Source organism: Rhodoferax sp. GW821-FHT07F03 (assembly GCF_059418745.1).
In genome coordinates this window covers 169712-225878 of sequence record NZ_JBWKQM010000012.1, presented here as the reverse complement: position 1 = coordinate 225878, position 56167 = coordinate 169712, and the positions used below count along the sequence as shown (strand labels likewise).

50 protein-coding genes and 4 tRNA genes (2 of these 54 cut by a window edge) are annotated in these 56167 nt (G+C 63.0%); 27 read left to right on the top strand and 27 right to left on the bottom strand.

Translation table 11 applies throughout. The features are described from left to right. The 10 genes from AC07R0_RS19725 to nirB all read right to left on the bottom strand — a co-directional run. On the bottom strand, positions 1-845 hold the 5' portion of the coding sequence (locus AC07R0_RS19725; RefSeq protein WP_495106101.1) for a nucleotidyltransferase domain-containing protein. 235 nt of this gene lie to the left of the window's left edge; only the first 845 of its 1080 coding nucleotides appear in the window; it begins with the start codon at positions 843-845; the stop codon falls past the left edge of the window. Next, the gene (locus AC07R0_RS19720) at positions 842-1759 is read right to left on the bottom strand and encodes an HprK-related kinase A (protein ID WP_495106100.1); all 918 of its coding nucleotides are present in this window, start codon (positions 1757-1759) and stop codon (positions 842-844) included. Before AC07R0_RS19720 ends, AC07R0_RS19725 begins: the two co-directional genes overlap by 4 nt. Continuing rightward, entirely contained in the window at positions 1756-2055 is a 300-nt protein-coding gene (locus tag AC07R0_RS19715) for an HPr-rel-A system PqqD family peptide chaperone (protein ID WP_495106099.1), read from the bottom strand. The genes AC07R0_RS19720 and AC07R0_RS19715 overlap by 4 nt, the downstream gene beginning before the upstream one ends. Positions 2056-2062: 7 nt before the next feature. Continuing rightward, positions 2063-2662: a hypothetical protein gene (locus AC07R0_RS19710; RefSeq protein ID WP_495106098.1), complete on the bottom strand. Its 600-nt coding sequence runs from the start codon at positions 2660-2662 to the stop codon at positions 2063-2065. 309 nt (positions 2663-2971) lie between these two features. Further along, positions 2972-3760 carry a uroporphyrinogen-III C-methyltransferase gene (cobA, locus tag AC07R0_RS19705; protein ID WP_495074697.1) on the bottom strand — a complete coding sequence of 263 codons (789 nt, stop codon included), beginning with the start codon at positions 3758-3760 and terminating at the stop codon, positions 2972-2974. Beyond that, positions 3757-4698 carry a DNA-binding protein YbiB gene (ybiB, locus tag AC07R0_RS19700; protein WP_495106097.1) on the bottom strand — a complete coding sequence of 314 codons (942 nt, stop codon included), beginning with the start codon at positions 4696-4698 and terminating at the stop codon, positions 3757-3759. The genes cobA and ybiB overlap by 4 nt, the downstream gene beginning before the upstream one ends. 63 nt (positions 4699-4761) lie before the next feature. Then, positions 4762-7539: a nitrate reductase gene (locus AC07R0_RS19695; RefSeq protein WP_495106096.1), complete on the bottom strand. Its 2778-nt coding sequence runs from the start codon at positions 7537-7539 to the stop codon at positions 4762-4764. A 19-nt stretch (positions 7540-7558) separates the two neighbouring features. Continuing rightward, positions 7559-7945 (bottom strand): nitrite reductase small subunit NirD, encoded by a 387-nt coding sequence (nirD, locus tag AC07R0_RS19690; protein ID WP_495106095.1) that lies wholly within the window; start codon positions 7943-7945, stop codon positions 7559-7561. A 55-nt stretch (positions 7946-8000) separates the two neighbouring features. Then, a complete protein-coding gene (locus tag AC07R0_RS19685; protein WP_495096579.1) occupies positions 8001-8795 on the bottom strand; it encodes a type IV pili methyl-accepting chemotaxis transducer N-terminal domain-containing protein in 795 nt (264 codons plus the stop codon). 4 nt (positions 8796-8799) lie between these two features. Beyond that, positions 8800-11244, bottom strand: coding sequence for a nitrite reductase large subunit NirB (gene nirB / locus AC07R0_RS19680; protein WP_495106094.1), 2445 nt, complete (start codon positions 11242-11244; stop codon positions 8800-8802). A gap of 349 nt (positions 11245-11593) precedes the next feature. On the opposite strand from nirB, the gene AC07R0_RS19675 reads away from it, so the two are divergent. Both AC07R0_RS19675 and AC07R0_RS19670 read left to right on the top strand, forming a co-directional pair. After that, positions 11594-12865 (top strand): type IV pili methyl-accepting chemotaxis transducer N-terminal domain-containing protein, encoded by a 1272-nt coding sequence (locus tag AC07R0_RS19675; RefSeq protein ID WP_495106093.1) that lies wholly within the window; start codon positions 11594-11596, stop codon positions 12863-12865. 51 nt (positions 12866-12916) lie between these two features. After that, positions 12917-14668 (top strand): bifunctional protein-serine/threonine kinase/phosphatase, encoded by a 1752-nt coding sequence (locus AC07R0_RS19670; RefSeq protein ID WP_495106092.1) that lies wholly within the window; start codon positions 12917-12919, stop codon positions 14666-14668. A 32-nt stretch (positions 14669-14700) separates the two neighbouring features. Here AC07R0_RS19670 and AC07R0_RS19665 read toward each other — a convergent pair whose 3' ends face one another. From AC07R0_RS19665 to AC07R0_RS19650, 4 genes are all read right to left on the bottom strand, one after another. Next, positions 14701-15186, bottom strand: coding sequence for an SRPBCC family protein (locus tag AC07R0_RS19665; protein ID WP_495106091.1), 486 nt, complete (start codon positions 15184-15186; stop codon positions 14701-14703). Then, positions 15158-15496, bottom strand: coding sequence for an ArsR/SmtB family transcription factor (locus tag AC07R0_RS19660; RefSeq protein ID WP_495106111.1), 339 nt, complete (start codon positions 15494-15496; stop codon positions 15158-15160). Before AC07R0_RS19660 ends, AC07R0_RS19665 begins: the two co-directional genes overlap by 29 nt. Before the next feature lie 32 nt (positions 15497-15528). Then, positions 15529-15990, bottom strand: coding sequence for an SRPBCC family protein (locus tag AC07R0_RS19655; protein WP_495096575.1), 462 nt, complete (start codon positions 15988-15990; stop codon positions 15529-15531). A 215-nt stretch (positions 15991-16205) separates the two neighbouring features. Beyond that, on the bottom strand, positions 16206-17432 hold the full coding sequence (locus AC07R0_RS19650; protein ID WP_495074687.1) for an MFS transporter: 1227 nt from the start codon (positions 17430-17432) through the stop codon (positions 16206-16208). 382 nt (positions 17433-17814) lie between these two features. Between AC07R0_RS19650 and AC07R0_RS19645 the strand changes: the two genes are divergently transcribed. The 5 genes from AC07R0_RS19645 (at position 17815) to AC07R0_RS19625 (ending at position 23314) form a co-directional block, all read left to right on the top strand. Continuing rightward, entirely contained in the window at positions 17815-18204 is a 390-nt protein-coding gene (locus AC07R0_RS19645) for a VOC family protein (RefSeq protein ID WP_495106090.1), read from the top strand. Between the two features lie 9 nt (positions 18205-18213). After that, positions 18214-18774, top strand: a complete 561-nt coding sequence (locus tag AC07R0_RS19640) for an EVE domain-containing protein (protein WP_495106089.1) — start codon at positions 18214-18216, stop codon at positions 18772-18774. Beyond that, on the top strand, positions 18771-19262 hold the full coding sequence (locus tag AC07R0_RS19635; protein WP_495106088.1) for a GyrI-like domain-containing protein: 492 nt from the start codon (positions 18771-18773) through the stop codon (positions 19260-19262). Before AC07R0_RS19640 ends, AC07R0_RS19635 begins: the two co-directional genes overlap by 4 nt. An 80-nt stretch (positions 19263-19342) precedes the next feature. After that, positions 19343-20029 (top strand): helix-turn-helix transcriptional regulator, encoded by a 687-nt coding sequence (locus AC07R0_RS19630; protein ID WP_495106087.1) that lies wholly within the window; start codon positions 19343-19345, stop codon positions 20027-20029. Between the two features lie 117 nt (positions 20030-20146). Then, complete coding sequence (locus tag AC07R0_RS19625; RefSeq protein WP_495106086.1) at positions 20147-23314, top strand: bifunctional diguanylate cyclase/phosphodiesterase; 3168 nt, start codon at positions 20147-20149, stop codon at positions 23312-23314. A gap of 63 nt (positions 23315-23377) precedes the next feature. On the opposite strand, the gene AC07R0_RS19620 is transcribed toward AC07R0_RS19625, so the two are convergent. From AC07R0_RS19620 to AC07R0_RS19600, 5 genes are all read right to left on the bottom strand, one after another. Next, a complete protein-coding gene (locus tag AC07R0_RS19620) occupies positions 23378-24232 on the bottom strand; it encodes an ABC transporter ATP-binding protein (RefSeq protein ID WP_495096573.1) in 855 nt (284 codons plus the stop codon). Further along, positions 24229-25152, bottom strand: coding sequence for a nitrate ABC transporter permease (gene ntrB, locus AC07R0_RS19615; protein ID WP_495106085.1), 924 nt, complete (start codon positions 25150-25152; stop codon positions 24229-24231). Before ntrB ends, AC07R0_RS19620 begins: the two co-directional genes overlap by 4 nt. 143 nt (positions 25153-25295) lie before the next feature. Then, positions 25296-26540, bottom strand: a complete 1245-nt coding sequence (locus AC07R0_RS19610) for a CmpA/NrtA family ABC transporter substrate-binding protein (protein WP_495074679.1) — start codon at positions 26538-26540, stop codon at positions 25296-25298. Positions 26541-26857: 317 nt separating this feature from the next. After that, positions 26858-29023 (bottom strand): putative bifunctional diguanylate cyclase/phosphodiesterase, encoded by a 2166-nt coding sequence (locus AC07R0_RS19605; protein ID WP_495106084.1) that lies wholly within the window; start codon positions 29021-29023, stop codon positions 26858-26860. A 230-nt stretch (positions 29024-29253) separates the two neighbouring features. After that, positions 29254-29901, bottom strand: a complete 648-nt coding sequence (locus AC07R0_RS19600; RefSeq protein WP_495074677.1) for an ANTAR domain-containing response regulator — start codon at positions 29899-29901, stop codon at positions 29254-29256. Between the two features lie 122 nt (positions 29902-30023). Here AC07R0_RS19600 and tsaD point away from each other — a divergent pair, with 122 nt between their 5' ends. Beyond that, positions 30024-31052, top strand: coding sequence for a tRNA (adenosine(37)-N6)-threonylcarbamoyltransferase complex transferase subunit TsaD (tsaD, locus tag AC07R0_RS19595; RefSeq protein ID WP_495106083.1), 1029 nt, complete (start codon positions 30024-30026; stop codon positions 31050-31052). 5 nt (positions 31053-31057) lie between these two features. On the opposite strand, the gene AC07R0_RS19590 is transcribed toward tsaD, so the two are convergent. Then, positions 31058-31438, bottom strand: coding sequence for an Hsp20/alpha crystallin family protein (locus AC07R0_RS19590; protein WP_495106082.1), 381 nt, complete (start codon positions 31436-31438; stop codon positions 31058-31060). A 93-nt stretch (positions 31439-31531) separates the two neighbouring features. Between AC07R0_RS19590 and AC07R0_RS19585 the strand changes: the two genes are divergently transcribed. Then, positions 31532-32803 (top strand): branched-chain amino acid ABC transporter substrate-binding protein, encoded by a 1272-nt coding sequence (locus AC07R0_RS19585; RefSeq protein WP_495106081.1) that lies wholly within the window; start codon positions 31532-31534, stop codon positions 32801-32803. On the opposite strand, the gene AC07R0_RS19580 is transcribed toward AC07R0_RS19585, so the two are convergent. Continuing rightward, positions 32800-33021 carry a hypothetical protein gene (locus AC07R0_RS19580; protein ID WP_495106080.1) on the bottom strand — a complete coding sequence of 74 codons (222 nt, stop codon included), beginning with the start codon at positions 33019-33021 and terminating at the stop codon, positions 32800-32802. The two genes, AC07R0_RS19585 and AC07R0_RS19580, sit on opposite strands and share 4 nt — an antisense overlap. Positions 33022-33087: 66 nt before the next feature. Between AC07R0_RS19580 and AC07R0_RS19575 the strand changes: the two genes are divergently transcribed. The 5 genes from AC07R0_RS19575 (at position 33088) to AC07R0_RS19555 (ending at position 35140) form a co-directional block, all read left to right on the top strand. Next, positions 33088-34245, top strand: coding sequence for a pyridoxal phosphate-dependent aminotransferase (locus AC07R0_RS19575; protein ID WP_495106079.1), 1158 nt, complete (start codon positions 33088-33090; stop codon positions 34243-34245). A gap of 100 nt (positions 34246-34345) precedes the next feature. Continuing rightward, a tRNA-Gly gene (locus tag AC07R0_RS19570) sits at positions 34346-34422 on the top strand. Between the two features lie 47 nt (positions 34423-34469). Further along, positions 34470-34543 (top strand) — tRNA-Cys (locus AC07R0_RS19565). A gap of 64 nt (positions 34544-34607) precedes the next feature. Further along, positions 34608-34683 (top strand) — tRNA-Gly (locus tag AC07R0_RS19560). A 372-nt stretch (positions 34684-35055) separates the two neighbouring features. Further along, positions 35056-35140 (top strand) — tRNA-Leu (locus tag AC07R0_RS19555). Between the two features lie 155 nt (positions 35141-35295). Here AC07R0_RS19555 and AC07R0_RS19550 read toward each other — a convergent pair. Genes AC07R0_RS19550 through AC07R0_RS19540 form a run of 3 tightly spaced genes read right to left on the bottom strand, consistent with a single transcriptional unit; the run spans position 35296 to position 38017 of the window. Continuing rightward, a complete protein-coding gene (locus AC07R0_RS19550; RefSeq protein WP_495106078.1) occupies positions 35296-36492 on the bottom strand; it encodes an amidohydrolase family protein in 1197 nt (398 codons plus the stop codon). Positions 36493-36525: 33 nt separating this feature from the next. Then, the gene (locus tag AC07R0_RS19545; protein WP_495106077.1) at positions 36526-37230 is read right to left on the bottom strand and encodes a TetR/AcrR family transcriptional regulator; all 705 of its coding nucleotides are present in this window, start codon (positions 37228-37230) and stop codon (positions 36526-36528) included. 10 nt (positions 37231-37240) lie between these two features. Beyond that, positions 37241-38017, bottom strand: a complete 777-nt coding sequence (locus tag AC07R0_RS19540; RefSeq protein WP_495106076.1) for a ferredoxin--NADP reductase — start codon at positions 38015-38017, stop codon at positions 37241-37243. A 204-nt stretch (positions 38018-38221) separates the two neighbouring features. Between AC07R0_RS19540 and AC07R0_RS19535 the strand changes: the two genes are divergently transcribed. The 12 genes from AC07R0_RS19535 to AC07R0_RS19480 all read left to right on the top strand — a co-directional run bounded on the left by AC07R0_RS19535 (position 38222) and on the right by AC07R0_RS19480 (position 53213). Next, complete coding sequence (locus tag AC07R0_RS19535) at positions 38222-39808, top strand: 6-hydroxynicotinate reductase (RefSeq protein ID WP_495106075.1); 1587 nt, start codon at positions 38222-38224, stop codon at positions 39806-39808. 13 nt (positions 39809-39821) lie between these two features. After that, a complete protein-coding gene (locus AC07R0_RS19530) occupies positions 39822-40745 on the top strand; it encodes a UPF0280 family protein (protein WP_495106074.1) in 924 nt (307 codons plus the stop codon). Positions 40746-40770: 25 nt separating this feature from the next. Beyond that, complete coding sequence (locus tag AC07R0_RS19525) at positions 40771-41412, top strand: amino acid synthesis family protein (RefSeq protein WP_495106073.1); 642 nt, start codon at positions 40771-40773, stop codon at positions 41410-41412. Positions 41413-41449: 37 nt separating this feature from the next. Next, positions 41450-42034, top strand: a complete 585-nt coding sequence (locus AC07R0_RS19520) for an amino acid synthesis family protein (RefSeq protein WP_495106072.1) — start codon at positions 41450-41452, stop codon at positions 42032-42034. 36 nt (positions 42035-42070) lie between these two features. Beyond that, positions 42071-43276: an ABC transporter substrate-binding protein gene (locus tag AC07R0_RS19515; RefSeq protein WP_495106071.1), complete on the top strand. Its 1206-nt coding sequence runs from the start codon at positions 42071-42073 to the stop codon at positions 43274-43276. Between the two features lie 45 nt (positions 43277-43321). Then, positions 43322-45220 (top strand): ABC transporter permease, encoded by a 1899-nt coding sequence (locus AC07R0_RS19510; RefSeq protein ID WP_495106070.1) that lies wholly within the window; start codon positions 43322-43324, stop codon positions 45218-45220. Further along, on the top strand, positions 45217-46086 hold the full coding sequence (locus AC07R0_RS19505; RefSeq protein ID WP_495106069.1) for an ABC transporter ATP-binding protein: 870 nt from the start codon (positions 45217-45219) through the stop codon (positions 46084-46086). The genes AC07R0_RS19510 and AC07R0_RS19505 overlap by 4 nt, the downstream gene beginning before the upstream one ends. After that, positions 46086-46814 (top strand): ABC transporter ATP-binding protein, encoded by a 729-nt coding sequence (locus AC07R0_RS19500; protein ID WP_495106068.1) that lies wholly within the window; start codon positions 46086-46088, stop codon positions 46812-46814. The genes AC07R0_RS19505 and AC07R0_RS19500 overlap by 1 nt, the downstream gene beginning before the upstream one ends. Before the next feature lie 26 nt (positions 46815-46840). Beyond that, positions 46841-47560 carry a bifunctional nicotinamidase/pyrazinamidase gene (gene pncA / locus AC07R0_RS19495; RefSeq protein WP_116608303.1) on the top strand — a complete coding sequence of 240 codons (720 nt, stop codon included), beginning with the start codon at positions 46841-46843 and terminating at the stop codon, positions 47558-47560. Positions 47561-47564: 4 nt separating this feature from the next. Next, the gene (locus AC07R0_RS19490) at positions 47565-48029 is read left to right on the top strand and encodes a (2Fe-2S)-binding protein (RefSeq protein ID WP_495106067.1); all 465 of its coding nucleotides are present in this window, start codon (positions 47565-47567) and stop codon (positions 48027-48029) included. Continuing rightward, positions 48026-51565, top strand: a complete 3540-nt coding sequence (locus AC07R0_RS19485) for a molybdopterin cofactor-binding domain-containing protein (protein ID WP_495106066.1) — start codon at positions 48026-48028, stop codon at positions 51563-51565. Before AC07R0_RS19490 ends, AC07R0_RS19485 begins: the two co-directional genes overlap by 4 nt. Positions 51566-51722: 157 nt before the next feature. Continuing rightward, entirely contained in the window at positions 51723-53213 is a 1491-nt protein-coding gene (locus AC07R0_RS19480; RefSeq protein WP_495106065.1) for a putative bifunctional diguanylate cyclase/phosphodiesterase, read from the top strand. A gap of 9 nt (positions 53214-53222) precedes the next feature. On the opposite strand, the gene AC07R0_RS19475 is transcribed toward AC07R0_RS19480, so the two are convergent. After that, positions 53223-53759: a nucleotidyltransferase family protein gene (locus tag AC07R0_RS19475; RefSeq protein WP_495106064.1), complete on the bottom strand. Its 537-nt coding sequence runs from the start codon at positions 53757-53759 to the stop codon at positions 53223-53225. After that, a complete protein-coding gene (locus AC07R0_RS19470) occupies positions 53752-54732 on the bottom strand; it encodes an XdhC family protein (RefSeq protein WP_495106063.1) in 981 nt (326 codons plus the stop codon). Before AC07R0_RS19470 ends, AC07R0_RS19475 begins: the two co-directional genes overlap by 8 nt. Positions 54733-55007: 275 nt before the next feature. Between AC07R0_RS19470 and AC07R0_RS19465 the strand changes: the two genes are divergently transcribed. Continuing rightward, on the top strand, positions 55008-55643 hold the full coding sequence (locus tag AC07R0_RS19465; protein WP_495074656.1) for a DUF6806 family protein: 636 nt from the start codon (positions 55008-55010) through the stop codon (positions 55641-55643). Between the two features lie 12 nt (positions 55644-55655). Here the strand turns inward: AC07R0_RS19465 and AC07R0_RS19460 are convergent, their stop codons facing one another. Next, positions 55656-56167, bottom strand: partial view of an efflux transporter outer membrane subunit gene (locus AC07R0_RS19460; protein ID WP_495106062.1) — the final stretch only. The gene runs 862 nt beyond the window's last position; only the last 512 of its 1374 coding nucleotides appear in the window; its start codon lies beyond the right edge, outside the window; the stop codon is at positions 55656-55658.

Below are 56167 nucleotides of genomic sequence, written 5' to 3'. Positions count from 1 at the left end.
GCGGGTAGCTGGAATCCAAACAAATGTTGAATCTGCTGCAAAGCGTGGAAAAGCGGTATGCCCAAACCCAGAAGGTCCGCACGGTGGAGCAGGTGCTCCCAGAAGTCAGTTTGGCGGCCGAAATCATTCAGCATGTCGCGCAGGTCCAGCAGGTCACGCAGGCCATGGCCGAATTCGCCTTCCTGGAAGAGATGTACGGAGCTGTGCAAGACCATATCCACCGGCGCGAGCACAAACAGACCAGGCTGGCCGGCCAATGGCTGGATGTCTTGCAGCAACCTCTGGCCGTCGACATTGAAGCGTGAGGTGGGGGGGGTGATCGTGTGGTGCAGGTCGATGAACGAATCGCGGCGCACGTGCCGCAGTGGCGGGATTTCATGCATCCACTGCCGGTAGTAGCGCTGGTTGTAGGCATCGCGTTCATCCGAAATCCAGCCGGCGCCCAGCAGCGCGCTTTCGGCGATCTCGATCTGGTCTTTGGGGACCAGGATGTCGATGTCGGCAAATAGGCGCCCACGTGCCGCAGGCAGATCGGCCATCAGATAGGCCGCGCCTTTGAGCAGTACCACGGGTATGCCCAGAGGACGCAATGCCTTGCAAATTTGATCGACCTCCCAGCGGATTTCATGCTGCTGCCTGTCTGCCAGGCGCAAGGCGCTTTCCAGGTGGGGACGTGGTCCAGGCGGAACTTGGCTCAGCCGTTCGCTGTCCAGCAGATGGCAAGCCAGGCGCGCCAGCAAGCGGGATTGGCGTGCCTGGCCCAGCAGTACCTCCCATTCACGTACCGAATAGTTGGGGCGCCAATTGGAGTCGGCCCATACCGGGGTCAGCAGGTTGGCGCTCACGCGGCACTCCCGGTGGCCAGTGCATCGAATGCGGCCACGGCATCATCCAGCTGGCTGTAGCGAAAATCAAAGCATGCGCTGGCGTCCACCACTTGGGACAAAGTCTCAAATCCCTTCAAGCCCAATACCATGTAGTTGAAGGAGTTGCGGCCCAGTTCCAGCATGCTGTTGGCTTTGGAGCGGGGCGTCATCTGGGCTTGGGCACCGGCCACATATTTGGGGAAGATGACCCAACGCGGTCGTGCTGTGTCCTGGATGCGTGCGATGTGCTCCGACGGCACCTTGAGCAGCGACACACTGCCTTTGGATGTTTCATGCACGACTTTGCTGAAGACCGCCCCCGGTACGTACCCACGAATTACGTCAATAGACTGGTTTTTGAGGCTGATGGGGCGCCCCAGCGGCGTGATGGAGGCGTCCTGCAGCGAAATAAGCGCCAACTCATCCGACAGCAGCCGCCAGCCTCGGTGCGTCAAGCCGGCGCAAAGCGTGCTTTTGCCGGAGCCTGGCGGGGCAGGCATGATGGCAGCGAATCCATTCTTTTCAATGACGGCGGAATGCAATAGGAGGTACTGGTGCGCGTACATGGCGATGCACCAGTTCATGGACCATTCCAGCAACGGAAATGCGTGGTCCTGCGGCAAGGGGATGAAAGGCTCGTTGCCGTCAAATTTGAAAATGGCCTGGCGGCGGGTCCAGCGCCGAATGCCAGAACCTTCTGCAATCGTCACGGTAAAGTCGGCAAACTCTTCGTCTTCCAGAACCGGATAGTCTGTGTAGAGGGTTGCCAAGCCTTCAGATACGGCATGGATGGGAGAGATGATCCGAAATGAAAATGGGCCGATTTTGAAGATCAGCCCATTTGATTTCAATCTATCTTTTATCTTGGATGCAGGTACTTCTCCAAGTTTCATGCGTTCACTGCTTCCAATAGTCCGTTGGTGGAGAGTTCAACCAAAATATCCTCTGTCAATTTCGGGAGATCCGAATTCTCGGCCAAATACGCAATCTGGGAGAGTTCTGAGACTATTGTGTCCGAATTGGATGCGCCATTGCACAAAGTATTGAGGATGAAAGCCCGCACGGAGTCGAGCTGGTGTGTTTGCCCGGAGGTTTCGTCAAAGACTACGTACTCATCATCCCAAGAGGCCCAATGCAGGCGAATCGCAGGGTTTATTTGGTACGAAGTTGTCTTTGGCGCGCTGGGCAAAATATATTTAGCTTTCCAGGTACGACTTGAAGAAATTCAAGGCATTGGTGTGCGTAGGTTCTGCCGAGTTATACAAATCAATGACTTGCTTGGGCGTATATGGGTAGTTTTGGGCTAGGGAGCCACCACAGGCATTCAGCAGTGCCGCTATCCAATGGAAGTACTCGGTGTTCGTGTCATTATTCAAAATGTAGAGCAGCCCACCCGTGCTTCCACTGCCAAATACCGATTTGAATGTTGAATTTTCCGTGAACGACTTGGTTCCAACGTAGTTGGTTGCATGGCCGGTGACGGGGTTGTAATTGGGCCAGTGCGAGCACATTTTGTAGTAGCCGGGGCTGTAGCCCATGCAAACAGTACGATTGGTCACTTGCGAGTGAACGCCCGACATGACGCCCGAGACCGAACACAGCTGGCCGGATGAAGTCACGGTCGTCGCCAGGGTATGCATGGGAACTGCAGCTGCAGCGACGACGGTTGAGCCCTTACCTAGACTCTTCAAGAGCATGCGCCTACGCGCCATCGCATCTGTGCTGAGCCCTGCATGGCTCAGTGTTGCGTCAGGTGCTGCGGCCTCGCTGTCGGGAGTGTGGATATGGTTTGACATTTTGCGTCCTGGCGTTCGGTGTTTTGCAGTAACTTTTAATTGCTGTGTAAATTACAGCAATTACCATGCCTTGTAGTTGACCATGGGGAAATCTCCATAAAATTCAAAGACTTATAGCTTTTTTGGAAAAGTTTTAAGTCCTTGAATGTATGGGAATTGTTGAAATTGTAAGAAAATTCGACACTTACACCAGAGTGCTTCCCCGATTGACCAGGCATGGCGCCGTTGCCGCCATTTTGGGTGGAACTCTTCGTATGGTGACGCCGCTGATCTGGCCGCTTTTTTGCGGGCAGGGGCGTGAACGTGGATTCAGGCTGCGTGGACGCGCGGGCTTTGTGAAACGGCTTGCAGCCCTCGCACCACATCACCCACAACCATGATGGACGGGCTGCCCAGTTGTTCGCTCTCGATGGTGTCGTGCAGCGCGCCCAAGTGGGTGATGGCGTGGCGCTGGGTGCGCAGGGATACGTTTTGCACCACGGCGACCGGGGTGCTGGCGGGCAGGCCGGACAGCAGTTCGTCCTGGATCTTGCGGGCGCCGCTGACGCCCATGTAAATCACCAGGGTCAGTTTGGCGCTGAAGGCGGTGGCAGCCAGGGCGCGCCAGTCCGTGCCTGCATCGCCAGGCTTGGCATGGCCAGTGATGAAGATGACGCCGTGCGCGTGTTCGCGGTGGGTCAGTGGCACGCCCAGCGATGTAACGGCGGCGAGACCCGATGTGATGCCGTTGACGACATTGACCTGTATGCCGGCGGCCTGCAGGTGTTCTACCTCTTCGCCGCCACGGCCGAAGATGAACGGGTCGCCGCCCTTCAGGCGCACCACGTTTTCGCCTTCGCGGGCGGCCATGATCATGAGTTTTTCAATGAAGGCCTGGGGCGTGGATTTGCAGCCGCCGCGCTTGCCCACATGGACGATGCGCGCCGTGGGTGGGGCATAGGCCACGATGTCTTCGCTCACCAGATCGTCCACCAGCAGCACGGTGGCTGCCTGGATGGTTTTGAGCGCTTTCAGCGTCAACAATTCCGGGTCGCCAGGGCCGGCGCCGACCAGGTGAACCATGCCGGGCTGGAAAGAGGTGGATGCGGTGTTGTTCATACGTGGGCGGGGCTATGGGCTGCAGTGTGGGTAGCGATTAGTTCTGTGATGCGCAAGATATGTTCCACCTGCTGGGCGATAGGGGCGGGAACCGGTTTGCGTCCAGCAAGCACATCTTGGGTATAGGCGGCGGTGGTGTCTACGTCAATCTCTTTGGGTAGCTCGGGCACGGTGGCTAGCGGGCCGGCATGGGCTTCCTGCACCACCTGGGGCTGGCCGTGCAGATAGGAGGTCATTTGTGGCGCGCGGCGCGGGTCGGCCACGACTTCGCCTTCGGTGCCGCGCAGCAGCAAGGCGTTGGTTTTCATCAAGGCAAAAGTGGCTGCCATGGACACTGCGTATTCGGGGTGGGTATAGCTGCTGACCACCAGGCTGGGGCCGGCGCAGGGCGCCATCAGCTTGACCAGGCTGTGCGCCGGGTTGCGCAGGCCGACCACGCGGCGCACGTCCAGCAGGCGCTTCAGGCCGGGGCAGAGCAGCTCGGTGCTGGCAAAGCAGACTTTGCCATTTGCTATGGGTTTAATAGCTGTTAGCGCAGGTATATCCAGCGCCAGAAGCACATTTTGTGCAGTGACGCGGCTAGACTCGGTGGCCGTGCCGTGCACTAGCACCGGCAGGCCTTCGCGGGCCAGCAGCAGGGCCAGTAGCGGGGTCAGCACCGGCAGTTTGCGTGCGCCGTTGTAGCTGGGCAGTACGACGACCGGGCGGTCGCCTACAGGGACCAATTGCAGCCGAGCACGGGTGGCATCCAGAAAGCCGGCCATTTCGGCGGCGGTCTCTCCCTTGATGCGCATGGCCAGGCAGAAGGCGCCGATTTCCAGATCGGTCAGGCCGCCGTCCAGCACCTGGCCGAACAGGTCGGTGGCTTGTTCACGCGACAGCGCCCGTGCGCCGTCTTTGCCGCGGCCGATTTCTTTGATGTAGTGGCTGATTCCCATGACCTGATTGTCGCGGATGGCTGATAACAAAAAGTTATTTGCGGAATGACGGACGGCGCGCGCTCAGGCCGGTTGCGCCGTTGGCATCGTCGCGCGCACCATACGCCGCAACTGCGGCAGGCAGGAGCCGCAGTTAGTGCCGCATTTCAGCTTGGTTTGCAATTGGCCTAGGCGTTCGTCTTCAAAGCCACGGCATTGGGTCAGCTCGGCGTTGATGGCGTCTTCGGTTACGTTGAAGCAGGTGCAGACCTGGGTCCCGCGTGCCTTGACCGCCACCGGTGCCTTGCTGCCGGGTATCAATAGCAGGCGGCCATAGGCTTGGGCGGGCAGCTCGTCTTGCAGCAGGGTCTTGATCCAGCTCTCGGCGCTGGTATCGCCGGCCAGCACAAAGCCAGTGAGCTGCACGGTGTCGCCTTCGCGGGCCAGGCGTACAGCGCGGCGTTGGCCTTTCTTTTTGTCCGCGTAGCGCAGCACATCTGCTGCGTCCAGCCCCAGCAGCTTTTCGATGCGCGCCAGCACTTCGTCAGGGGGCGTTTCATGGCTGGCCGCACGGAACAGCAGGCCGCTGCGTTCACGGCCAAAGGGTACGACGCTGGCGTAGGGGAATTGCACCATCAGCGCCTTGAGCTGCTCGCGTGCCGCCAGCGCCTGGTCGTCGGGCAGCCAGGCCACGCCCAGCAGGGACCAGGGCAGCTCGGCTTTCAATATCTTCACCGCTGCGTGCTTCAGCTCGGGCTGTTTCGATGTGGGGCAGTAAGCCGAGGTGGTCAGCGCATTCACACCGGTCAGGCGCTCGCCGCTTGCGCTGACGCCGCTGAGGAATTCTTCACCCCAGTGCATGGCGATGAAGGCCTGGCTCATGCCGACTTCGGGGCTGGATTGTAGCGGTACCACGATAGAGCCGCGCCGGCTGGTCACGTGGACCAAGTCGCCTTCGTTCAATAGGCGGCGCGCCATGTCTTGCGGGTGCATCTGGATGCTGGGTTCGGCCACGTGGCCAAACAGGCGGCCCACGGTGCCGGTGCGGCTCATGCCATGCCATTGGTCGCGTAGGCGGCCGGTGGTCAGGGAGAAGGGGTAGCGGGCTTCGCGTGGCTCGGCCACCGGTTGGTAGACGGTGTTGGCGAACTTGGCCCGACCGTCAGCGGTGGGGAAAATGCCGTCTTCGTACAGCCGTGCCTTGCCGGTGCTTTCGCCTGTGGGCAGCGGCCATTGCTGGGGGGCGACATCGAGCATGGCGTAGCTCATGCCGGTGATGTCCAGATCGCGGCCACGGGTGGACTCGCGGTGTTCGTTCCAGATGGATTCGTCTGTGGCGTAGTTGAACAGCGCGGCGGGGCGGCCGAGTTCGCTTTCCAGTAATTGGGCGAATTCGACGGCGATCGACCAGTCGTGCCGGGTTTCACCAGGGGCGGCAACAGCAGGGCGCACGCGGCTGATGCGGCGTTCGGAATTGGTCACAGTGCCGGTTTTTTCGCCCCAGGTGGTGGCCGGCAGCAGCAGGTCGGCGTATTCGCAGGTGGTGGTGGTGGCAAAGGCTTCTTGCACGATGACCAGCTCGGCGCGTTGCAAGGCGCGGCGCACCAGGGACTGGTCGGGCATGCTCTGGGCCGGGTTGGTGCAGGCGATCCACAGTACCTTGATGTCACCGTCGGCCGCGGCCTGGAACATTTCCACGGCGGTCTTGCCGGGTGTGGCGGGTACATCGGGCACGCCCCATAGCGCTGCGACTTCGGCGCGGTGGTCTGGGTTGGCCAGGTCGCGGTGGCCGCTGAGCAAGTTCGCCATACCGCCGACTTCGCGGCCGCCCATGGCGTTGGGTTGGCCGGTGAGCGAGAACGGGCCGGCGCCGGGTTTGCCGATCTGCGCCGTGGCCAGGTGCAGGTTGATCAGCGCCGCGTTTTTGGCCGTGCCGCTGCTGGACTGGTTCAGGCCCTGGCAGTACAGGCTGAGTGTGGCCTTGGAGGTGGCAAATAGGCGGGCGGCAGTGTGCAGATCTTGTTTGCTGATGCCGCAGATTTGCGCCACCAGATCGGGCGTGCAGTCGCGTACCGTGGCCTTCAGTGCGTCGAAGTCATTGGTGTGGGCGGCGATATAAGCGGCATCGGTCCAGCCTTCCCACAGCATGATGTGCAGCATGCCGTTGAACAGCATCACGTCGGTGCCGGGCTGGATGGGCAGATACAGGTCGGCGATCTCGGCAGTGTCGGTGCGGCGTGGGTCGGCGTAGATGATCTTCATCGCCGGGTTGGCTTTTTTGGCGTCTTCGATGCGGCGGAACAGGATGGGGTGGGCCCAGGCCGTATTGCTGCCCACGATGAAGATGCAGTGCGTGTGGTTCACGTCGTCGTAGCAGGGCGGGGGCGCGTCGGCACCCAGTGTGGCCTTGTAGCCGGCCACGGCGCTGCTCATGCACAGGCGCGAGTTGGTGTCGATATTGTTGGTGCCGATCAGGCCCTTGGCCAGCTTGTTGAAGACGTAGTAGTCCTCGGTCAGCAGTTGGCCGGAGATGTAGAAGCCCACGGCGTCCGGTCCGTGCTCCTGGACCACCTGGGCGAACTTGCGCGCGGCCATGCCCAGGGCGTGGTCCCAGGACACGCGCTTCGGTGCCTGGTCACGCTGCAGGCGCTGCATCGGGTGCAGCAAGCGGGTCTGCATCGTGACTGCGGCGCTGGCCGTGTGGTGCAGGGTCGAGCCCTTGGTGCACAAGCGGCCAAAGTTGGCCGGGTGGTCGGGGTCGCCGCGCACGCCAGTGATCTGCGTGCCAACAGATTCGATAACTACGCCGCAGCCGACGCCGCAGTAGGGGCAGGTGGATTTGGTTTCGATGGGCGTGGTCATGGGCGCGGCGTAGCGGTACTCAGGCTTTTTCAGGGATTTTGTGGGCGGGGCCAGCAACGGGGGCGGTGAACTCCAGCCCCACGGTCGCCAGTTCCTGCGGGCTCAGGTGTACGGTTCCGTCCACCACCTTGACGCTGAACTTGGGCGTGCAGCCCACGTCGGGTGCAGCGGCCTGGCCGTCACACAGACCAATGCTCCAGTTGTGTAGCGGGCAGGCTACGCTGGTGCCGAAGACGATGCCCTGGCTCAGCGGACCGCCTTTGTGTGGGCACCGGTCCAGCAGGGCGAAGACTTCGTCCTGGCTGTTGCGGAACACGGCCACGTCCATGCCCTGGGCACGGGTCACGCGGCGCGAGCCTAGTACCGGGATGTCGTCGACTTTGCAGATGACTTTCCATTCACTCATTTTGCTATTCCTTTTGTAGCTATCCGTTTATAGGGGGTGGGCGCTGAATGTCTTTTTAGACATCAAGTGCGGCGAACAAGGTTGTTACCCGATCCATGGTGGCGAGCAGGTTTTCACTGGTATTGAAAACATCGGCCATGGATTGCGGGCGCGCATCCCCATTCTTCAAATGCTGGAGGGCACCGTCAAAAAATACCCATTGGCCATCGGCCAGTGCGAGTTGCTCCTGGATGCGCTGCGTGGTCTGCGGTGCACTGCGTAGCAACTGCATGGCCGCCAGGAATTCCGTGCGGGCTTTGTCGATCTCTTTCAGACTGATAGACGGGTCCAGCAGCAAGGTGCTAGCCAGGTAGAACTTGGCCATGCGCTGGCTGAGCATGCGTTGCCGGCCCGAGACGTTGACCAATTTGCCCACGGGCTTGTCGAGCGTCGATTCAAATTGCAGTGTGCCTTGGTTTGATAAAGCCAGCACTTTGGCATCCTGCTGCAGCAATGCAACAGCGTCCGCACGCTTGGCATCTTTGTTCAACAGGCCAGCTTTGAAAGCCGTCCATTGTGGTTCCACCTGGCTGTAGGTTTCACGCAGCTCAGCGCTGGATGCGAAGCGGCGCAGGTCTGCCAGTTGCTCTTCAAACAGCGCGACGGATTGGGTCAGCACCTTGCGTGCTTTATCAACCTCCACACCTTGCATCACCGCGAGCCATGCTTTGCTCATCCGTTGGCTGAGCATGCGTTGCCGCCCGGCTTTATTGATGGCGTCACCCAGGCTGGCAATTTCCGCCCAGGCATTGAAGCCCAGCATGGCGCATGTGCCACTTGCCAAAGTAACCATGACGATCCGACGTTGCATGGGCTCAGGCGCTGAGAGTCGCAAACTGGCGGGTGTCGACCTGCGCGTCCTTGAAGTCGAACCAGGGATCGGGCTCACCGTCCAGCGCGAACTGCAGGCGTTCCCACAGCGTCTTGCGGCCGGCTTCGTCTTCCAGGATGCGTTTCTTCACATAGTCCAGGCCCACACGTGCCACGTAGTGCACGGTACGCTCCAGGTACCAGCCTTCCTGGCGGTACAGCTCGCAGAAGGCGCCGGTGTATTCCAGCACTTCGGCGGCAGTTTTCACTTTCACTAGGAAGTGCGCGACCTCGGTCTTGATGCCGCCGTTGCCGGCGATGTACATCTCCCAGCCGCTGTCGACACCGATCACGCCCACGTCCTTGATGCCGGCTTCGGCGCAGTTGCGCGGGCAGCCCGATACGGCGAACTTGACCTTGTGCGGTGCATACATGCGCCACATCGCGCGCTCCAGGTCCTTGCCCATCTGGGTGCTGTCCTGTGTGCCCATGCGGCACCATTCGCTGCCCACGCAGGTCTTCACCGTGCGCAGCGCCTTGGCGTAGGCGTGGCCGCTGGGCATACCGATGTCTTTCCAGATACCGACCAAATCCTCTTTCTTCACGCCCAGCAAGTCGATGCGCTGGCCGCCGGTGACCTTGATGGTCGGCACCTTGTACTTGTCGGCCGCATCGGCGATGCGGCGCAGCTCGTCGGCCGTGGTTTCGCCGCCCCACATGCGCGGGATGACGGAATAGGTGCCGTCTTTCTGGATGTTGGCGTGGCTGCGTTCGTTGATGAAGCGGCTTTGTGGATCGTCCTTGGCTTCCTTGGGCCAGCTGGAGATCAGGTAGTAGTTGACGGCCGGGCGGCAGCTGGAGCAGCCGTTGGGTGTCTTCCAGCCCAAGCCCTTGAAGACGGAGTCGATGGTCAGGAATTTTTCCTTGACGATGGCTTCGCGCACCGCCTGGTGGCCCTGGTCGGTACAGCCGCACATGGCCTTGGTCTTGGGCGTGGCCGAGTAGTCGCCGCCGGCGGTGAACATCAGAATCTGCTCGACCAGGCCGGTACACGAGCCGCAGGAGGCACTGGCCTTGGTGTGCTTCTTCACTTCTTCCAGGGTGAACAGGCCTTTTTCGCGGATGGCCTTGCAGATCGTGCCCTTGTTCACGCCGTTGCAGCCGCAGACTTCGGCGCTGTCGGGCATGCTGGCGGCCTTGTTGTGGCCTTCGTGGCCGGTGTCGCCCAGATGGCTTTCGCCAAACATCAGCTTGTCGCGGATGTCGGCCACGCTGCGACCGTCGCGCAGCAGCTTGAAGTAGAAACTGCCGTCGGCCGTGTCGCCGTACAGGCAGGCGCCGACCAGCTTGTCGTCCTTCAGCACCAGCTTTTTGTAGACGCCGCCGAACGGGTCGCTCATGATGATTTCTTCGGTACCTTCGCCGCCCATGAACTCGCCGGCGCTGAACAGGTCGATGCCGGTAACTTTCAGCTTGGTGGAGGTCAGCGAGCCCATGTAGCGGCCGATGCCGAATTCGGCCAGGTGGTTGGCCGCCACCTTGGCTTGTTCAAACAAAGGTGCGACCAGGCCGTAGGCGATGCCGCGGTGGGCAGCGCATTCGCCCACCGAATAGATGCGGCCGTCGGTCACGGTCTGCATGGTGTCGGTAACCACGATGCCGCGGTCCACGTGCAGGCGCATCTTGCTGGCCAGGTCGGTGTTGGGGCGGATGCCCACGGCCATGACCACCAGGTCGGTGGCGACCTCGGTGCCGTCCTTGAACTTGATGGCGGTGACGCGGCCGTCCGGGCCGCCCACCAGCTCTTGCGTTTGCGCGCCCATCAGGAACTTCAGGCCGCGCTCTTCCAGCGACTTTTGCAGCAGCTTGCCGGCGACGCTGTCGAGCTGGCGTTCCATCAGGGTGGACTGCACATGCACCACGTGCACCGTCATACCGCGCAGCATCAGGCCGTTGGCCGCTTCCAGGCCCAGCAGGCCGCCGCCGATGACCACCGCGTTCTTGTACTTGGTGGCGGTGTCGATCATCTCGTTGGTGTCGGCGATGTCGCGGTAGGCGATCACGCCTTTCAGGTCCTTGCCGGGGATGGGCAGGATGAAGGGGTTCGAGCCGGTGCACATCAGCAGGCGGTCGTATTCGGCTTCGGTCACGTTGCCGTCGGCATCCACAGCGCGCACCACGCGCTTCACGCGGTCGACTTCGGTGACCTTCTTGCCTGCATGCAGGGTGATGTTGTTCTCGGCGTACCACTCCCAGGAGTTCAGCACGATCTCGTCCAGCGTCTGCTCGCCCGCCAGCACTGGTGACAGCAGGATGCGGTTGTAGTTGGGGTGGGGCTCGGCGCCGAATACGGTGATGTCGTACAGATCGGGGGCGACCTTGAGCAGTTCTTCAATGGTGCGTACACCGGCCATGCCGTTGCCGACCATCACCAATTTAGATTTTTTCATTCAAGCGACTCCAGAGGTTGCGAAAAAATGTGGACCCACGGTAGAGCGCACAAAGTTCATAGGGCGCAGCAAACAGGGGCGGTGAAGCAAGGGGGTCAGGTGTGGTGCCCAGGTCTGCAAGCAGAACATGGGTGAGAGCGCGAACGCAGTCACTGCCAGGGCCCATGCCCAGGACTTACACCATTACGCACGGCGTTGTACGTAAAACCCGCCGGATGGACGGGTAAGGGCGCGTCGTTACGCCCGCAATTTCTCATGCAAAAGCTGTGCCATCCGGTGGAATATGGGTTTACCCTATGGGCTTGTGACGCGCACGAGGCGCGCAGCCTTTGAAAAGCGATTGATTTTTATGACATCTGCATTGGTACATCTCAACGCGCCCCAGGGAGCGCACACCCTGCTGGCTGACCTGGAGGCGGTGGGCATTCGCCTGCTGGCGCCGCCGGTGGAGCGCAGCAAATTGGTGCAAGAGGCGGTGCTGCATGCACCAGATGTGTTTGTGATTTACGACCCGCTACCCGACGACAGCCTGTTCAAGGCCTTGCAGGCCCTGTTGGAGACCGCGCCTTGTCCGGTTGTGCTGTTCACCAACGACAACGACGCCGACCGCCTGGATCTGGCCCTGGCCTGCGGCGTGCAGGCCTATGTGGTGAATGGCTATGGCCAGCACCGCTTACGCCCGCTGTTGCAGCTGGCCCAGGCTGTATTCAAGCGCGACCAGGCGCTGCGGGACGAGCTGCAGGACCTGCGCAACCGCCTGGACGAGCGCAAGATCGTGGAGCGTGCCAAGGGGGTGCTGATGCATGCACGCCAGGTGTCCGATGACGACGCCTTCCAGATGCTGCGTACCGCCTCCATGCACACAAATCAGCGCCTGGGCCAGGTGTCGCAGCACATCGTGCATTCGGCACGCTTTGCCGAGGGGGTGAACCGCGCCGGCCAGCTACGCATGCTGTCGCAGCGCATGGTCAAGCTGTACCTGCTCCAGCTGGCGGGCGTGCAGCCCGCGCAGTACGCCGAGGCACAGCTGCATTCGGCCCAGCGCATCGACGGCAACATGGCCTTCCTGGGCAAAAGTCTTTCGCAGCCCACCTTTGGCGACCTGCTGGCCCAGGTGGCGCAGAGCTGGCGCCAGCTTAAATCTGGCCTGCAGGCCGAGCAGCGTGCCAGCCAGATGTTGCAGGTAGATGGCCAGGCCGAGCAACTGCTGCTGCATGCCGAGCGGCTCACTGGTGTGCTGGAAAGTGCGGGCGCTGTGGCCCCGCTGCATGTATTGAACGTGGCCGGGCGCCAGCGCATGCTGTCCCAGCGTTTCGCCAAACTGGCATTACTGGCCATGCTGGGCGACCGCGCCACCCAGCAGCGTGCCCATGCGGGCATGGCCGAAGCCCGCGACACCTTTGAGCAGGCCCTGAACTATCTGAACGATATTCCGCTCAGCAGCCCCGAAATCCGAGCCAAGCTGGTCACGGCGGGCGAGCAGTGGCGGCAGCTGCAGTCCGGCGCAGCCGATATGCCACGCGGCCTGGAGGCCGTGGCCCTGGCCAGCGAAGGCCTGTTGGATGTGTTTGAAGGCCTGAGCGACCTGTACGAGCACAGCATGCAGATGCTGATGGGGTAAGCCCTAGGTGTTTGTGCACCAAATTGGGCGCATTAATTGCTTGCTTGGTGCATGGCATTTGATATCGACATAGGTTTTACGTCCCTCGCCGGCACCAAGCCGGTGAATGAGGATTTCTGCGCGGCCATGCTGCCGGAGGCGCACCAACTGGGCATGGGCTCCATCGTGGCATTGGCCGACGGTGTGAGTGCAGGCGGTATGGGCAAGGAGGCGGCGCAGACCACGGTCACCAGCTTGGTGCGCGACTACTACGCTACGCCCGAAACCTGGGACACCACGGTGGCGCTGGATCGCATCATTGGTGCGCAGAACGCCTGGCTGGCTGGCATCAACCGCCGTCGCAAGCCGGCGATGGGCCTGACCACGCTGACGGCCGTGGTGCTGCGAGGCCAGTCCTATACCGTGGCGCATGTGGGCGACTCGCGCGCTTATCTGCTGCGCAATAGTGTGTTCACCCAGCTCAGCCACGACCATGTGGCCGATCACCCCGACCTGCGACACCAGCTGCTGCGTGCGGTAGGTATAGACGAACGCTTGCTGGTGGACTACCTGCAAGGCGACCTGCAGGTGGGTGACGTGTTTGTGCTGCTGACCGATGGTGTGCACGGCGTGCTGGCCGACCCGCAGTTGCAGGCATTGGCCCAGGCCGACAGCGCCAAGCTTGCCGCCGAAAACCTGGTGCAGGCTGCACTGCAACGTGGCAGCCGTGACAACCTGACCGCCATGGTGGTGCGTGTTCTGGGTCTGCTGGACGCCACGCTGGAAGACGAAAACCGCGCTGCGCGTGCGCTGCCCATCCCCGGGCCGTTCCGTGTGGGCGACATGCTGGATGGGCTGGTTGTCACCGCGATGGTGGCAGACAACGGCATCAACGTGGTGGTGCAGGTGCGCGAGCCGAAAACCCAGGCCTTGTACGCCCTGAAAACCCTGCATCCCAGCCGCGCCCATGATCCGCAGGAGCGCGCCATGCTGGCACACGAAGCCTGGTTGGCCAAGCGCATGCTGTCGGGTCGTGCCGCCGACCATCTGGTGGCGCTGCACGACACATTTCCTACCAATAGCAGCACCGGCCAGCCGGCCAGTGCGTTCTATTTGCTGTACGACTGGCACAGCGGTGAGACTCTGCAGCAGATGCTGGACCGGCAACACAAGTTCAGCGTGCACCAGGCCGTCAGCGCGGCGCGCCAGGTAGCCTTGGCGCTGGGCCGGTTGCACCGGCAAAACGTGATCCACCGCGACATCAAACCCGCCAACCTGCACCAGGGCGAAGACGGCGTGCTGCGTCTGCTGGACCTGGGTGTTGCGCTGAGCGGCCGCGAACCCGAGGCCATGCGCAAGCTGCACGCGGGCACGCCCAGCTATATCAATCCCGAGCAATGGGGGTTCAGCTTGCAGGGCAGCGATGCGCCGGAAGAGCTGCCCAACCCGCAAAGCGATTTGTTCGCCTTGGGCGTGACCCTGTACCAACTGCTGACGCACAAGCTGCCCTATGGCGATGTGTTGCCCTACCAGGTGGGACGCTACTACCGCGAGCCCACGGCCCCCAGCCGCCACAACCCTGAGATCCCCATCTGGCTGGACCATGTGGTGCTGAAAGCTGTGGCCCGCGACCAGCGTCAGCGCTTTGAGACCGGCGAGGAATTCCTACTGGCCCTGGAGCGGGGCGCCTCGCGGCCCCTGACGGCTCCAGCCCCTTCACCACGGCTGCGGTGCGACCCAGCGGCCATCTGGAAGCTGGGTTTGCTGGTGTCGGTGTTGTTTAACCTGCTGCTGGTGTACTGGCTGCTGTTTTTGCCGAAGTAGGGAGCGGCCCCACATAGACCGTGAACAGTCTCTCAGGCCGCAGTGGGTACGCGTGGCAACACATGCCCAGTCTCCAGCAGGGTCTTCAGATTCGACAGCACTGCAGGCCACCCACCCGATATGCCTGCCAACATCTGCGCGTCAAGATCGATATGGCTGACGGTCAGTCGGACCAGGCCGTCGATGCGCTGTTCGATATCGATTTCCACGCGCGAGTGTTTGGCTTCGTCACCGGCTTCGCTGGGGCGTGCCCAGGTGTAGACCAGGCGGCTGGGTGGCTTGCACTCCACCACCTTGCCGCAGATGTCTACCGTGCGCGCGGCATCCAGGCGCTGGTGTTCCCATTTCGAGCCGGGCTTCCAGTCGGACACGTTGACGCGGGCACATTCTGATGTGGGGCCCACCCAGTACTGCGCCATTACGTCGGTGTCCATGAAGGCTTGCCACACCTTTTCGGGCGTGGTGGCGATGTAGGTTACGTATACAAAACTAGGTTTTGTCGGTGTTGTCGTTGTCATTTGCCTTTCCTTCCAATGTGTTCTTCAGCTGATGCAGTGCGTCAAGTCGGCCGTGCTCGAACTTGGCGATCCACCGCGTGTGAATCTCGTGCAGCGGCACGGGGTTGATGTAGTGCAGCTTTTCGCGCCCTTGCCATACCACCGCCACCAGGTTGGCGGCCTCCAGCAGTTGCAAATGCTGGGTGACTGCCTGGCGTGTCATGTCCATGTGCTCGCACAGTGCGCCCAGTGTCTGGCCGCTCTCGTTGTGCAGTTGGTCGAGCAGGCGCCTGCGCGTCGGGTCGGCCAGTGCTTTGAAAACTTTGTCGATATCCAAAACGTGCTTTCATCATCGGTGGCACCTCAGTCAGCACCGTCGCCGCTGATATGCGGGTCGTTCGGGTTGGGGGTGCCCGTGCCGGTTTCCACCAGCGATTTCAGGCTCATCAAATAAATCGCCCACTTGGTGCTGCAATGGTGCATGAATTCCACCGGCTCTTTCCACCCCTGGTGTTTGAAGAGAACGATGGCGTGGTCGCCGGATTGCTGCAGGTCGAAGCGGATGCGGGTGCCTATCCATTCCGCAGGGCCGTCCACCACCTGCCACAGCACGCTGCGGGCGGGTTCCAGTTCCAGCACTTGCATGTCAAAGCCGCCGATCTCAACACCGCCAGCGCTGAAGCGGAAGCGGAGGGCGCCGCCGGCTGCAGCATCACCTTGCGTGTTGCTCGTCCACCAGGCCGCCAGGCCCGTGCGCGTTGTCAACGCTTGGTAGACCGCGTCTACCGACGACTTGATTCCGACCCTGTGCAGGATATCCACCATGACTTTCTCCTTGAAGTGTGGATTTAGTATATGCAAGCAAATACTTGCATGTCAAATCGAATACGAACCAAAGAAGGGGGCTCAAACGAAAAAAAGCCGCGCAACCCTTGTAGAGGCTGCGCGGCAAGCTACTTTTTAGGTAGCGTCTGATTGCTCGGTTCGTGGCGAAAAGGAGTTTGGTGGCGGCTTAGAGGCAGGAATTTCCCGTGAAATTCTCACGCACTGCGTGCGCGCCCACCTTTCTCCGCCCAGGTGCGGGTCCAGCGGATTTGCATCACCCGCAGCAGCACCAGCATGGCGGCGGCGCAGGCGGCGAAGCCTACAAAGCCCCAGATATAGCTGCCTGCGTGCTGCTTGCTCAGGCCCATGGCGTTGGGGATTAGGCCTCCGCCCAGGGCTCCGATCTCACCGATCATGGAGCCAGCGACTGCGGTGGACAGAGGCCAGCGCAGCGGTACCAGTTGGAATAGCGCGCCGTTGCCCGCGCCCAGGGCCGCAAAGCAGACCAGGAACAGCAGTACGGTGATGGGTAAGGAGTTTTGCGACAGGCCGCACAGCACCAGCGTGACACTGACCACCAGCAGCACGCCTGTCAAGGTATTCACGCCGCCCCAGTGGTCGGAGATCCAGCCGCCAAATACCCGCAGGGCCGCGCCCATGAAGGCCGCCAGCATGGTCAGTTGGCCGGCTTGCACTTTGCTCACGCCAAACTGGTCGTAGAAGTAGCTGGGCAAAAAGGTGGTCAGGCCGATGAAGCCGCCGAAGGTCACGGCGTAAATCAGGCTGAAAGCCCAACCGTCTTTCTCGAACAGGCAGGCAATGTGCTCCTTGAAGCTGGCGTGTTTGTCCAGGTCTGGTGGTTCCTGGGCGAAGATGATCATCGCCAGCATGGGCAGCAGGATGGCGACGGCGGCAAAGCCGTACACGGTTTGCCAGCCAAAAGCCTGGGCCAGGGGCGGCGCCAGCAGGGCGGATACGGCCGTGCCCACATTGCCCGCACCCACGATGCCCATGGCCAGGCCCTTGTAGCGTGGAGGGAACGAGCCTGAACCCAGCGACAGCGCCACACCAAAGCTGGCGCCGGCAATGCCCAGCAGCACGCCCATGGCCAGCAGCTCGTTGAACGAGTGGACGAAGAAGTAGCCGAATAGCATGGCAATGGCGATGCCACCCATCTCCACCAGCGTGGCGTTCTTGCGGCCTATGTACTGGGCCAGGATACCCAGCGGGAAGCGCATCAGCGCACCGGCGAAGATGGGGATGGACAGCATTACGCCTTTTTCGGCCGGCGACAGCTTGTAGGCCTCGGTGATGAAGGGCGCCATGGTGCCGTTCAGTACCCAGATCGCGCAGGAAAACGCGAAGTAGAAGAACGCCGCCCCCAGGGTCGGTGCGTGGCCGGCTTTCAGAAAACTGCGGAAATAGCTTGGCTGTGTCGCCATGGTCAAGGTCCTCTAGGTTTTGCATGCCCGCTGCGTGGGAGCAGGGGGGGGGCCATCGCGCACGCAAACGTGCACTGACAGTGCTGCAAAGATACGGTTATGGAAATGAAACCCGCCAACAGAAACCATATGGCCTGCGCCATGCCTGGTCTTGCGGAGAGCACTACCCTGTGCACACCTCGTTGTACGCACAGCCTGCCTGTGGGGGCAGGAATGGGCGCGCCGTTACGCCCGCAGTGAATCATGCAAAAGTTGTGCCATGGCGATGCGACACATTGGTGCAGAAATGGGCGTACCGGGCGCAGCCTGCTGACACCACGCTGTCAGCAGCAGGTCTGCACCATACGGTTCTCTTTAACTGAACCCCGAAAGGATGCATCCCATGTCTAACTCCAACGCCATCAGCTGGTTTGAAATCCCGGTCAAGAACATCGACCAGGCCCAGCGTTTTTACGAAACCGTGCTGGGCAAGAGCCTGCACCGCGAAGTCTTTCCCATGGGCGGGCAGGACTACACGTTAGCCATTTTTGCTGCACCGGACGAGGGTGTGAAAGGCTGCCTGCAAAGCGGCGCCGACACGCCCGAACCGTCCATCCAGGGCACCTTGGTGTACCTGGACTGCTCGCCCAGCATAGACGCGGCCCTGGAGCGCGCGCAAAGTCTGGACGCCAAGCTGCTCAAGCCCAAGACCGCCTTGCCTCCGGGCATGGGTTTCATCGCTCACTTGCGTGACCCGGACGGCAACCGCGTCGGCCTGCATTCCCTGGTCTAAGTATTGGCCATGGCACGCAAGAACTGGATTGCCGTGGCCAGCGCCGTCCATGCGCGGCGTGGCTGCAGCGTGGAGGCGGGCGGTGTGGGTTATATGCAGGTCTGCCATGGCAAGGCCGCACCGCTCAAGCGCGTGCAGGCCGGCGACCGCGTGGCCTACTACGCGCCCACCGTCACCATGGGCGGCAAGGACCGGCTGCAGCGCTTTGTGTCGATCGGCCTCGTGCAGCCGGGCGGGCCCTACGCCTTTGACATGGGCGGCGGCTTTGTGCCGTTCCGCAGGGACGTGGCCTATGTGCCGGCGCAAGAGGCGTCCATCCTGCCGCTGCTGCCGCAGTTCGAATTTGTCGAGTCGCCTGCCCGCTGGGGCTATAAGTTCCGCTTCGGCCTGTTCGACATCAGCGACGCCGATATGCGCCTGATCGCCCAGGCCATGCAGGCCGACTTGGCGGTCTTGCAATTTCAAACGATTCAGCCTTCTGGCGCAGAGGGAATCTGCGCAGATAGCTATATATTAGATAGCGCCTCGCACAGAGGTCTGCAGCTTTCAATACCGGACATTCCAATATGACCCTGATCCCTCCGCCGCGCCTGGTGCGCCTAGACACAGCCCGGCTACTGGCCGGCATTACCACGCGCACCAGCAACCTGGAGGAGATGAACCCCCTCACTGGCAAGATTCCGGCCCTGTGGGGCCGCTTCTTTGCCGAGCGGGTAGCCCAGTCTGTGCCGGGCTATACCCCGCAGGCGGCGCTGTACGGTGCCTATAGCGGTTATGCCTCGGATGTGAACGGTGCCTACGACCTGACTGCCGCCGTGCAGACCCAGCAGCCGCCAGAAGCTTCACTGGGCCTGCACAGCCTGGAGATTCCAGCCGGCGCCTACATGGTGTTCGAAGGGCAGGGCGCCATGCCGCAGACCGTGCTGGCCCTGTGGGCGGCGGTGTGGCAGTATTTTGAGAATGCGCCCGCCCACCCGCGCCGCTACGCCGTGGACTTTGAGGAGTACACCGGCGAGGGCCGCATCGCCGTCTACATCGGCGTCACCGTGGTCGATTGATCTGCTGCATTTTTCATAGCTTCTGGCGTATGTATTTACTGCGCTGGCGGCCTAAATAGCTTAAAAAATTTTCACACACCATGCGCCGTGCCGACCGCCTGTTCCAGCTCGTCCAGCTGATCCGTGGGCGGCGTTTGTCCACCGCCACCTTTCTGGCCGAGCGGCTGGAGGTGTCCGAACGCACGGTGTACCGCGACGTGGCCGACCTGCAGCGCCAGGGCGTGCCTATCGAGGGCGAGGCCGGCATGGGCTACCGCTTTGGCGCCGGCTTTGAGCTACCGCCGCTGATGTTCAGCCAGGACGAGGCCAAGGCCCTGGTGGCCGCCGTGCGCCTGTCCCAGCCTTGGCTGGACGCGCCCTTGGCCCTGGCTGCCGAGGACGCTTTAGGCAAGATGCTGTCCATCTTGCCGCCGGCCGCGCGGGTGGCCGCCGAGAGCTTGGCGGTGTATGCGCCGCCGGCTAGTTACAACGGCCTGACCGCTCCGGTGCGCGCCCACCTGCAGCTGCTGCGTGAATCCATAGGCCAGCGCCGCAAGTTGCAAATGGATTACTGCGACGTAAAGGACGCCCAGAGCCAGCGCACCGTACAGCCCCTGGGCTGCTTTTACTGGGGCCGGGTCTGGACCCTGGTGGCCTGGTGCGAGGCCCGAGACGACTTTCGCAGCTTCCGCGTGGACCGCATCCGCAGCCTGGAGGTGCTGGACACGTCATTTAGCTCCGAGGTCGGGCGCACATTGGCGGATTTTTTGCGCAAGGTGGCGTGTTAGCTGCCCTAATACAACCGATTCGTAAACTCTTGTAAGGGTGGTGAGCAATAGGAATGGTATGGTGGCAGGCATTTAGTCTGCCATTCCAGCTGTCGGGAATGCGCAGGGGCGTCGGTGATGGGGGAAATATTGGGCAAGCATGTGAAGGTCTTTCAATGGCGCTCGCTAAAGACACGGGTGACCCTGAGTACCTTGGCCATTTTTTTGGTGGGTATCTGGTCGCTGGCGCTGTATGCCAGCCGCGTGCTGCGAGATGAAATGCAGTTGTTGCTGGGGGAGCAACAAGTCACTACCACCCAGGCACTGGCCTCTGATCTCAGCAACGCGGTGAAACAGCGCTTCCAGGCGCTGGTGAATCTTTCGGTCGAAGTGCCATCCGATGCGCTGGATTCCAAGCCGGTGCTGCAGTCCTGGGTAGGCCAGCGGCCCATCACTCGCAACCTGTTCAATGCAGGTTTTATCACTTACCGCCGTGACGGCACCGTGGTGGATACGGATAAACGTCTGGCCGACCGCATGGGCAGCAATGGCCTGGACGATGAGGCGGTGGCGACCGCCTTGCGTGAAGGCGCGGCCACCGTAGGCCGCCCATTCTGGGATGCCAGGCTGCAGGCTTGGATTCTGTCGATGGTGATACCGTTGCGAGGCCCCAAGGGTGAAGCGGTGGGGGCCATGGCAGGGTGGACCAACCTGATTGAACCCAATTTTCTGGACCAGGTGACGGGGCAGCCCCATGCGCGTACCGGCAGCTATATCCTGATTACGACCAAGTACCGGCAGGTGGTGGCAGCCACCGACAAAGCTCTGGTGTCGCAAGTATTGCCGGCGGCCGGTGTGGATTCTTCGATAGACCGGCTCTTCGAGGCCGATGGCAGCTATGGTCTGTCGTTGGATCGCACGAGGCAGGAAGTGTTGTCAACCAGCATGAAGATTGGGGCTGCGGGTTGGACCCTGTCGTCCGTTCTGCCCGCAGACGAGGCCTTTGCGCCTATCTATGCGATGCAAAGGCGCATGCTGTTGGTGGCGGTGTTCTTGAGCCTGCTGGCGGGCGGGTTGGTTTGGTGGATGCTGCGCCGGCAGTTCGCGCCCATGCTGGCTGCCGTTAAAACCCTGGCCGACGTGACCGATCGGGGCCATGTCTTGCGTCCACTGGACATACCGATGCAGGACGAGGTGGGTGCCCTGATTGGTGGTTTCAACCGCCTGCTGCAAACCCTTGATCAGCGCGAGCAGGCTTTGCGCGACAGCACAGCCCGCTACCGCACCATTGTGGAGCGCTCGCCCGAGGCTGTGTTGGTGCAGGCTTCTGGAGCCATCATCTACGCCAACCCTGCTGCGTTGGCACTGTTGGGCGCGGCGTCGGCCGATGTCTTGCTGGGCACGCGCATGGATGACCGGTTGCACCCCGACTCCGTCGAGTTGGCGCACCAGCGCCTGCGCTATGTGCTGGAAACCGGCGGGAACGTGGGGCCGGCGCATATGCGTTTCTTTCGTCTGGATGGCAGTGTGGTGGACGTGGAGGTACAGGCCACCTCCATCGTGCTCGACGGCGTGGACGCTATCCACACGGTGCTGCACGACCTGACGCAGCGCAAGCTGGCCGACGAGGAGCAGCGCATCGCCGCCACGGCCTTCGAGTCGCAGCAGGGCATGTTGGTGACCGATGAGAACTGGGTCATTTTGCGGGTGAACAGCGCTTTTACCGCCATCACCGGCTATACCGCGGAGGATGCCGTGGGCCTCACGCCGCAGCAACTGCTGCGCTCGGAGCGGCAAAGCGCGGCCTTTTTTGTGGAAATGGGGGACAGCCTGGCCCGCACCGGCACCTGGCAGGGCGAGATATGGGACCGCCGCAAGAGCGGCGAGGAATTTCCGTTGTGGCTGACCATCAGCGCCGTGAAGGACGCCGCCGGCCGGGTCACCCACTACGTGGACAACATGACCGACATCACCGAGCGCAAGCTGGCCGAGGAGCAGATCCAGAACCTGGCTTTCTACGACCCACTGACCCAGTTGCCCAACCGCCGCCTGCTGATGGACCGCCTGGCCCATGCCATGGCCCAGTGGCCGCGCCACAAGCGCCTGGGTGCACTGCTGTTCGTCGATCTGGACAACTTCAAGATCCTCAACGACACCTTTGGCCACCACAAGGGCGACCTCTTGCTGCAGGCCGTGGCCGCGCGCCTGTCCACCTGCATACGCAAGGGCGACACCGTGGCCCGGTTGGGCGGAGATGAGTTCGTGGTCATGCTGGAGGACCTGGGCAGCGACCCGCTGGATGCGGCGAAGTTGGCCGAGACCGTAGGCGAGAAGATGCTGGCCGCGCTGAACCAGAGTTATATGTTGGGTGACCAGGCCCACCACAGCACGCCCAGCATAGGCATCACCCTGTTTGGCGAGCCGCAGGAGGGTATCGAGGAGCCGCTCAAGCGGGCCGATATGGCCATGTACCAGGCCAAGGCCGCTGGCCGCAATACGCTGCGCTTTTTTGATCCGCAGATGCAGTCCGAGGTATCGGCCCGCGCGGCGCTGGAGACCGGTATGCGTGAAGCCCTGGTGCGGCAGGAGTTTCTGCTGCACTACCAGGCCCAGGTGGTGGGCAGGGGCGTGTACACCGGGGTGGAGGTACTGGTGCGCTGGAACCACCCCGAGCGCGGTATGGTGTCGCCGGCAGAATTCATTCCGCTGGCCGAGGACACCGGCCTGATCCTGCCCCTGGGCCTGTGGGTGCTGGAGACGGCCTGCACTCAGCTGGCGCTATGGGCGCAGCAGCCCGACCTGGCGCACCTGACGGTGGCCGTGAATGTCAGCCCGCGCCAGTTCTACCAGAGCAACTTTGTGGACCAGGTGCTGGATGTGCTGCGGCGTACCGGTGCCCGGCCGCAGCTGTTGAAGCTGGAGCTGACCGAAGGCCTGCTGGTGTCGAATGTGGAGGACGTGATCGCCAAGATGGAGCTGCTCAAGGCCGAAGGCGTGGGCTTCTCGCTGGATGATTTTGGTACCGGTTATTCCTCGTTGTCGCACCTGAAGCGTCTGCCGCTGGACCAGCTGAAGATCGACCAGAGCTTTGTGCGCGACATCCTGACCGACCCGAACGACGCGGCTATCGCCAATATGGTCATCGTGCTGGGTAACAGCCTGGGTCTGTCGGTGGTGGCCGAGGGTGTGGAAACCGAGGCCCAGCGCGAGGTGCTGGCAGCCCAAGGCTGCCATGCCTACCAGGGCTATTTGTTCAGTCGGCCGCTGCCGCTGGCCGCATTCGAGGCTCTGGTGCGCGGCACCTGATACTGATTTGCTACGGTATTTATAGCTGCTGGCGCAGGTGTTATCTGCGCCAGAGCCGTATTTTCAAGCTGTGATTTTCTCCACATGGGCCTGGCGGGTGTACAGGAAGTCGATCACCGCCTTGCGGTACTGCAGGTAGCGCGGGTCGTCGGCCAGCTGCACGCGGTTGCGCGGATGCGGCAGGTCCACCGCCAGCACTTCGCCGATGGTGGCGCCCGGCCCGTTGGTCAGCATCACGATCTTGTCGCTCAGCAGCACGGCTTCGTCCACATCGTGGGTCACCATCACCACCGTGCTTTGGGTTTTCTGTACGATGGCCAGCAGCTCGTCCTGCAGCTTGGCGCGGGTGAGGGCGTCCAGCGCGCCAAAGGGCTCGTCCATCAGCAAGACCTTGGGCTCCATGCTCAGGGCCCGGGCAATGCCTACGCGCTGCTTCATGCCGCCGGAGATTTCGCCGGGGCGCTTTTGCGCGGCGGCGGTCAGGCCGACCAGGGCCAGGGCCGCGTCGGTGCGGGCCTTCAGCTGGGCCTTGTTTTCGGCGGCGGCGCCGGTGGACTTGTCGCCCGCACCGAATACGCGCTCTACCGCCAGGTAGACGTTTTCAAAGCAGGTCAGCCAGGGCAGCAGCGAGTGGTTTTGGAACACTACGGCACGCTCCGGGCCGGGGCCCTTGATCTCGCGGTTGGCGCAGATCAGCGTGCCCCGGGTGGGGTTGGTCAGGCCGGCAATCAGGTTCAGCAGGGTGGACTTGCCGCAGCCCGAGTGGCCGATCAGCGCTACGAACTCACCCTTGGCAATCGTCAGGTCGATGTCGCGCAGCGCCGGGAAGCTGCCCTTGGCGGTGCGGAAGGTTTGCTCCACACCCTGGATTTCGATGTACTTGGGTACGGCATGGGCGGGGATGGATGGGATGCTCATGATTTCACCTCTTCAAACGTAAATGCGGTGGCCAGCTTGATCAGCGCGTATTCCAGCACCAGACCGACGATGCCAATGACGAAGATGGCGATGATGATGTTCTTGACGTTCAGGTTGTTCCATTCGTCCCAGACCCAGAAGCCGATGCCCACGCCGCCCGTCAGCATCTCGGCGGCCACGATCACCAGCCAGGCTGTGCCTACGGCCAGGCGCACGCCGGTCAACATGTAGGGCAGAACCGAGGGGAACAGGATCTTGGTGACGATCTTCCATTCGCTCAGGTTCAACACCCGCGCCACGTTCATATAGTCCTGCGGCACGCGTTGCACGCCCACCGCGGTGTTGATGACCATGGGCCAGATCGAGCAGATGAAGATGGTCCAGATGGCGGCTGGGTGCGCGCCCTTGAACACCATCAGGCCAATCGGCAGCCAGGCCAGTGGCGACACCGGGCGCAGCAGGCTGATCAGCGGGTTGAACATGCGGCTCATGAAGCTGAAGCGGCCAATCACGAAGCCGGCCGGTATGCCCACCAACGCCGCCAGGCCAAAGCCCACGGCCACGCGCTGCAGCGAGGCCAGCACGTTCCAGCCCACGCCCTGGTCGTTCGGGCCCTTGCGGTAGAACGGGTCGCTGAACAGCACCACCGCCTGCTGGAAGGTCTCGTAAGGCGAGGGGATGCTGGACGAGGTGCCGATCGACACCAGCGCCCAGATACCGATCAGCAGACCCAGGCCCAGCACCGGCGGCAGCACTTTCAGCCATAGGCCACGCCAGTCATAGGGCAGCTTGGGTGCTACGTCTTTTACGGTGTTGGCGCTGGTAGGTGTTGCGGTGGTGGCTAGCATTTTGGGAGCAATCGTGGTGGCGGGCTCGTCAAATTCGACGCCGCCGGGGGAGTGGAATACAGCACTGACCATGGGGTTCTCCTAGGTAGATGAAGGTTGAGCGTTTCCCCTTCGCGGGATACCGTGGAACCGGCTTTGCCGGGCCACTGGTATCGCCCCCTGTAGGGGGTTGGCGAAAGCGACACGCAGTGCGCGAAGCTTGGGGGGAGCCAAGTTCAGGCGTGGATCTTGAAGCTGTCGGCGTACTTCTTCGGGTCCTTGCCGTCCCACACCATGCCGTCCATCAGCTTGGCGCTGCGCATCACGTCCTTGGGCACGGGTGTCTTGCTGGCGGTGGCGGCCTGTTTGTAGATGTCGATCTGGTTGATCTGCTTGGCCACGGCCAGGTAGTCGGGGTGGTCCTTCAGCAGGCCCCAGCGCTTGTGTTGGGTCAGGAACCACATGCCGTCGGACAGGTAGGGGAAGTTCACCGCGCCTTCGTTGTAGAACTTCATGTAGTTCGGGTCGTCCCAGGTCTTGCCCATGCCGTCCTGGTAGCGGCCCAGGATGCGCTGGTTGATGGCGTCCACGCTGGTGTTGACGTAGCTCTTGTCGGCAATGGTTTCGGCCATTTTGTTCTTGTTGGCCAGGCCGGAGTCGATCCACTTGCCGGCTTCCAGAATCGCGGCGGTGACGGCGCGCGCGGTGTTCGGGTATTTCTTGACGAATTCGGCGCTGGTACCCAGCACTTTTTCGGGGTGGTCCTTCCAGATGTCCTGCGTGGTTTGCGCTGTGACGCCGATGCCGTCGATGATGGCGCGGTGGCCCCAGGGCTCGCCCACGCAGTAGCCGTCCATATTGCCCACGCGCATATTCGCCACCATCTGTGGCGGTGGCACGGTGATGACCTTGGCGTCGCTCATGGGGTTGATGCCGTTGGCAGCCAGCCAGTAGTACAGCCACATGGCGTGGGTGCCGGTGGGGAAGGTCTGGGCAAAGGTGTATTCGCGCTTCTCGGTAGCCATCAGCTTGGCCAGGCCGGCACCGTTGACGGCACCCTTGTCGGCCAGCTTTTTACTCAGCGTAATGGCTTGGCCGTTGTTGTTCAGCGTCATCAGCACGGCCATGTCTTTCTTGGGGCCGCTGATGCCGAGGTGCACGCCGTAGACCAGGCCGTACAGCACGTGGGCGAAGTCCAGCTCGCCGTTGACCAGCTTGTCGCGCACGCCGGCCCAGCTGGCTTCCTTGCTGGGGATGATCTTCACGCCGTATTTCTTGTCGATGCCCAGCACCGAAGCCATCACCACGCTGGCGCAGTCGGTCAGCGGGATGAAGCCGATCTTGACTTCTTCTTTTTCGGGCTTGTCGGAGCCCTGGGCGTAGACCGCGGCACGCAGCGCCGGGTTGATGCCTACGGCGCCTACTGCCGCGGTTTGCAGCACGGTGCGGCGGCTCAGTTTGGTGGTCAAAAGATCGGTCATGTGCAAGCTTCCCAAAGTGAATGTGAAAGTCGGGGCCAAAAACAAAAAAGGCGTCCTCATCGCGCTCGGGGCTGCATGTGCAGCCACCCGAACGGATGGGGACGCCTTTGTCCGAAAACTGATCGCTGCAACCCGCCATTGGATTCCAGCTGCCATGGGACCAACCTTGGTCTTGGTCTATTTAAGCAAACGCCGTGCCAGGCTGTTTTGTCGTTGAGTGCTATATAAAATATAGCTGCTTGCGCTTTGTTTGTCTGCGCTGGCGCTTGTTTTGTTTTTAAGCTGGGTTTTGCACTGCTCTTGTGCAGTGCATCATTTCAGCAGGCCAGAGCTTCGGCCGGCGGCAGCAAAATGGTGCCCCGGGCCTGGGTCAACAGCTTGCGCAACACGTCTTGGTGCACCGGTTTGGAAAACAGATAGCCCTGAAAGCCGTCGCAGCCCTTGGCGTGCAGCAAGTCGAACTGGGCACGGTTTTCCACACCCTCGGCCACCACCGATTTGCGCAGGTTTTTGCACAGATTCACGATGGCGCAGGCAATCACGGCCAGGTCTTCGTCCTGTTCGATGCCGGTGATCAGCGAGCGGTCTATCTTGATGGTGTCCAGCGGCAGGCTGCGCAGATACGACAGCGACGAATACCCGGTGCCGAAGTCGTCCATGGCCAGGCGTACGCCCAGGGCCTTGAGCTCGTTCAGCAGTAACACGGCACGCCCCATATCGTGCAGGAACACGCTTTCGGTAATCTCCAGCTCGACCCGCTGCGGCGCCAGGCCGCTGGCCTGCAGCAGATTGCGGATGCGCGCCACCAGGTCGTTGGCCAGAAACAGCTTGGCCGAGAGATTCACCGCCACCGACAACTGGCGGCCCTGCACTGGTGCCCAGCTACAGGCATCGGCAAAGGCCTGGCGCAGGATGGTGTCGGTCAGCGCGCCTATCAGGCCAGTCTCTTCGGCGATAGGGATGAAGCGGTCTGGTCCCACCGTGCCTATGCGCGCGCTGTGCCAGCGGGCCAGCGCCTCCAGACCGGTGATGCGGCCCTGCGCATCCACCTTGGGCTGGTAGGCCACGGTGAACTCGTTTTGCTCCAGCCCGACGCGCATGGCGGTGCCCAGGTTCAGGCGCTCGTCGGCTACCTGGTTGAGTTCGGGGGTGAAGAACTGGAAGTTGTTGCGTCCGCGCTCCTTGGCCGCATACATGGCCACATCGGCGTGTTTGAGCAGGGTCTGCGCGTCCTTGCCGTCTTGCGGGTACAGCGCCACGCCCATGCTGGCGCCCATCTGGAAGGCACGGCCCTGCAGGTGCACCGGCTGGTTGATCTGCCCCAGCAGGCGCTGCAGGTGCGAAATGACTGAGTGGGCCTGCATATGCTCGTTCAGCAGCAGCACGAATTCGTCGCCACTGTGGCGGGCCACCGTGTCCGAGGCGCGCATGCAGGCGCGGATGCGCTGCGCAATCTCCACCAGCAGCTGGTCGCCCGCGTCGTGGCCCAGGCTGTCGTTGATGAGTTTGAAGTGGTCCAGGTCGATGAACACCACGGCCAGGAAATGCCCCAGGCGCTCGGCATGGGAGATGGCGGGCGCGATGCGGTCGCGCAGCAGATTACGGTTGGCCAGGCCGGTCAGCGTGTCGTAGTTGGCCTGGTATTCGAGCTGCTCCAGCTGATGTTTGCGCTCGGAAATATTCTGTACCGTACCTTCGAAGCAGATGAAGGCGCCCTGGCTGTCATAAACGCTGCGGGCGTTCTCGGAAATCCAGATCTTGCTGCCGTCGCGCCGGTACACCTCGGACTCGAAGTTGCTGACTTCACCGTGCGCGGCCATTAACCGGGCGAAGCGCTCGCGCCGGTGGGGCTGCACATACAGGCGGCGGTCGATGTCGGACAGGTCGGCGATCAGCTCCTCTGGCGTGGCGTAGCCGTAGAGCAGGGCCAGTGCCGGGTTGGCGGCGATGTAGCGGCCATCCAGCGTGGTTTGGAAGATGCCTTCGCGGGCGTGTTCAAAGATTTGCCGGTAGCGCAGCTCGGCATGGGCCAGGGCCTCCAGCGTCAGGTGGACGTCGGTCACGTCCTCGATGAAGCCCTCCAGCACCAGCTGATCGGCCTCGTCCGTGACCTGTATGCCTTGCTCTTTCACCTTGCGGATTTCTCCGCTGCGGGTGGTGATGCTGTAGTACACGGTGAAGCGTTGGCCCTGGGCCATAGCGGCGCCGATTTCCCGGCGTACCCGGGCACGATCGTCGGGGTGGGTAATGGCTTCCCAGGTGATGTGTTGCGGGTCTAGCAACTCGTGCGCGCTATAGCCGCACAGACGCGTGCAGCCCTGGCTGACGAAACGCATGGTCCAGCGACCGTCCGGTAGGCAGCGGTAGGCCATGCCTTCCAGGTTGTTGACCAGTGTGTCCAGCACTCGGTGCAGATTGACGGGCTTTGCGGCATGCACGGTCGCCTGCTGGGCTCGGGCAAATGGGGCTAATACGGGTGTCAAAGTGGATTCGGTGTTTGCAAAAACCAAGTAGTCCTCAGCCAAGCCGACCTGTGTGTCTGGTGTGCAGAGGGTCTAGGGCGCTGCAGCTAGGTCTGTTTCCGCAAGCCCTGTGCCAGCCTTGAAAATCGCTATTGCTACTTATTTGATAGCTGTAAGATCATATGTAGATTGCGCCATAGCCTTGTTTCATTATGAAACAAATTGGCACTGGGTTGGTGCATTCCCCCGGTTCAGCCCAGCAGCTCGGCCACATCGAGTATGCGCTGGGCCACTTCCACCAGCTTCATGCTCTTGTCCATGGCGGCTTTGCGCAGCTTGTCGTAGGCTTCCGGTTCGGTGATGCCCTGGCGCTGCATCAGCAGGCCTTTGGCGCGGTCTATGATCTTGCGGTTGTGCAGCTCGGCCTTGTGTTCATCGCGCTCCACGCGGGTCACGGCCAGCTCGGTGCGCAGGGCCTGCTCGTGTTCAAAACGCGCCATGGCCACATCCAGAATCGGCCGGATGCGGTCGGCCGACAGGCCGGCCACGATATAAGCCGACACACCCGCTGCCACCGCATCCTTGACATGCGAGGTGTCGCCGTCATTGGTAAACATGACGATGGGGCGGGGGGCATTGCGCGTGGCCATCACCACATGCTCCAGGGCATCGCGCGCCTCGCTCTCGGCGTCCACGATGATCATGTCGGGTTGCAGCTGGGCCAGGCGCTCGGTCAGGAACACGTCGGCGGGCAGGCTGGCGATCAGGTTGTAGTTGTTTTCCAGCAGTCCGATGCGCAGTGCACGTGAGCGATCGGCTTGCAGCAACGCATGGCTGTCCGACGGGTCCAGTATGTCCAGATCCGGGGCAATGACCACGATACGCAGGGAAGGGCTCATGGCGGGAAATACGCAAGATTTGCGCCAATAAGGTGCACGGCGGTTGGAAAGCAGGGGTCACCTGGGAACACGTTCTAAACTCCAGCGTTTGGTTGCTGTGCTGAAAAAGCGAGAGGTCTATTGTGCTGGTATTAGGTATTGAATCATCCTGCGATGAAACCGGGATAGCGTTGGTGCGTGCCGAGGGCGCGGATTTGCCCGTGTTGTTGTCGCACGCTCTGCACAGCCAGATCGAGATGCACCAGGCCTATGGCGGCGTGGTGCCCGAGCTGGCCAGCCGCGACCATATCCGCCGCGTGCTGCCGCTGACCCAGCAGGTTCTGGCCGAGTCGGGCCAAAGCCTGGCCGATGTGGATGTGGTGGCATACACCCGTGGCCCGGGGCTGGCCGGTGCCTTGCTGGTGGGTGCGGGCGTGGCCTGCGCGCTGGGTGCTGCACTGGATAAGCCCGTGTTGGGCGTGCACCACCTGGAAGGGCATTTGTTGTCACCGTTTCTGAGCGCCGATCCGCCGGAATTTCCTTTTGTCGCGCTGCTTGTCTCTGGCGGCCATACCCAACTGATGCGCGTTGACGGCGTGGGCCGTTACGAGATGTTGGGCGAAACCATTGACGATGCCGCTGGCGAGGCCTTTGACAAGTCCGCCAAGCTGATGGGCCTGGGCTATCCCGGTGGCCCGGCCTTGTCGCGTCTGGCAGAGCATGGCGACCCGGCTGCATTCAAGCTGCCACGCCCCTTGCTACACAGCGGCAATCTGGATTTTTCCTTCGCCGGTTTGAAGACTGCGGTGATGACCCAGGCCAAGAAGCTGGGCGACGATCTGGAGTCACGTAAAGCCGATCTGGCCGCGAGTACCCAGGCGGCGATTGTCGAGGTGCTGTGGAAGAAATCGGTTACAGCCTTGCAGCGTACCGGTTTGCGCCGCCTGGTTGTTGCTGGCGGCGTGGGGGCTAACAAAGCGCTTCGCACCCAGCTAAATGCTGTGTGCGCCAAAGCCGGTGTGCGCGTGCACTACCCCGAGCTGCACCTATGCACCGATAACGGAGCCATGATTGCCATGGCCGGCGCCATGCGGCTGCAGTCCGGCCTGCAGGCGGCCACGCGAACCTATGCGTTCGACGTGAAACCGCGCTGGCTTTTGGATTCGCTTTAACCGACTTAGTTGATGGTCAGCGTGGACACATTGCTGACAGGTGCCTTCTTGGCCAGCTTTAGTGTCAGCACGCCGTTTTCCAGCTTGGCGTCGCTGGCCGACACGTCGATGTCCTGCGGCAATTCGTAGGCCGCCTTGTATTTGCGCGGTGCCTCGGGCAGGCTTTCCAGTCGCACCACGTTGCCTTCTATGCCGATGGACAGCTGCTCTTTGGCGATGCCCGGCACGTCGAATTGCAGGGTGTAGCTGGTCTCGTCCTGGGTTACGTTGTGGCTTGCTTGGCCTGCGCCGGCATGGCTTTCTTCGAGCAGGCGATGCAGTGCGCGCAGGCTGTGTGCTGGACGCACGAAGCGGGCAGATGCGGGGATGTTGGTGGCAAAAAACATGAGGTAGCTCCTATTACACTGCGCGGCCCTCACAGTGATTGCCGCATGGACAGCATCTGTGTGCATCCGGTTTTTTTTCAAGGAAATTTCGCCATGTTTAAGTTTCGCCGCCAGCTCTTGAAATTTCTGGGTGCGTCTCTATGCGCCCCCGCGCTGGTGCGGGCCCAGGGCGCTGCGGCGCCCATCAAACTGGCCCAGATCGAGGCATTGAGCGGCCCGCTGGGCAACGGCGGCGAGGCCGTTTTCCGTAACCTGGTGTGGGCGGTGGAGCGCGTGAATGCGCGCGGTGGCGTCAAGTTGCCCGACGGTAAGCACCCGCTGCAGCTGGAGCGTTACGACAGCAAAGGCCAGAACGAAGATGCTTTGTCGGCGCTGCGCGCGGCCATCGACGACGGCGTGCAGATCGTTATGCAGGGCAATAACTCGGCTACGGCTGCGGTGTTGATTGATGCCATCAACAAGCACAACGAGCGCGAGCCCGGCAAGCGAGTGATCTTCCTGAACTACGCGGCAGTGGACCCCACGCTGACCAATGAGAAATGCAGCTACTGGCATTTCCGTTTCGACGCTCACACCGATATGCGCATGGCGGCGCTGATGTCGGTGTTCAAGGAAGACGCGGCAGTCAAGAACGTCTACATCCTGGGCCAGGACTACAGCTTCGGTCAGACCGTGGCGCGCGAGGCCAAGCGCCAGCTGGCCATTCAGCGCCCCGATGTGCAGGTGGTGGGTGATGAGCTGCACCCCCTGGGCCGCATCAAGGACTTCGCCCCCTATGTAGCCAAGATCAAGGCCAGCGGCGCCCAGGCCGTCATCACCGGTAATTTCGGCAACGACCTGACTCTGCTGGTTAAGGCTGCACGTGAGCTGGGCTTTGAAGGCAAGTTCTACACCTTTTACGGCAACGCCCTGGGCGCACCGGCTGCACTGGGCGAGGCGGGCGTGGGCAAGGTGATTGCCGTGGCCGACTGGTTGCCGAACGTGCCGGGCGCTCAGAGCGAGGCCTTTGTCAAAGCCTTTCGCCAGCGCTTTCCCAAGCCATCTGAAGACTATCTGCACATGCGCATGCAGCTCATGGTCGAGGCGTTGGCCCAGGCCATTGAAAAAGCGGGCACTATGGATTTAATAGCTGTCGCCGCAAAGCTGGAGAGCGCCAGCGTTAGTTTGTATGGCCAAAGCGGCAGCATGCGCGGGGTGGATCACCAGTTCCAGCAAAACCTGGCGGTAGGCATCATGGACCGGCTGGGCGCGCCGGGTGTGAAGTTCGACGTGGAGGGTTCAGGTTACGGCTTTCGCGTTATCAAGCAGATCAGCGCGGCCCAGGCCGAAATGCCCAACAGCTGCAAGATGCAGCGCCCCATCTAGCCGGTGTAGCCCGCGCAGGCCCCGGCATTCGGCCGGCCTTTGCATTCGCGCAGCAGACGTTTGTCGCGTTCGGCCGTGCTCTCGGCCGAGCCGCGGTGAATGCGCTCTTGCGAGGATTCGCCCGAGGCCTGCTTCTTTTTGGTTTTTGCAACGCCCAGAGGTGCGGCAGCGGCCAGAGTCACGGCTAGTGCATAGCAGGCGAGGGTGCGCAAGCGCATGGAGGGTCTCCTGGAAATGGGGCGGAGTTCATCATAATCAGGACTCCATCTTTTCCACCTATCTCCATGCGCCAAGACATCCTGAATCTTGAGGAATCCAAAATCCGTGAAGTTGCCAATGCAGGCATGGGGCGCAGTGATGTGCTGGCCTTCTGGTTTGGCGAGAGCGACGAGGTGACGCCTGATTTCATTCGCCAGGCCGCGATCGCCTCTTTGCAGCAAGGTGAAACGTTTTACTCTCACAACCTGGGTTTGCCTGAACTGCGTGAAGCTGTGGCCGGCTATATGAGCCGCTTGCACGGTTCTATAGAGGTGAACCGCATTGCCATGACATCGGGCGGCGTGAACGCACTGATGCTGGCCATCCAGATGTTGGTGGACGCGGGTGACGAGGTGGTCGCAGTGACGCCGGTGTGGCCTAACCTGACGGCCCAGCCTGTCATTCTGGGGGCGCAATTGCGCTGCGTGGCCTTGCAGCCGCAAGCCGATGGAGCTTGGGCCTTAGACATGGCGCAGCTGCTGGCGGCCATTACGCCAGAGACCAAACTGCTGATCCTAAATGCACCCAATAACCCCACTGGTTGGACGCTGACGAGAGCCGAGCAGCAAACCATCCTTGACCATTGCCGCCGTACGGGCACGTGGATATTGGCCGATGAGGTGTACGAGCGCCTGTACTACGAACCCAGTCCGAATGGCTGCGCCCCCAGCTTCCTGGATGTAGCCGAGCCGGAGGATCGCTTGGTAGTGGTGCACAGTTTTTCCAAGAGCTTTTTGATGACGGGCTGGCGCCTGGGTTGGCTGGTGATGCCTGCCAGCGCAACGCCGCATATGGGTAAATTGATTGAGTTCAACACTTCCTGTGCCAGCGTCTTCGTGCAGCGCGCAGGCATCCAGGCTTTGCAGCGCACCGATGAGATCACCCCGCGCGTAGTGGCACATTTAAAGCAATGCCGTGACACCCTGGTGCCTCTGCTGCAGGCCGTGCCCGGTGTGCACGTGGCATCTGCCAAAGGGGGCATGTATGCGTTCTTCAAGCTTGAAGGCCATGACGACTCCTTGGTGACCGCTAAACGCTTAGTGGTAGAGGCTGGCCTGGGGCTGGCCCCCGGAAACGCGTTTGCACCACAGGCCCAGGGATGGTTGCGCTGGTGTTTCGCGTCGCAAAATCTGCAGAGATTGGAGCAGGGGGTGGAAAGACTCAAAAAGTGGGCTATAATTTGAGGCTTGCTGCAGCATACAAATAGTTTGAATCAGCAAGCGACAAGAACACAGTTCAAGTAAAAATAAGCTGAAAATCATGTTATGATTCAAGGCTTGAAACGCGGGGAATAGCTCAGTTGGTAGAGCGCAACCTTGCCAAGGTTGAGGTCGAGAGTTCGAGACTCTTTTCCCGCTCCAAATTGGTAAAAAGGGAAGCAATGCTTCCCTTTTTCATGTGTGGTTTGGGCGCGATAACAAAGCGGTTATGTACCGGATTGCAAATCCGGCTAGCCCGGTTCGACTCCGGGTCGCGCCTCCAAAAAACTTGGTCTGGTTTTTCAGATTAAGAGCAAAAAGTCATGCTATAATGCAAGGCTTGAAACGCGGGAATAGCTCAGTTGGTAGAGCGCAACCTTGCCAAGGTTGAGGTCGAGAGTTCGAGACTCTTTTCCCGCTCCAAATTAGTAAAAAAAGGAAGCTATATGCTTCCTTTTTTTTACGTCCAAATTTGTTGTGTAAATAAGCGCTTGTGTATCGGACAGCCTTTCTAGATGGCTTGTTCGTTTCTGCCGGCGCGCCGTTTCAGCGTGATCTTAATGTCTCGCAAGAGTGGTTTTTGTTGCCAAGCTCGGGTGGTGGGCTTGTGATAGCAGAGTACAATTCAAAGGCTTTTCAGCACTGGCGCAAAGAAACAGAGGCGTCCAAGGTATTTAAGGTTCTACCCGCAATACCCTTACCGGCACTGACTGGTAGTCGCCTCTAGATCCGGCCCTGTCAACCATCACGTTGCCGGGGCTGTTTTGTTTCAACGTGCAAGTGCGTTGCGAAGTAGGCTCGGTGGTGTAATTGGTAGCCACAGCAGACTTAAAATCTGCCGACGCAAGTCGTACCGGTTCGATTCCGGTCCGAGCCACCATCTCTTATTTCACGAAGTCTCAAGCACACCCGAAAAGTAACGACTCCAGCCTAAGGTTTCGTTTTTTCTCCGAAATAGAATCAACAGAGTCGCCTGTTCGGTTGTGCCAGTCGGACTCTCGTGAGAGCCCTGTCCATGACTAAGTTGAAGCGCTCTTAAGACGCACCGACGTATGTCGGTACTGTCGTCGCCGGAGGTGTGTTCCTGCTGCGCTCGCAGCGTACGATGCCGTCGATCATCACCATGCCGACGCCGGGCAGGTCGCCGAGCTGCACGCTGTCCAGTAAGTTGCGACCGGCCGAGTGTTGGGCTTTGTCCATGAAGACAAAGTCGGCGGCGCGGCCGACCTCGACCAGGCCGCAGTTCAGATTCCGAATGCGCGCGGTATTGCCGGTGGCGAAGCAGAACACCAGTTCGGCCGGGATATTGCCCAGGCTGGACAGCAGGGCCACCATGCGCAGCATGCCCAGGGGCTGCACGCCCGATCCCGCCGGGCCGTCGGTACCGAGGATCACGCGGTGCGGGCATTTGAGCTGCAGCGCGGCCTGGGCGGCGGCGATGGCCACCTTTTCATTGCCGTTGTGCACGATCTCGATGGCGCGCGAGGATTTTTCGCAGAGCTCGCACACATGGGCTTCTGACAACGAGGTGTGGCCGCCGTTGATGTGGCCGATCACGTCGGCATCGGCCTCCAGCACCACGTCCTTGTCGATCAGGCCCGAGCCGGGGATCGATGGGCCGCCCGTGTGGATGGTGCTCTGGATGCCGTACTTGCGCGCCCAGGCCACCATCTGCTGGGCCTCGTAGCCGGCCTTGACCGAGCCCAGGCCGACTTCGCCCAACAGGCTGACGCCGGCATCGGCCAGGTCCTTGAAATCCTGCTCGACCATGCCTTTTTCGATGATGGGCGCGCCGGCAATCACCTTCACGCCGCCCGGGCGGAAGTTGTCGAATGCGCGCTGGGCGGTGATGGCCAGGGCCTTCAGTCCGACGATGTCCTTGGGCCGGCCCGGCAAATGCACTTCGCCGGCCGAAACCATGGTGGTGACGCCGCCGTGCATGGTCGAGTCGATCCAGCCCAGTTGGTTTTGCCGCGGGGTCCAGTCGCCGAACACTGGATGCACATGGCTGTCGATCAGGCCGGGGGCGACGCAGGTCTGGCGGGCGTCGATGGTGGTGCGGGCTTCGCTGGTATCGCAGTCCTTGGCCTTGCCTACAGCGACGATCAGGCCGTCATGGATGACGATGGTGTCTGCATCGAGGATGGGCTGGTCGATGTCGCCCGACAGCAGCAGACCAATATTCTGGATGACGACCTTGCCCGACTTTGCGCCGGCGATTGCTTCTGCCATGGTGTTCCTTCGTGGGGTGGTTGTATGGGGCGGCTACCGGGTCACGGTGCGCAGCACGGTGTCGAGCACAAAGCCTTCCCAGTGCGCCAAGGCATCGGGGGCTTCGAGGTTGTCGCCCAGAAAGGCGGACAAGGTGTACCGGTTGGACAGGTAGAAATAGCCGAGCGAGGCGATCAGCAGGTACACGTCGCGGGTCTGCAGATCGTCGCGGAACAGCTTTTGGGCGATGCCGTTCTGCATGATCTCGCCGAGGATGGCAATCGCCGGCGACGAGTACTCGCGGGCCCGCAGCGACTTGGCGATGTGCTTGCCCTTGTGCAGGTTTTCTGTGTTCAGCAGGGTGATGAACTCCGGGTGCTTGCGGTAGTAGTCAAGCACAAAGCGGATCACCGCGCGTAGCGCCTCCAGTGGCTGGGCCACGTCCAGCGCCAGCCGCGACTCGGCCTCGTTCATGCGGCGGTAAATGCCCTCCAGCACCTCGATATACAAGCCTTCCTTGCTGCCAAAGTAGTAGTAGATCATGCGGTCGTAGGACTTGGCGGCGGTGGAGATTTTCTCCACGCTGCCGCCGTCGTAGCCGTGCTTGGCAAAGACCTTGGTGGCTGCGCGTAGGATGCTGTCGCGCGTGGCCTGCGCGTTCTGCTCGCGCACGCCGGGCTTGGCGGTTTTGCCGGTTTTGCTGGCTGGTGCCTTCTTGCTGGCAACCGGTTGGCGGCCGGATTTGGCGGTACTGGGCATGGTGTAGTGCTTACTGTTCGGCGAACGCACGTTCTATCACGAAGTCGCCGGGGCGCGAGGTGTTACCTTCCTTGAAACCGCTTTCTTCGAGGCTGATTTTCAGGTCGCGCAGCATGGCAGGACTGCCGCAGATCATCGCCCGGTCGGTGGCGGGGTCCAGATCGGGCAGGCCCAGGTCTTTGGCCAGCTTGCCGCTCTCGATCAGGTCGGTGATGCGGCCCATGGTGTGGAAGGCTTCGCGCGTCACTGTGGGGTAGTAGCGTAGCTGCTTGCTCACCAGCTCGCCCAGAAATTCATGCTGGGGCAGGTGCTGGGTCAATAGATCGTGGTAAGCCAGCTCTTCCACCTGGCGCACGCCGTGCACCAGAATGAGTTCCTCGTATTTTTCGTAGGTCGCGGGGTCGTGGATCACGCTCATGAATGGTGCAAGACCAGTGCCGGTGGAGAACATGTACAGGCGCTTGCCGGGCAGCAGATAGTCGATCAGCAGGGTGCCGGTGGGCTTGCGTCCGACGATGATGCTGTCGCCTACCCGGATGTGCTGCAGGCGCGAAGTCAGTGGGCCATCGGGCACCTTGATGCTCAGAAATTCCAGGTGTTCTTCATAGTTGGCGCTGACGATGCTGTAGGCGCGTAGCAGCGGCTTGCCGGTCTCGGTCTTCAGGCCGATCATGGTGAAGTGGCCGTTGGAAAACCGCAGCGACGGATCGCGGGTGGTGGTGAAGGTGAACAGCTTGTCTGTCCAGTGGTGCACGCTCAGCACGCGCTCTTCGTTGAATGCACTCATATGGTGTGTGTTGGAAAGTGGATGAAAACAGTGGGTGAAATCTGCGGGTTTACTAGTGTCTTTTCTGTTGCGGTACGCATATGCTTATGCTAAATTGCCAGCATCGAAAATGTAGTGCTTACAACATTTAAGTTAAGTGAATGCTACATAAATTGCGATGGCGGTACAAGTACTTTTCATAACCTCTGCTTGTTTGAGCCCACGATGACAGAACACACGAAAACCGATGGACTGCCCGCCATGGATGGCGGTGTGCCTGCGCAGCCGGAGCGTGCAGCTTCGCGCCATGAGCGCATGGCGACCGACAAGATCGCCTGCAATGCCTGTCCGGTGCTGTGCCAGATTTCCGAAGGCCGGGCCGGGGCCTGCGATCGCTACGCCAACCAGGGTGGCAGCTTGGTGCGGGTCGATCCTGTCGTGCTGCTGCGCCGTGCCGTGTCCGATGTGTCCGCGCCGCTGGTGGCGTTCGCCGCTACCAGTGAGCTGACCCCGGACTGGAATGGCGACCTGCTGTTGGCTGACGAGGTATTCGTCACCGGCGTGGGTTCGTCCACCACGTATCCCGACTACAAACCCGCGCCCTTCATCGTTGCATCCCAGGCCCAGGGCGTGGACATGGTGACCGTGGTCACCGAGGGCATCTTCAGCTACTGCAGTTTCAAGATCAAGATCGACACGGACCGCTACCTGGGCCCCGAGCAGGCCAATGTGCGCTGCAAGGGCGAAGTGGTCGGCCATGTCACCACTGCGGAATACGGTTCGCAGATGCTGTCCCTGGGCGGCGTGCACCACCTGACCGGCGGCAGCAAGAAGGAGGGCCGCGTTACCGTGCAGATGATGGAGGCCCTGGGCAACAAGCAGGCGGTCGAGTTGACCATTGACGGTGGCTCGCAGATCGTGGTGCAGGCCGGACGCGCGCCCATCGTCAACGGCGTGGAGGAGCAGCGCATGCGCGTGGGCTGCGGCTCGGCGGCAGTCGGCATATTCGCCAAGCAGTTGTTTGGCGAGGCCGATGAAGTGGTGGTGGTCGACGACCACATCACCGGCGTGCTGACCGAGCACCAGGCGGGTCGTTGCCTGGACATGCCGCGCTCGGGCATCCAGATGCGTGGCCGCAAATCCACGCCCGGGCGTTACTTCCAGGTGGCCAATCCCGGCACCGGCTGGGGCGGTACCGATATTGCCGACCCGTTATCCATCATCGAAGGCTGGGACCCCGAAGTGGCCCGGCCTGGCATGCGCCTGCTGATGACCTCCACCACCGGCGAACACGCGGCCTGGTATGTGTTGGACAACGCCTTACAGCCCGTGGAGCAGCCCATGCCGGCCAGTGTGCAGCGCATCATCGAGCGCATAGGCGAAAACTGCGAACCTTCGCTGTGCACCGTGTTGTTTCTCGGCGGTGCGGGCGGCAGCCTGCGCGCCGGCGTGACCGAAAACCCGGTGCTGCTGACCCGTGCCATCAAGCAGGCGCTGGTGAATGTGACCTGCGGCGGCGCGCCGGCCTATGTGTGGCCGGGCGGCGGCATCACGGTGATGGTCGATGTGATGCGCATGCCCGACAAGAGCTTCGGTACCGTGCCCACGCCGGCCATCGTTGCACCCATCGAATTCAGCCTGCGGTTGGATGACTACCGGGCGCTCGGCGGCCATATGGACCATGTGCGCAGCCTGGAGCAGGCCTTGCGCACCGGTGCCTGGCACAGCGACGGCGCGCCGACTGCACGGCTCTGGCTGCAGAACCCGACCGCCAATGCCTGGCCCCTGGGCCAGCCGCCGCTGCTAGGCTGAAACAGCACGCACCATGTCCTCTCAACGCGCTCCCCTGTCCGATGGCCGCTGGCACTTCCAGCACGGCCCCATCGACATCGTGATCGGCGCCAACGGCGAGTTTGCGGCAGTGGCCTCGGCCCACCAGGCGGCCTGGCAGCGCTTCCAAACCCTGCTGCAGGAGCTGGTGGCTGAGCTGCCCATCCTGCGCCAGGCCTTGCCGTTGGCGGGAGCCTTGCCCAAAGTCCATGAATGCTTGTCGGGCGCCGTGGCGCAGCGCATGTGGACAGCCTGCGCTCCGTTCCGTGCGGGTTTCATTACGCCCATGGCTGCCGTGGCCGGCGCCGTGGCGCAAGAGTTGATTGCCTGTTACCAGCGCCCGGGAGTAGACCGGGCGTGGGTGAATAACGGCGGCGATATTGCATTCCATCTGGCGCCGGGCCATAGTCTGCGGGTGGGTTTGTTTGCCGACCTGGATGCCATGGGGGCGGCGCTGGCGGACCCTGCGGGTTTGCGCACCGATGCGCAGGCTAGCCTGGAGTACGGCTGGCCGGTGCGCGGCATCGCCACCAGCGGCTGGCGCGGACGCAGTTTCTCGCTGGGGATTGCCGATAGCGTGACGGTGCTGGCGGCCACCGCTGCGCAGGCCGATGCGGCCGCCACGGTGGTGGCGAATGCGGTGAATGTGCAGTATCCGGGCATCCTGCGGCAGCCGGCTTGCCTGCTGCGTGACGACAGCGATCTGGGCAGCCTGCCGGTGACCACCGAGGTGCCGCAGCTGCCCCCCGACTTGGTGCGCAGGGCACTGGCGGTGGGATTGGCCCAGGCGCAGGCTTTGCAGCGGGCTGGCTTGCTGTGGTCTGCGACCCTGGTGTGCCAGGGGCAATGGCAGCAGACGCAGGTACTTCCCGCTCTGGCAGCCGAGGATGTCACGCAAGTTGGTTCAGTATTTGCTTAATGAAATTTACAAGACGATTCAACCCATGATCTCTATCCGACGCATCTTTACCCACGTGGAAGAAATCCGCCACGAGTTCGGCCCCGAGGCCGCGGTTCCGCTGCTGCGCGGCGCCATCGGCGCGGTGCTGACCAACCCCTTTGCCGGGCGCTTTGAGCCCCACATTCTGCCGATGATGGACGCGCTGCAAGACGTGGGCATAGATATGGCGCACCGCCTGCTGGCCGCCATGCAGCTGCCGGTGGAGCGCATCGCCAGCTATGGCAAGGGCGCGGTCATCGGCGCGGCCGGCGAGTTGGAGCACGGCGCGCTCTGGCATGTGCCCGGCGGCTACGCCATGCGCGAACTGCTGGGCTGGAAGGGCGACCGCAACGCCTACGCCAAAGGCCAGGCCGAAGAGAAAACCGGCCAACCCGGCAACGCCCTGGCCATCGTCCCGTCGACCAAGAAAGTCGGCGCGCCCGGCACTGCGCTGGATGTGCCGCTGACCCATATCAATGCCGCCTATGTGCGCAGCCATTTCGACGCCATCGAGGTGCGTGTGCCCGGAGCGCCCGCCGCCGACGAGATCGTCTTCATCCTCGCCATGGCCTCGGGCGCGCGGGTCCATGCGCGTGTCGGCGGCCTCGAACCCCAGGGCATCGCCCGTTGGGACGGCCTGCGCTGAACTGCGCGTCACCTACACACCATCTAGGAAGCACACCATGTCCGCCAAGATCCGAAAAATCATCGTCCAGGTCGATGAAGTCCTTCTCGAAATGGGCCAGCCCGTTACACCGCCCACCCGCCGCGCACTGGCCATGGCCGTCATCGCCAACCCCTACGCGGGCCGCTATTCTGAGAACCTCGATGAGCTGATCGCCATCGGCGAAGAACTCGGCGGCCTGCTGGGCGACAAATGCGTACAAGCCCTGGGCATAGCGCCCGGCGCCGCACAGAGCTACGGCAAGGCCGCCATCGTCGGCGAGGGCGGCGAGTTGGAGCACGCGGCCGCCATCCTGCACCCCAAGCTCGGCGCGCCGCTGCGCAAGGCGGTAGAGAAGGGCGCGGCCCTGGTGCCATCGGCCAAGAAGATTGGTGGCCTGGGCACGGCGATCGACGTGCCTTTGGGCCACAAGGACGCGGCCTTTGTGCGCAGCCATTTTGACGCCATGGAAGCCCGGGTATCGGATGCGCCCCGCGCTGGTGAGATCGTGGTGGCCGTGGTCGTCACCGACAGCGGCCGTCCCCTGCCGCGCATCGGCGGCTTGCAGGTGTCTGAGATCGTCGGCCAGGACGGCCTGCGCTAAACGTTTTTTCCTTTTCTTGAACCCAGGAGTTTTGCCATGAAGTTATTGCGTCCTCTGCTCTACACCGCCAGCTGTGCCGCCACGCTGGCCATGCTCTCCACGGCCCATGCCCAGGGGGTCATCAAGATCGGCGAGGTCAATAGCTACAAGGCCCAGCCGGCCTTTCTCGAGCCCTACAAGAAAGGCATGGAGCTGGCTGTTGAGGAAATCAACGCCAGCGGCGGCGTCAACGGCAAGAAGATCGAGCTGATCACCCGCGATGACAACGCCAACCCCGGCGATGCGGTGCGCGTGGCCGAAGAGCTGATTTCGCGCGAAAAGGTCGATGTGCTCACCGGCACCTTCTTGTCCAACACCGGACTGGCCATGACCGACTTCGCCAAGCAGAAGAAGTTCTTCTTCCTGGCCGGCGAGCCGTTGACCGACAAGATCATCTGGGGCAGCGGCAACAAGTACACCTACCGCCTGCGCCCCGGCACCTATATGCAGGCTGCGATGCTGGTGCCCGAGGCCGTGAAGCTGAAGAAAAAACGCTGGGCCGTGGTCTACCCCAACTACGAATACGGCCAGTCGGCCGTGGCCGCGTTCAAGCAGCTGTTGAAGGCCGCACAGCCCGATGTGGAGTTCGTCGCCGAGCAGGCCACGCCGCTGGGCAAGGTCGATGCCGGCAGCGTGGCCCAGGCCCTGGCCGACGCCAAGCCCGATGCGATCTTCAATGTGCTGTTTGGCGCCGACCTGTCCAAGTTCGTGCGCGAAGGCAATACCCGCGGCCTGTTCAAGGACCGCGAAGTGGTCAGCGTGCTGACCGGCGAGCCCGAGTACCTGGACCCGCTGAAAGACGAGTCACCGAATGGCTGGATCGTCACCGGCTACCCCTGGTACGGCATCCAGACGCCCGAGCACAAGGCCTTCTTCCTGGCCTACCACGGCAAGTACAAGGACTATCCGCGCCTGGGCTCCGTGGTCGGCTACACCGCCATCAAATCGCTGGCCGCCGGCATGAAGAAAGCCAAGAGCAGCGAGTCCGAAAAACTGGCCGTGGCCTTCCAGGGCCTGCAAGTCGACAGCCCCTTCGGCAAGATCACCTACCGCGCCCAGGACCACCAGTCGACCATGGGCGCCTTCGTCGGCAAGACCAAGAACGATGGTGGCAAGGGCGTGATGGTGGACTACACCTATCTCGACGGTGCCAAATACCTGCCCACGGACGCCGAAGTGGCCAAGCTGCGCGCTCCCGACTAAGCCTTCGACATAGCAGACCTTGCCCACGGCTCTTGAGGATACGGAATGAATTTTTCAGGCTTTGTGGTCCAGCTGCTCAACGGGCTGGCCGGGGCGTCGTCGCTGTTTCTGGTGGCGGCTGGGCTGTCACTGATCTTTGGTGTGACCCGCATCGTGAACTTTGCCCACGGCTCGTTTTTCATGGTCGGCACCTATGTGGCGTATTCGCTGGTCGAGCAGCTGGGCACGCGCCTGGGCTTCTGGCCGGCGGTGCTGCTGTCGGCGGTGGCGGTGGGCGTGTTGGGCGGCCTGATGGAGATGCTGTTGCTGCGGCGCATTTACAAGGCGCCCGAGCTGTTCCAGCTGCTGGCCACTTTTGCGCTGGTGCTGGTGATCAAGGATGCCGTGCTGTGGCTCTGGGGCCCGGACGAACTGCTGGGCCCGCGCGCGCCGGGTTTGTCGGGCGCGGTGGAGATTCTGGGCCGGCAGTTCCCCTCGTATGACGTTTTCCTGATCTTTGTCGGTCCCATTGTGCTGGGCCTGCTCTGGCTGTTGTTGACGCGTACCCGCTGGGGCACGCTGGTGCGCGCCGCCACGCAGGACCGCGACATGGTCAGCGCGCTGGGCGTGAACCAGGCCTGGCTGTTCACGGCGGTGTTCGCCCTGGGTGCGACGCTAGCCGGCCTGGGCGGCGCCCTGCAGCTGCCACGCGAACCGGCGACGCTGGAGATGGACCTGAACACCATAGGCGCGGCCTTCGTGGTCGTGGTGGTCGGCGGCATGGGATCGATCCCCGGCGCCTATGTGGCAGCGCTGCTGATCTCTGAAATCAAGGCCGTCTGCATCTGGCTGGGCGTGGTCGAAATCCTGGGTTACAGCCTGTCGTTTTCCAAGCTGACCCTGGTGGTCGAATTCCTGGTCATGGCCGTGGTGCTGGTGGCCCGGCCATGGGGCCTGATGGGCCGGCCCCAGCCCGCCAGCCGCTACGTGGGCATGCAGGAGGAACCCTTGCGCCGCGCCAGCAAAACCTGTGGTGTCGCGGCTGCGGTACTGGGCCTGGTGCTGCTGGCCTTGCCGGTGCTGACTGCGGGCTCGCCCTACACCACGGTGCTGATGATCGACCTGCTGGTGGCCGCGCTGTTCGCCGCCAGCCTGCACTTCATCATGGGGCCGGCGGGCATGCATTCCTTCGGACATGCGGCTTATTTCGGCCTGGGGGCCTATGGCGCCGCGCTGCTGGTGCGCAGCACCGGCATGCCGATGGAACTGGCGCTGGTGGTCGCACCCCTGGTGGCCGCGCTGGGTGCCCTGGTCTATGGCTGGTTCGCGGTGCGACTGTCCGGCGTGTACCTGGCCATGCTGACCCTGGCTTTCGCCCAGATCACCTGGGCCATTACCTACCAGTGGGACGCCTTCACCGGCGGCAGCAACGGGCTCACCGGCGTCTGGCCCTCGGAATGGCTGTCCGACAAGCAAAGTTATTACTACCTCACGCTGGCGCTGGTGGCAGGCGGCGTGCTGTGGCTGCGGCGCGTGCTGTTCTCGCCGTTCGGCTATGCCTTGCGGGCCGGCCGCGATTCCAGCCTGCGCGCCGACGCCATCGGCATCGACGTCAAGCGCATGCAGTGGGCGGCCTTTGTGCTGGCCGGTGCGGCGGCGGGCTTGGCGGGGGCTTTGTACGCGTTCTCCAAGGGCAGCATCTCGCCCGAAACCCTCAGCGTGGGCCGCTCGGTCGATGGCCTGGTGATGGTGCTGCTGGGTGGCATCCAGACCCTGGCTGGACCTGTGGTCGGCGCGGTCACCTTCACCTGGCTGCACGACACCGTGGCGCGCAATACCGACTACTGGCGCGCCATGCTGGGCGGCATCATCCTGCTGTTGGTGCTGCTGTTTCCGCAAGGCATTGCCGGCTATGCACAGCAGCTGTTTGCGCGCCTGCGCAGTGCGCCGGAGGCCAAGCCATGAGCAATACACCTTTGCTGAAAGTCGCCGGCCTGGGCAAGTCCTTTGGCGGCAACAAGGCCGTCGATGGCATCGCCTTCGAACTGGCTGCCGGCGAGCTGCTGGCGCTGATCGGCCCCAACGGTGCGGGCAAGTCCACCACCTTCAACATGGTCAACGGCCAGCTCAGGGCCGACCGCGGCTCGATCCAGCTCAACGGCCAGGAGCTGGTCGGCCGCAAGCCGCGCGACATTTGGCACATGGGCGTGGGCCGAACCTTCCAGATCGCCGAAACCTTTGCCTCGCTCACCGTGGTCGAGAACGTGCAGATGGCGCTGCTGTCGCCGGCCGGCAAGCTGTTTTCCATGTGGCGGCGGGCGGCCGATTTCCAGCGCGACGAAGCCCTGCATCTGCTCGACCAGGTGGGCATGCGCGCCCAGGCCGAGCGCCCCTGCAATGTGCTGGCCTATGGCGACGTGAAGCGCGTCGAGCTGGCCATCGCCATGGCCAACAGCCCGAATCTGCTGTTGATGGACGAGCCCACCGCCGGCATGGCACCCAAGGAGCGCAACGACCTGATGGCCCTGACCAAGCAACTGGTGGTCGACCGCGGCATGGCTGTGCTGTTCACCGAGCACAGCATGGACGTGGTGTTCGCCTACGCCGACCGCATGATCGTGCTGGCGCGCGGCCGCCTGATCGCCGAGGGCAAGCCGCTGGAGATCCGCGACCACCCCAAGGTGCAAGAGGTCTACTTCGGCACCGGCAAAACGTTTGAAAACCCCCAGGCTGCGCGGACTTCGTTCCGCTCCGCCAACCCCCTTGCAGGGGGCAACGCCAGCGGCCCGGCAGAGCCGGTTCCGCGGCGTTCCGCGAAGGGAGGGGCATGATGTCCACCGTTTTGCTGGAAGCCCAAGGCCTATGCGCCTGGTATGGCGCGGCCCAGGTGCTGTACGGCGTGGACCTGAACGTGCAGCGCGGCGAAGTAGTGGCCCTGATGGGCCGCAACGGCGCGGGTAAATCCACCACCCTGAAGGCCGTGATGGGCATGCTGGCCAAGCGCCAGGGCCGCGTGCAGTTCATGGGACATGACATCTCCACCAGCGAGCCGCACCACGCGGCGCGCTTGGGCCTGGGCTATGTGCCCGAAGACCGGCGCATCTTCACCGACCTGTCGGTGCTGGAAAACCTGTCCGTCGGCCAGCAGCCGCCGCGCCGCTGGGCCGACGGCAGCGATGCCCCGCTGTGGACGCCCGAGCGCCTGTTCCAGCTGTTCCCGAATTTGGGCGAAATGCCCAACCGCCCCGGCGGCCAGATGAGCGGTGGCGAGCAGCAGATGCTGACTGTGGCGCGCACCCTCATGGGTAACCCGTATCTGGTGCTGCTGGACGAGCCCTCCGAAGGCGTGGCCCCGGTGATCGTCGAGCAGATGGCCCACATGATTCTGGCCCTCAAGGCCCAGGGCGTGAGCATCCTGCTGTCCGAGCAGAACATGCACTTCGCCGAGCTGGTGTCCGACCGAGCCTACGTGCTGGAAAAAGGCCAGATCCGCTACCAGGCATCGATGAGCGATCTCGCCGCGAACGACGAAGTGCGCCGCGCCTATTTGAGCGTCTGATTTCCCCAACCTTAGGAGCATCCACCATGCACAGCAGCCACCGCCGAACCCTTTTGAAGTCCACTGCCGCCCTCGGCGTGCTGGGCGGCCTCGGCCTCTCGGCATTTGCCGCCGGCAAGATCAAGCCTGGCAGCGCAGCTCTGATCGTGGTCGATGTGCAGAACTGCTTTCTCGAAGGCGGGACTCTGGCCGTCAAGGGCGGCACCGAGGTGGTGCCGGTGATCAACCAGCTGGCGCCGCTGTTCGAGAACATCGTCGTCACGCAGGACTGGCACACGGCCGGCCACGCGTCTTTTGCCAGCACCTACGCGGGCAAAAAGCCTTTTGAAACCACCAAGCTGAAGTACGGCACCCAGGTGCTCTGGCCCGACCACTGCGTGCAGGGCACGGACGACGCGAATGTCAGCAAGGACCTGAAGCTGCCCACCGCCCAGCTCATCATCCGCAAGGGCTTCCACAAGGAGATGGACAGCTACTCGGCCTTCGAAGAGGCCGACCACAAGACCGCCACCGGCCTGGCCGGCTACCTGAAGGCGCGCGGCATCAAGACGGTGTTCGTCACCGGTCTGGCCACCGATTTCTGCGTCGCCTGGACGGCGATGGACGCACGCAAGCTGGGCTTCGAGGTCTATGTGGTCGAAGACGCGACGCGCGGCATCGACCTGAACGGCTCCCTGGCTGCCGCCTGGAAGGCCATGGCCGCCAAGGGCGTGAAGCGCATCCAGTCCACCGACATCGCCACCTGAATCCGTGCCCACGCTGCACGTCAACGGCCACCCCCATGCGCTGCCTGCCGGCGGCGCCACCCTGCTGCACCTGCTGCGCAACGACCTGGGCCTGAATAGCCCCAAGTACGGCTGCGGCCTGGGCGAGTGTGGGGCTTGCACGGTGCTGGTCGATGGCATGGCGGCACGCGCCTGCGTGGTCCCCGCGCAGGGCGTGGCCGGGCGCGACATCACCACCCTGGAGGGTCTGCGTTCAGGGGCAGCCTTGCACCCGGTGCAGCAGGCATTTCTGGACACCCAGGCCGCCCAGTGTGGCTACTGCTTGAACGGCATGGTGATGATGGCTGTGTCGCTGCTGCAGCACAATCCGCAGCCCAGCGAGGCCCAGATTCGCGCCCAGCTGTCGCACAACCTGTGCCGCTGCGGCACGCATGTGGAGATACTGCGGGCCGTGCAGCGCGCTGCAGTCTTGTTGGCGGAATCCGCATGAGCATGCGGGCCCAGGATGCGCTGAGCCGCGCCGACTTCCATGCGGCCAGCGGCGTGCTGCTGGTGGTGCGCCAACCGCCGGCCCCTCCGCCGCCCGTGCCCGGCCAGCCGGCCGCCGTGTCCGCCAACCCGGCCGAAGGAGTGGAGATTCTGCTGGCCGTCTGGGACGACGGCAGCGTCACCGCGCTCAACGGCCATGTAGACCTGGGCACCGGCCTGCGCACTGCGTTGACCCAGGTGGTGGCCGAGGAGCTGGACCTGCCCATGGAACGCATCCACATGGTGCTGGGCGATACCGCGCGGGCGCCCAACCAGGGTGCGACCATCGCCAGTGCCTCGCTGCAAATCCACGCCGAGCCCTTGCGCCGCGCGGCAGCCCAGGCCAAGGCCTGGTTGGTGCAACGCGCTGCGCCCGATATTGCCGATGCGCTGGCTGGCCAGCATGTGCAGCTGTTGCTGGATCTGCAGACGCCGGTCAAAGACCCCAAGGACTACCGCACCGTCGGCCAGTCGATCCCGCGCGTCGAGCTGCTGGACAAACTTACCGGCGAACTGGTGTTTGTGCACGACATGCGCGTGCCCGGCATGCTGCACGGCCGCGTGGTGCGTCCGCCGTATGCGGGGGCCGACCATGGCGACTTCATCGGCAACACGCTGCAGGCTGTGGACGAGTCCAGCATCGCCCACATCCCCGGCATCCGCGCCGTGGTGGTGCTGCGCGACTTTGTCGGCATCGTCGCCGAGCGCGAAGAACAGGCCGAGCAGGCCTTGCGCGAACTGCGCGTGCATTGGAAGCCCTGGCCCGGCATGCCGGATCTGCGCGATGTGCAGCAGGCCATCCGCAACAACCCGCGCAGCACCCGCCAGCTGGTCGACGAAGGCGATGTGGACGCGGCGCTGGCGGCAGCCGCCGAGTCCATGCCGCGCACCTATGTCTGGCCCTACCAGATGCATGCGTCGATTGGCCCGTCGTGTGCGGTGGCCGATTGGCAGGGGACTCAGCTCACGGTCTGGGCCGGTACGCAGAACCCGCATGTGCTGCGCTTCGATCTATCGCGTCTGGTGGGCCTGCCCGACGTGGCCATCAACGTCATCCGCATGGAGGCCGCCGGCTGCTACGGCCGCAATGGCGCCGACGACGTGGCCGCCGACGCGGCCCTGCTGTCGCGCGCGGTAGGCGCCCCGGTGCGGGTGCAGCTGACGCGCGAGCAAGAACACCTGTGGGAGCCCAAGGGCGCGGCCCAGCTGATGGAAGTGCAGGGCGGCCTGAACGCCGACGGCTCGCCAGCCGCCTACGACTTCCAGACTTCCTATCCGTCGAACGGCGCACCCACCCTGGCCCTGCTGCTGACGCGCAGCATCGAGCCGGTGGCCCAGGCTTTCGAGATGGGCGACCGCACAGCGCGCCCGCCCTATAGCTACGACAACCTGCGCGTCAGCGTGCACGACATGCCGCCCATCGTGCGTGCCTCCTGGCTGCGCGGCGTGTCGGCCCTGCCGAACTCCTTCGCCCACGAGTCCTACATCGATGAGCTGGCCACGGCCGCCGGCGTGGACCCGGTGGACTACCGGCTGCGCTATTTGCACGACCCGCGCGCCGCCGAGCTGGTGCGCGCCACCGCCGACAAGGCCGGCTGGAAGCCGCACACCCAGCCGCAGCAGCAAGCAGCCAGCGGAGATTGGGTCACCGGCCAGGGCTTCGCCTATGCCCGCTACAACCACAGCAAATGGCCGGGCTACGGCTCGGCCTGGGCTGCCTGGGTGGCCGATGTGGACGTGAACCGCGCCACCGGCGAGGTCCATGTGCGCCGCGTGGTGGTCGGGCACGACGCCGGCCTGCTGGTGAATCCCGCCGGCGTCGAGCAGCAGATCCACGGCAATGTGCTGCAAACCACCAGCCGCGCGCTGAAGGAGAAAGTGCAGTTCACCCCCCGCACCAACACCGTGGCCAGCCAGGAATGGGGCAGCTACCCGATCCTGAACTTCCGCGAAGTGCCGGTCATCGAGGTCCTGCACATGCCGCGCCCCGGCGAGCCGGCGCTGGGCGCGGGCGAATCCTCTTCGGTGCCCGGCACGGCGGCGATTGCGAACGCCATCTTCGACGCCACCGGCGTGCGCTTCCGCGAGCCGCCGTTCACCCCCGAAGTCGTGCGTTCGGCATTGAATATGCCTCTGCCGCAGGAAGCACCTGCGCAAGCAGCTATTAATTCAGGAGTAAATGCAGCGCAGCTGGTGCGCCTGCCCTGGCCGGCCCGCCGCACGCTGTGGGCTAGTGCCGGCGCGCTGCTGGCTGGCGTGCTCGGCCTGGGCGCGGCACTGTTCGGCGGCCGCGCCGCCATCGCGCCCAGCGTGCAGGCCGGCCCGTCGGCCTACACCGCAGCCACCATAGAACGCGGCCGCCAACTGGCCGCCGTGGGCAATTGCGTGGGCTGCCACACCGCGCCCGGCGGCCAGCCCAACGCCGGCGGCCTGGCCATGCACACGCCGTTTGGCACGGTCTACAGCACCAACCTCACGCCCGATCTGGAGACCGGCATCGGCCAGTGGTCGTACCCGGCCTTCCAGCGCGCGATGCGCGAAGGCCTCAGCCGCGACGGCCGCCAGCTGTACCCGGCCTTCCCGTTCACTGCCTTCGCCAAGACCAGCGACGCCGACCTGACTGCGCTCTACGCCTACCTGATGGCCCAGCCGGCGGTCCAGGCCGCCACGCCGCCCGCGCAGATGCGCTTCCCGTTCAATATCCGCCCGCTGATGGCCGGCTGGAATGCGCTGTTCCACGACGCCACGTCTTACCAGCCGCAAGCCCAGCAGAGCGCCGAATGGAACCGCGGCGCCTACCTGGTCAACGGCCTGGGCCATTGCGGTGCCTGCCACACGCCGCGCAACGCCCTGGGTGCCGAAAAAGGCGGCAGCAGCTTCCTGGCCGGCGCCCTGGTCGACTGCTGGGAAGCCCCGGCGCTGACCGCCTTGTCCAAAGCCCCTGTGCCCTGGAACGCCGACGCGCTCTACAAGTACTTGCGCCACGGCCACGCCCCCGAACACGGCGCCGCCACCGGCCCCATGGCCCCGGTGGTGCGCGAGCTGGCGGGCCTGCCCGACGCCGACATCCGCGCCATGGCCCGCTACCTGGTCAGCCTCCAGACCGACACCGCGCCCAAGACGAATTCCCAGGTCGTCGTCCAGCAAGCCGCCCTGGCAGCCCCGTTGCCTGGTGTGGCCCAGCGCCTGTTTAACGGCGCCTGTGCCGCCTGCCACCACGACGGCGACGGCCCGCGCCTGCTGGGCGTCAACGTGCCGCTGGCGCTGAATAGCAATCTGCACAGCGACCGCCCCGACAACCTGCTGCAGACCATACTCAACGGCGTGCAAGAGCCCGCGGGCCGCGACGTAGGCTTTATGCCCGCCTTCCGCCACAGCCTGTCGGACGCGCAGGTGGCCGAGCTGGCCGGCTATATGCGGCAGCGCTTTGCGCCAGGCAAGCCGGCGTGGGCAGATTTGCCGCGGGCGGTGGCCCGGGTGCGGGCGCTGCAGCCCTAGTGTGGTGTTGCGCGCTACATATAGCCAAGTCTTTACCGCGCAAATTGCCAACTTCAAAAGCATCGGCGCAGGCATACTTCGCGCTGGACTGCTGCATGCGTGCATGGCAATCCGTTTTTTTCTTCCATAACGCTTACCTGCCACTTCAACACAGTCCATGGAATTCATTCGCTCCAGCCCGCTTGCGCCCTGGTTGTTGCTGTTTCTGGCAGCGGGGCTGGCGGTCCTTGCGGTGTATTTGCTGTGGCGCTGGCAGCGCACGGCGGCCCGGCTGGCCGAGGTGTCGCGCGAGCTGGCCCAGGCCTACGCCCGCGACGGTCTGACCGGCTTGCTGACACCACGGCAGTTCGAACGCGAGCTGGACCATGCTGTGCTGCATGGCGATTTTGAGGGTCACGCGGTGTGCGTGCTGTACGTCGATGTGGACCATTTCCGCTCGGCCAACGAGGCCTTTGGCAAGCAGGCTGGCGACCAGGTGCTGCAGGAACTGGCCAAGCGTATCCAGACGCGCCTGGGCAGTGGGACCATTGCGGCGCGCATGGTGGGCAATGAGTTTGCAGTCATCGTCCGTGGTGGGTTGGAGGCCGGGCGGCACGCGGCTGCGCTGGTGTCCGCGGCCTGCGCGGCGCCGATTGTGGTGCAGTCCAAGGCCAAATCCCAGTCTTTGACATTGACCTGCTCCATCGGCCTGGCGGTTTACCCGGAGCACGCCGAGCGGCGCAACCTGGTGGAGCGGGCTGCGATGGCGATGCGGTCGGTCAAGCTGGCCGGCGGCGATGGCTTTGCCGAATACGACCCGCTGCTGGCCCAGGCACGGCGGGACAGCGCTTCGCTGATGCATGACCTGCGTGGTGCGCTGGAGCGACAGGAATTTCAGCTGTACTACCAGCCGAAGATTGACGCCCGCAGCCTGCAGGTCACTTCAGCCGAGGCCTTGATACGCTGGCGCCACCCCAAGCGCGGCTTGGTCGGGCCGGACAAATTCATTCCCCTGGCCGAGCGCTACGGCATGATGCAGTCCATCGGCCGCTGGGTCATAGAGCAGGCCTGCCAGCAGGCGCAAACCTGGCGCGAGCAGGGCCTGAGCATGCGCATCGCCGTCAACATTTCGGGCCAGCAGCTGCGCCGTGATGATTTCGCCGAGCATCTGCACAGTGTGCTGGTGCAGACCGGTACGCCGGCAGCCCGTTTTACCTGCGAGATCACCGAGTCCGTGGCGCTGGAAAACACCGCCGCCACCATGCAGACTTTCGAGAAGCTGCGGGCGATGGGCGTACACGTGTCGATTGACGACTTCGGCACCGGCCATTCCAGCCTGGCCACACTGCGCAAACTGCCGGCGGCCGAGTTGAAGATCGACCGCGCCTTCGTCATCGACCTGGAAACCAGTGAACACGCCCAGTTCATTGCCAACTCGGTGGTGCGCATGGCGCACGCACTGGACATGCGGGTCGTGGCCGAGGGCGTCGAGACGCAGACCCAGCGTGATCTGCTGGTGCAGATGGGCTGCGACGAGCTACAGGGCTATCTGTTCGCCAAGCCCATGCGTGCCAAGGAGCTGGGCGTGTGGGCGGCCCGGGAGCATGACAAGGCAGAGGCCTTGTTCCGGCCATCGCTGTATTTTGAGGGCGATCCGTTCGCGTCTTAAGGGCAGGTTCTAACGGTCTTGCCAATGCGCCCGTGCCCGATCCAGGTCCTGCACGGTGTCTACATCCAGCACGCAGCCGGCATCAAATACTATTAATTTTGTAGCTGCTTGCGCAGGTAGTATCTGCGCTGCACCGCGATTTCCTTTGAGGTTTTCCAGCGCCTCGCCACAGGCGGCCGAGAAGCGCACCGGGTGCCCGCGCTGGTCTTCGAATACCGGCACCAGCATGTCGGTCGGCATGGCTGCGGTGGCGATCTGTCGCAGCGTCGCCGCTTGCACCAGCGGCAGGTCACCTGGCAGGATCAGCCAGCCTGGGGCATCGCGCGTGGCGCGCACGGCGGCGGCGATGCTGTCACCCATGCCAGGGTGGCCGGCATCCTCCAGGTGCCAGCGTAGGCCGCTGGCGTGCACGGCGGCCAGGGTGCGCTGCAGCACCGTCAAGCCATGCAGATCGGCCTGCAGTTTGTGCACCGTGCCGCCGGACGCCAGAAAGCGCTCGCCGCGGCCGGAGGCCAGCACCAGCACCACGGGCAGGGTTTCAGGCATGGACGCTGCAGGCGCGTGCCTTGAGGGCGTCGGCGGGGTGGGCGGCAGTGTTCTTGACCTGAATGATCTCGGCCAGGATGGATACCGCAATTTCCGCCGGCGTGCGCGCACCTATGCGCAGACCCACCGGGCCGTGCAGTCGCTCCAACTGGGCATCGTTCAGATCGAAGTGTTCGGCCAGGCGCTGCTTGCGCTTGGTCTGGTTGCGTTGCGAGCCCAGGGCGCCCACGTAGAACGCATCGGAGGTCAGTGCCTCCATCAGCGCCATGTCGTCGAGCTTGGGGTCGTGCGTCAGGGCAACGATGGCCGTGTGGGCATCGGGCTGCAGCGCGCGCACCACATCGTCGGGCATGCCGTCCAGGCGCCGCACATTGGCCGGCAGGGCCTGGGCATATTCCTCGCGCGGGTCGCACACCAGCACCTCGAAGTCCAGTGCGGTGGCCATGCTGGCTACGGCTTGCGACAACTGGCCGGCGCCTATCAGCAGCAGGCGCCAGCGCGGGCCGAACAAGGTAGTCAGCGTCTGGCCGTCGAAGGCCATGGCCTGGTCGCGGCGGGCGCCGTGCAGCTGTACCGTGCCGCTGGCCAGGTCCAGGCTGCGGGCCACCAGTTGGTGGTCGGCGGTGCGCTGCAGCAGCTCGGCGATCCAGTCTGTGTCATGTAGTGGCTCCTGCACCAGGCGCAGGCTGCCGCCGCAGGGCAGGCCGAAGCGGGCGGCTTCGTCTTGCGTCACGCCGTAGCTCAACAGGGTGGGGCGGCCTTGTGTGGGCCGAGCGCGGGTGTGTAGATCGTCCTCTATGCAGCCGCCAGACACCGAACCACTGACCAGACCGTCGCCGCGCAGCGCCAGCAGTGCGCCAGGCGGGCGTGGGGCACTGCCCCAGGTTTCCACCACGGTGAACAGGGTGGCACTATGGCCGGCTTGCAACCATGCCAGGGCATCGGCCAATACGCGTAGATCGAGACTTTCCATCCGTTCATCGTAACGTGCGTTGGAACTTGGGCGTGCTTGTACTGCCTTCCAGCGCGGTTGGTGCATATGCATATGCGGCGGCAAGTAAAATCTTGGACTGTATTAAATCCACAACAAATCGGAACGTCTTTCATCTTGACGGCAGTTTCTAGAAAGTTTTTTCCGAAAACCAGCATCCATGCGGTTTTCAAAAGCTTTTTTGATTACGGTCCGACCACCCTCTCTAAAAAAGCGCGCTGGTTCCCAACCATCTGAAAAGCGCCTAATATCTCCTTATGCCTCGTTACAACGCCCCCTTCGAAATCCACGTGCATGGCCAGGTGCCTTTGCGTACTGACGTGACGTTCCAACAAGTTCAGGATGCGCTCAAGCCGCTGTGGAAATACGCCGGCGCCAAGTCCCTGGCCGATGCGGCGGGCAGCGCTTACGAGGAAGAGCCCGGCATCCAGTTCGATGCCGTGGAGCACATGTTGCAAATGTGCTGGACCGTACCGGGCGATGAAGATTTCAAGCAGGCTTTGGACGAAATGTGCATGAGCCTGAACGAGCTGGCCGACGGCGGCGCCTCCATCGAAGTCACGTTTTATGACACCGATTTCGATGAGGACGACCAGGAAGCCACCGACGATTCCCGCGACGACTTCATGATGTTGTTTGTTGGCCCCACGCCGGCCGCCATCATGCAGGTGCAGCGTGACCTGCTGGTGCAGGACGTGGTCAACATGATGGAGCGCCACTTTGACGCATCCGAACTCAACGGCGTGGTGAACGAGATCGACCAGCTCTTCACCCGGCGCTTTGATGCCCTGGTGAATTCGCTGGAGCTGGGCAAACCGCCACGCGGCCCCGGCGGCTCTGGCGGCACCGGTGGCCACGGCGGCGGCGGTCGCCGTCCGCGCCACCTGCACTAACCCGACGCCGGGCTACCAGCGCCCGGCGATGTTCTTGAACAGCTGGTTGCTGGCCGCCAACAGGCGGTTTTGCACGTCCAGCAGGCTGCGTTGGCCAGACAGTACGCTGGCCTGGGCCGTCACCACTTCCAGATAGCTCACCGTACCGCTCTGGTACTGGTTGTTCACGATGTCCAGCGCACGCTGCGCGGCAGCCACGGCCTCGGTCTGGAGTGCGGCCTCTTGTTGCAGGCTGGCGGCGATGACCAGGTTGTCTTCCACCTCTTGCAAAGCCGTCAGCACCGTCTGGCGGTAGTTGGCCGTGGCCGCATCGGTACTGGCACGGGCTGAATCCACATTCGACTGCCGCAAGCCGCCATCGAACGCCGCCAGGGCCAGCGAAGGCCCGAGCGACCACAGCAGATTCGGCGCGCTGATCAAATTCGCCAGGCTGCTGCCGCGGTAGCCCGCGCTGGCCGACAGGGTCAGTGCCGGGAAGAATGCGGCCTGCTCCACGCCAATTTGCGCGTAGGCGGCGGCCACTC

Excerpts from the sequence above, each read along its gene's own strand:
- AC07R0_RS19645 (WP_495106090.1), top strand. The coding sequence starts at position 17,815 with ATGTCTAACTCCAACGCCATCAGCTGGTTTGAAATCCCGGTCAAGAAC.
- AC07R0_RS19515 (WP_495106071.1), top strand. The coding sequence starts at position 42,071 with ATGAAGTTATTGCGTCCTCTGCTCTACACCGCCAGCTGTGCCGCCACG.
- AC07R0_RS19480 (WP_495106065.1), top strand. The coding sequence starts at position 51,723 with ATGGAATTCATTCGCTCCAGCCCGCTTGCGCCCTGGTTGTTGCTGTTT.
- nirB (WP_495106094.1), bottom strand. The coding sequence starts at position 11,244 with ATGAAAAAATCTAAATTGGTGATGGTCGGCAACGGCATGGCCGGTGTA.
- AC07R0_RS19620 (WP_495096573.1), bottom strand. The coding sequence starts at position 24,232 with ATGAGCATCCCATCCATCCCCGCCCATGCCGTACCCAAGTACATCGAA.
- AC07R0_RS19545 (WP_495106077.1), bottom strand. The coding sequence starts at position 37,230 with ATGCCCAGTACCGCCAAATCCGGCCGCCAACCGGTTGCCAGCAAGAAG.
- AC07R0_RS19710 (WP_495106098.1), bottom strand. The coding sequence starts at position 2,662 with ATGTCAAACCATATCCACACTCCCGACAGCGAGGCCGCAGCACCTGAC.
- AC07R0_RS19505 (WP_495106069.1), top strand. The coding sequence starts at position 45,217 with ATGAGCAATACACCTTTGCTGAAAGTCGCCGGCCTGGGCAAGTCCTTT.
- AC07R0_RS19590 (WP_495106082.1), bottom strand. The coding sequence starts at position 31,438 with ATGTTTTTTGCCACCAACATCCCCGCATCTGCCCGCTTCGTGCGTCCA.
- AC07R0_RS19530 (WP_495106074.1), top strand. The coding sequence starts at position 39,822 with ATGTCCTCTCAACGCGCTCCCCTGTCCGATGGCCGCTGGCACTTCCAG.
- AC07R0_RS19575 (WP_495106079.1), top strand. The coding sequence starts at position 33,088 with ATGCGCCAAGACATCCTGAATCTTGAGGAATCCAAAATCCGTGAAGTT.
- AC07R0_RS19550 (WP_495106078.1), bottom strand. The coding sequence starts at position 36,492 with ATGGCAGAAGCAATCGCCGGCGCAAAGTCGGGCAAGGTCGTCATCCAG.
- AC07R0_RS19535 (WP_495106075.1), top strand. The coding sequence starts at position 38,222 with ATGACAGAACACACGAAAACCGATGGACTGCCCGCCATGGATGGCGGT.
- AC07R0_RS19510 (WP_495106070.1), top strand. The coding sequence starts at position 43,322 with ATGAATTTTTCAGGCTTTGTGGTCCAGCTGCTCAACGGGCTGGCCGGG.
- AC07R0_RS19665 (WP_495106091.1), bottom strand. The coding sequence starts at position 15,186 with ATGACAACGACAACACCGACAAAACCTAGTTTTGTATACGTAACCTAC.
- ntrB (WP_495106085.1), bottom strand. The coding sequence starts at position 25,152 with ATGGTCAGTGCTGTATTCCACTCCCCCGGCGGCGTCGAATTTGACGAG.
- AC07R0_RS19485 (WP_495106066.1), top strand. The coding sequence starts at position 48,026 with ATGAGCATGCGGGCCCAGGATGCGCTGAGCCGCGCCGACTTCCATGCG.
- AC07R0_RS19500 (WP_495106068.1), top strand. The coding sequence starts at position 46,086 with ATGTCCACCGTTTTGCTGGAAGCCCAAGGCCTATGCGCCTGGTATGGC.
- AC07R0_RS19470 (WP_495106063.1), bottom strand. The coding sequence starts at position 54,732 with ATGGAAAGTCTCGATCTACGCGTATTGGCCGATGCCCTGGCATGGTTG.
- AC07R0_RS19650 (WP_495074687.1), bottom strand. The coding sequence starts at position 17,432 with ATGGCGACACAGCCAAGCTATTTCCGCAGTTTTCTGAAAGCCGGCCAC.
- AC07R0_RS19610 (WP_495074679.1), bottom strand. The coding sequence starts at position 26,540 with ATGACCGATCTTTTGACCACCAAACTGAGCCGCCGCACCGTGCTGCAA.
- pncA (WP_116608303.1), top strand. The coding sequence starts at position 46,841 with ATGCACAGCAGCCACCGCCGAACCCTTTTGAAGTCCACTGCCGCCCTC.
- nirD (WP_495106095.1), bottom strand. The coding sequence starts at position 7,945 with ATGAGTGAATGGAAAGTCATCTGCAAAGTCGACGACATCCCGGTACTA.
- cobA (WP_495074697.1), bottom strand. The coding sequence starts at position 3,760 with ATGAACAACACCGCATCCACCTCTTTCCAGCCCGGCATGGTTCACCTG.
- AC07R0_RS19475 (WP_495106064.1), bottom strand. The coding sequence starts at position 53,759 with ATGCCTGAAACCCTGCCCGTGGTGCTGGTGCTGGCCTCCGGCCGCGGC.
- AC07R0_RS19695 (WP_495106096.1), bottom strand. The coding sequence starts at position 7,539 with ATGACCACGCCCATCGAAACCAAATCCACCTGCCCCTACTGCGGCGTC.
- AC07R0_RS19685 (WP_495096579.1), bottom strand. The coding sequence starts at position 8,795 with ATGCAACGTCGGATCGTCATGGTTACTTTGGCAAGTGGCACATGCGCC.
- AC07R0_RS19585 (WP_495106081.1), top strand. The coding sequence starts at position 31,532 with ATGTTTAAGTTTCGCCGCCAGCTCTTGAAATTTCTGGGTGCGTCTCTA.
- AC07R0_RS19655 (WP_495096575.1), bottom strand. The coding sequence starts at position 15,990 with ATGGTGGATATCCTGCACAGGGTCGGAATCAAGTCGTCGGTAGACGCG.
- AC07R0_RS19720 (WP_495106100.1), bottom strand. The coding sequence starts at position 1,759 with ATGAAACTTGGAGAAGTACCTGCATCCAAGATAAAAGATAGATTGAAA.
- AC07R0_RS19465 (WP_495074656.1), top strand. The coding sequence starts at position 55,008 with ATGCCTCGTTACAACGCCCCCTTCGAAATCCACGTGCATGGCCAGGTG.
- AC07R0_RS19635 (WP_495106088.1), top strand. The coding sequence starts at position 18,771 with ATGACCCTGATCCCTCCGCCGCGCCTGGTGCGCCTAGACACAGCCCGG.
- AC07R0_RS19520 (WP_495106072.1), top strand. The coding sequence starts at position 41,450 with ATGTCCGCCAAGATCCGAAAAATCATCGTCCAGGTCGATGAAGTCCTT.
- AC07R0_RS19600 (WP_495074677.1), bottom strand. The coding sequence starts at position 29,901 with ATGAGCCCTTCCCTGCGTATCGTGGTCATTGCCCCGGATCTGGACATA.
- AC07R0_RS19675 (WP_495106093.1), top strand. The coding sequence starts at position 11,594 with ATGACATCTGCATTGGTACATCTCAACGCGCCCCAGGGAGCGCACACC.
- AC07R0_RS19630 (WP_495106087.1), top strand. The coding sequence starts at position 19,343 with ATGCGCCGTGCCGACCGCCTGTTCCAGCTCGTCCAGCTGATCCGTGGG.
- AC07R0_RS19580 (WP_495106080.1), bottom strand. The coding sequence starts at position 33,021 with ATGCGCTTGCGCACCCTCGCCTGCTATGCACTAGCCGTGACTCTGGCC.
- AC07R0_RS19540 (WP_495106076.1), bottom strand. The coding sequence starts at position 38,017 with ATGAGTGCATTCAACGAAGAGCGCGTGCTGAGCGTGCACCACTGGACA.
- AC07R0_RS19640 (WP_495106089.1), top strand. The coding sequence starts at position 18,214 with ATGGCACGCAAGAACTGGATTGCCGTGGCCAGCGCCGTCCATGCGCGG.
- ybiB (WP_495106097.1), bottom strand. The coding sequence starts at position 4,698 with ATGGGAATCAGCCACTACATCAAAGAAATCGGCCGCGGCAAAGACGGC.
- AC07R0_RS19525 (WP_495106073.1), top strand. The coding sequence starts at position 40,771 with ATGATCTCTATCCGACGCATCTTTACCCACGTGGAAGAAATCCGCCAC.
- AC07R0_RS19625 (WP_495106086.1), top strand. The coding sequence starts at position 20,147 with ATGGGGGAAATATTGGGCAAGCATGTGAAGGTCTTTCAATGGCGCTCG.
- AC07R0_RS19670 (WP_495106092.1), top strand. The coding sequence starts at position 12,917 with ATGGCATTTGATATCGACATAGGTTTTACGTCCCTCGCCGGCACCAAG.